The sequence below is a fragment of the Streptomyces sp. NBC_00083 genome (genome assembly GCF_026343295.1).
Classification (GTDB): domain Bacteria; phylum Actinomycetota; class Actinomycetes; order Streptomycetales; family Streptomycetaceae; genus Streptomyces.
Genome location: NZ_JAPELY010000001.1, coordinates 3186677 through 3242057 on the forward strand (window position 1 = coordinate 3186677; position 55381 = coordinate 3242057).

At 71.4% G+C, this 55381-nt stretch carries 55 protein-coding genes and 1 pseudogene (2 of these 56 cut by a window edge); 26 read left to right on the forward strand and 30 right to left on the reverse strand.

All coding sequences use genetic code 11. The features are described 5' to 3' along the window. The 3 genes from OOJ98_RS14210 to OOJ98_RS14220 form a co-directional block, all read left to right on the forward strand. Nucleotides 1-718, forward strand: the 3' portion of a protein-coding gene (locus tag OOJ98_RS14210) for a TioE family transcriptional regulator (protein WP_267055032.1). 35 nt of this gene lie to the left of the window's left edge; the window shows 718 of its 753 coding nt (coding positions 36-753); the start codon falls outside the window, past its left edge; the stop codon is at nt 716-718. A 151-nt stretch (nt 719-869) separates the two neighbouring features. Beyond that, nucleotides 870-1094, forward strand: a complete 225-nt coding sequence (locus OOJ98_RS14215) for a hypothetical protein (RefSeq protein WP_267055033.1) — start codon at nt 870-872, stop codon at nt 1092-1094. Between the two features lie 19 nt (nt 1095-1113). Beyond that, nucleotides 1114-1581 carry a hypothetical protein gene (locus OOJ98_RS14220; RefSeq protein WP_267055034.1) on the forward strand — a complete coding sequence of 156 codons (468 nt, stop codon included), beginning with the start codon at nt 1114-1116 and terminating at the stop codon, nt 1579-1581. A gap of 105 nt (nt 1582-1686) precedes the next feature. On the opposite strand, the gene OOJ98_RS14225 is transcribed toward OOJ98_RS14220, so the two are convergent. The 11 genes from OOJ98_RS14225 to OOJ98_RS14275 all read right to left on the reverse strand — a co-directional run bounded on the left by OOJ98_RS14225 (nt 1687) and on the right by OOJ98_RS14275 (nt 12674). Beyond that, entirely contained in the window at nt 1687-3201 is a 1515-nt protein-coding gene (locus OOJ98_RS14225; RefSeq protein WP_267055035.1) for a DUF2207 domain-containing protein, read from the reverse strand. After that, a complete protein-coding gene (locus OOJ98_RS14230) occupies nt 3198-3752 on the reverse strand; it encodes a LemA family protein (RefSeq protein ID WP_267055036.1) in 555 nt (184 codons plus the stop codon). Before OOJ98_RS14230 ends, OOJ98_RS14225 begins: the two co-directional genes overlap by 4 nt. A 365-nt stretch (nt 3753-4117) precedes the next feature. Further along, nucleotides 4118-4471 (reverse strand): beta/gamma crystallin domain-containing protein, encoded by a 354-nt coding sequence (locus OOJ98_RS14235; RefSeq protein ID WP_267055037.1) that lies wholly within the window; start codon nt 4469-4471, stop codon nt 4118-4120. Between the two features lie 307 nt (nt 4472-4778). Then, nucleotides 4779-6176: an adenosylhomocysteinase gene (ahcY, locus tag OOJ98_RS14240; protein WP_267055038.1), complete on the reverse strand. Its 1398-nt coding sequence runs from the start codon at nt 6174-6176 to the stop codon at nt 4779-4781. Then, entirely contained in the window at nt 6166-7071 is a 906-nt protein-coding gene (gene metF, locus OOJ98_RS14245; RefSeq protein ID WP_267055039.1) for a methylenetetrahydrofolate reductase [NAD(P)H], read from the reverse strand. Before metF ends, ahcY begins: the two co-directional genes overlap by 11 nt. Further along, nucleotides 7068-8051: a carbohydrate kinase family protein gene (locus OOJ98_RS14250; RefSeq protein ID WP_267055040.1), complete on the reverse strand. Its 984-nt coding sequence runs from the start codon at nt 8049-8051 to the stop codon at nt 7068-7070. The genes metF and OOJ98_RS14250 overlap by 4 nt, the downstream gene beginning before the upstream one ends. Nucleotides 8052-8226: 175 nt before the next feature. Continuing rightward, entirely contained in the window at nt 8227-9453 is a 1227-nt protein-coding gene (gene metK, locus OOJ98_RS14255) for a methionine adenosyltransferase (protein WP_267055041.1), read from the reverse strand. A 118-nt stretch (nt 9454-9571) separates the two neighbouring features. Next, entirely contained in the window at nt 9572-10216 is a 645-nt protein-coding gene (locus tag OOJ98_RS14260; protein WP_267055042.1) for a class I SAM-dependent methyltransferase, read from the reverse strand. Between the two features lie 104 nt (nt 10217-10320). Further along, nucleotides 10321-11313: a DMT family transporter gene (locus tag OOJ98_RS14265; protein WP_267055639.1), complete on the reverse strand. Its 993-nt coding sequence runs from the start codon at nt 11311-11313 to the stop codon at nt 10321-10323. Continuing rightward, a complete protein-coding gene (locus tag OOJ98_RS14270; RefSeq protein WP_267055660.1) occupies nt 11313-11486 on the reverse strand; it encodes a hypothetical protein in 174 nt (57 codons plus the stop codon). The genes OOJ98_RS14265 and OOJ98_RS14270 overlap by 1 nt, the downstream gene beginning before the upstream one ends. Before the next feature lie 201 nt (nt 11487-11687). After that, nucleotides 11688-12674, reverse strand: coding sequence for a class I SAM-dependent methyltransferase (locus OOJ98_RS14275; RefSeq protein ID WP_267055043.1), 987 nt, complete (start codon nt 12672-12674; stop codon nt 11688-11690). A 638-nt stretch (nt 12675-13312) separates the two neighbouring features. On the opposite strand from OOJ98_RS14275, the gene OOJ98_RS14280 reads away from it, so the two are divergent. Next, nucleotides 13313-13849, forward strand: a complete 537-nt coding sequence (locus OOJ98_RS14280; RefSeq protein WP_267055044.1) for a cupin — start codon at nt 13313-13315, stop codon at nt 13847-13849. Nucleotides 13850-14193: 344 nt separating this feature from the next. Further along, nucleotides 14194-15525, forward strand: coding sequence for a helix-turn-helix domain-containing protein (locus OOJ98_RS14285; RefSeq protein ID WP_267055045.1), 1332 nt, complete (start codon nt 14194-14196; stop codon nt 15523-15525). A 52-nt stretch (nt 15526-15577) separates the two neighbouring features. Here OOJ98_RS14285 and OOJ98_RS14290 read toward each other — a convergent pair whose 3' ends face one another. Further along, the gene (locus tag OOJ98_RS14290) at nt 15578-16210 is read right to left on the reverse strand and encodes a TetR/AcrR family transcriptional regulator (protein ID WP_267055046.1); all 633 of its coding nucleotides are present in this window, start codon (nt 16208-16210) and stop codon (nt 15578-15580) included. Between the two features lie 355 nt (nt 16211-16565). On the opposite strand from OOJ98_RS14290, the gene OOJ98_RS14295 reads away from it, so the two are divergent. Continuing rightward, a complete protein-coding gene (locus OOJ98_RS14295; RefSeq protein WP_267055047.1) occupies nt 16566-17318 on the forward strand; it encodes a haloacid dehalogenase type II in 753 nt (250 codons plus the stop codon). An 18-nt stretch (nt 17319-17336) separates the two neighbouring features. Here OOJ98_RS14295 and OOJ98_RS14300 read toward each other — a convergent pair whose 3' ends face one another. Together OOJ98_RS14300 and OOJ98_RS14305 are read right to left on the reverse strand one after the other, a co-directional pair. Continuing rightward, a complete protein-coding gene (locus OOJ98_RS14300; RefSeq protein WP_267055048.1) occupies nt 17337-18377 on the reverse strand; it encodes a vWA domain-containing protein in 1041 nt (346 codons plus the stop codon). Between the two features lie 106 nt (nt 18378-18483). After that, nucleotides 18484-19719: an aromatic acid exporter family protein gene (locus OOJ98_RS14305; protein WP_267055049.1), complete on the reverse strand. Its 1236-nt coding sequence runs from the start codon at nt 19717-19719 to the stop codon at nt 18484-18486. A 326-nt stretch (nt 19720-20045) separates the two neighbouring features. Between OOJ98_RS14305 and OOJ98_RS14310 the strand changes: the two genes are divergently transcribed. Both OOJ98_RS14310 and OOJ98_RS14315 read left to right on the forward strand, forming a co-directional pair. After that, nucleotides 20046-20459: an ATP-binding protein gene (locus OOJ98_RS14310; RefSeq protein ID WP_267055640.1), complete on the forward strand. Its 414-nt coding sequence runs from the start codon at nt 20046-20048 to the stop codon at nt 20457-20459. 106 nt (nt 20460-20565) lie between these two features. Then, a complete protein-coding gene (locus OOJ98_RS14315; protein WP_267055050.1) occupies nt 20566-21003 on the forward strand; it encodes an ATP-binding protein in 438 nt (145 codons plus the stop codon). A 51-nt stretch (nt 21004-21054) separates the two neighbouring features. Here OOJ98_RS14315 and OOJ98_RS14320 read toward each other — a convergent pair whose 3' ends face one another. Then, nucleotides 21055-21432: a hypothetical protein gene (locus OOJ98_RS14320; protein ID WP_267055051.1), complete on the reverse strand. Its 378-nt coding sequence runs from the start codon at nt 21430-21432 to the stop codon at nt 21055-21057. Nucleotides 21433-21750: 318 nt separating this feature from the next. Continuing rightward, entirely contained in the window at nt 21751-21912 is a 162-nt protein-coding gene (locus OOJ98_RS14325) for a hydrophobic protein (protein ID WP_267055052.1), read from the reverse strand. 339 nt (nt 21913-22251) lie between these two features. Here OOJ98_RS14325 and OOJ98_RS14330 point away from each other — a divergent pair, with 339 nt between their 5' ends. Then, the gene (locus OOJ98_RS14330; RefSeq protein ID WP_267055053.1) at nt 22252-22971 is read left to right on the forward strand and encodes a lytic transglycosylase domain-containing protein; all 720 of its coding nucleotides are present in this window, start codon (nt 22252-22254) and stop codon (nt 22969-22971) included. Nucleotides 22972-23008: 37 nt separating this feature from the next. On the opposite strand, the gene OOJ98_RS14335 is transcribed toward OOJ98_RS14330, so the two are convergent. Continuing rightward, nucleotides 23009-23401: a nuclear transport factor 2 family protein gene (locus tag OOJ98_RS14335; protein WP_267055054.1), complete on the reverse strand. Its 393-nt coding sequence runs from the start codon at nt 23399-23401 to the stop codon at nt 23009-23011. Between the two features lie 286 nt (nt 23402-23687). On the opposite strand from OOJ98_RS14335, the gene OOJ98_RS14340 reads away from it, so the two are divergent. The 3 genes from OOJ98_RS14340 (at nt 23688) to OOJ98_RS14350 (ending at nt 27665) form a co-directional block, all read left to right on the forward strand. After that, nucleotides 23688-23888, forward strand: a complete 201-nt coding sequence (locus OOJ98_RS14340; protein ID WP_267055055.1) for a DUF6229 family protein — start codon at nt 23688-23690, stop codon at nt 23886-23888. A gap of 136 nt (nt 23889-24024) precedes the next feature. Continuing rightward, nucleotides 24025-26853, forward strand: a complete 2829-nt coding sequence (locus tag OOJ98_RS14345) for a type 2 lanthipeptide synthetase LanM family protein (RefSeq protein WP_267055056.1) — start codon at nt 24025-24027, stop codon at nt 26851-26853. A gap of 59 nt (nt 26854-26912) precedes the next feature. Beyond that, the gene (locus tag OOJ98_RS14350; protein ID WP_267055057.1) at nt 26913-27665 is read left to right on the forward strand and encodes an endonuclease/exonuclease/phosphatase family protein; all 753 of its coding nucleotides are present in this window, start codon (nt 26913-26915) and stop codon (nt 27663-27665) included. A 44-nt stretch (nt 27666-27709) separates the two neighbouring features. Here OOJ98_RS14350 and OOJ98_RS14355 read toward each other — a convergent pair whose 3' ends face one another. After that, nucleotides 27710-29215 carry an arabinofuranosidase catalytic domain-containing protein gene (locus OOJ98_RS14355; protein WP_267055058.1) on the reverse strand — a complete coding sequence of 502 codons (1506 nt, stop codon included), beginning with the start codon at nt 29213-29215 and terminating at the stop codon, nt 27710-27712. A 176-nt stretch (nt 29216-29391) separates the two neighbouring features. Here OOJ98_RS14355 and OOJ98_RS14360 point away from each other — a divergent pair, with 176 nt between their 5' ends. Beyond that, entirely contained in the window at nt 29392-30126 is a 735-nt protein-coding gene (locus OOJ98_RS14360) for a trypsin-like serine protease (protein WP_267055059.1), read from the forward strand. Between the two features lie 19 nt (nt 30127-30145). Here the strand turns inward: OOJ98_RS14360 and OOJ98_RS14365 are convergent, their stop codons facing one another. Continuing rightward, nucleotides 30146-30748: a phosphoribosylanthranilate isomerase gene (locus OOJ98_RS14365; protein ID WP_267055060.1), complete on the reverse strand. Its 603-nt coding sequence runs from the start codon at nt 30746-30748 to the stop codon at nt 30146-30148. 184 nt (nt 30749-30932) lie between these two features. Between OOJ98_RS14365 and OOJ98_RS14370 the strand changes: the two genes are divergently transcribed. After that, the gene (locus tag OOJ98_RS14370) at nt 30933-31790 is read left to right on the forward strand and encodes a Rieske (2Fe-2S) protein (protein WP_267055061.1); all 858 of its coding nucleotides are present in this window, start codon (nt 30933-30935) and stop codon (nt 31788-31790) included. A 33-nt stretch (nt 31791-31823) separates the two neighbouring features. Here the strand turns inward: OOJ98_RS14370 and OOJ98_RS14375 are convergent, their stop codons facing one another. Next, the gene (locus OOJ98_RS14375; protein ID WP_267055062.1) at nt 31824-33179 is read right to left on the reverse strand and encodes a lipase family protein; all 1356 of its coding nucleotides are present in this window, start codon (nt 33177-33179) and stop codon (nt 31824-31826) included. A gap of 179 nt (nt 33180-33358) precedes the next feature. Continuing rightward, nucleotides 33359-33898, reverse strand: coding sequence for a DinB family protein (locus OOJ98_RS14380; protein WP_267055063.1), 540 nt, complete (start codon nt 33896-33898; stop codon nt 33359-33361). A gap of 302 nt (nt 33899-34200) precedes the next feature. Between OOJ98_RS14380 and OOJ98_RS14385 the strand changes: the two genes are divergently transcribed. After that, nucleotides 34201-34971, forward strand: coding sequence for a polysaccharide deacetylase family protein (locus tag OOJ98_RS14385; RefSeq protein WP_267055064.1), 771 nt, complete (start codon nt 34201-34203; stop codon nt 34969-34971). Nucleotides 34972-35062: 91 nt separating this feature from the next. Beyond that, complete coding sequence (locus tag OOJ98_RS14390) at nt 35063-35386, forward strand: hypothetical protein (protein WP_267055065.1); 324 nt, start codon at nt 35063-35065, stop codon at nt 35384-35386. A 17-nt stretch (nt 35387-35403) separates the two neighbouring features. Here the strand turns inward: OOJ98_RS14390 and OOJ98_RS14395 are convergent, their stop codons facing one another. Continuing rightward, entirely contained in the window at nt 35404-38187 is a 2784-nt protein-coding gene (locus OOJ98_RS14395; protein ID WP_267055066.1) for a LuxR C-terminal-related transcriptional regulator, read from the reverse strand. Nucleotides 38188-38530: 343 nt separating this feature from the next. On the opposite strand from OOJ98_RS14395, the gene OOJ98_RS14400 reads away from it, so the two are divergent. From OOJ98_RS14400 to OOJ98_RS14425, 6 genes are all read left to right on the forward strand, one after another. Beyond that, nucleotides 38531-40267 carry a putative Ig domain-containing protein gene (locus OOJ98_RS14400; protein ID WP_267055067.1) on the forward strand — a complete coding sequence of 579 codons (1737 nt, stop codon included), beginning with the start codon at nt 38531-38533 and terminating at the stop codon, nt 40265-40267. Nucleotides 40268-40675: 408 nt separating this feature from the next. After that, on the forward strand, nt 40676-42169 hold the full coding sequence (locus OOJ98_RS14405) for a PP2C family protein-serine/threonine phosphatase (RefSeq protein WP_267055641.1): 1494 nt from the start codon (nt 40676-40678) through the stop codon (nt 42167-42169). Further along, a complete protein-coding gene (locus OOJ98_RS14410; RefSeq protein ID WP_267055068.1) occupies nt 42166-43275 on the forward strand; it encodes a B12-binding domain-containing protein in 1110 nt (369 codons plus the stop codon). The genes OOJ98_RS14405 and OOJ98_RS14410 overlap by 4 nt, the downstream gene beginning before the upstream one ends. Further along, complete coding sequence (locus OOJ98_RS14415) at nt 43272-43703, forward strand: STAS domain-containing protein (protein WP_267055069.1); 432 nt, start codon at nt 43272-43274, stop codon at nt 43701-43703. Before OOJ98_RS14410 ends, OOJ98_RS14415 begins: the two co-directional genes overlap by 4 nt. Nucleotides 43704-43763: 60 nt before the next feature. After that, the gene (locus OOJ98_RS14420; RefSeq protein WP_267055070.1) at nt 43764-44225 is read left to right on the forward strand and encodes a MarR family winged helix-turn-helix transcriptional regulator; all 462 of its coding nucleotides are present in this window, start codon (nt 43764-43766) and stop codon (nt 44223-44225) included. A 73-nt stretch (nt 44226-44298) separates the two neighbouring features. Continuing rightward, complete coding sequence (locus tag OOJ98_RS14425) at nt 44299-45816, forward strand: diacylglycerol kinase family protein (protein ID WP_267055071.1); 1518 nt, start codon at nt 44299-44301, stop codon at nt 45814-45816. 202 nt (nt 45817-46018) lie between these two features. On the opposite strand, the gene OOJ98_RS14430 is transcribed toward OOJ98_RS14425, so the two are convergent. From OOJ98_RS14430 to OOJ98_RS14450, 5 genes and pseudogenes are all read right to left on the reverse strand, one after another. Continuing rightward, nucleotides 46019-46396 carry a DUF2752 domain-containing protein gene (locus OOJ98_RS14430; protein WP_267055072.1) on the reverse strand — a complete coding sequence of 126 codons (378 nt, stop codon included), beginning with the start codon at nt 46394-46396 and terminating at the stop codon, nt 46019-46021. 55 nt (nt 46397-46451) lie between these two features. After that, nucleotides 46452-46688 (reverse strand): annotated as a pseudogene (locus OOJ98_RS14435) (TM2 domain-containing protein); the annotation flags it as partial. 210 nt (nt 46689-46898) lie between these two features. Next, complete coding sequence (locus OOJ98_RS14440) at nt 46899-47540, reverse strand: TetR/AcrR family transcriptional regulator (RefSeq protein ID WP_267055073.1); 642 nt, start codon at nt 47538-47540, stop codon at nt 46899-46901. Further along, on the reverse strand, nt 47537-48217 hold the full coding sequence (locus OOJ98_RS14445) for a DUF4166 domain-containing protein (protein ID WP_267055074.1): 681 nt from the start codon (nt 48215-48217) through the stop codon (nt 47537-47539). Before OOJ98_RS14445 ends, OOJ98_RS14440 begins: the two co-directional genes overlap by 4 nt. Continuing rightward, entirely contained in the window at nt 48214-48921 is a 708-nt protein-coding gene (locus tag OOJ98_RS14450) for a hypothetical protein (RefSeq protein ID WP_267055075.1), read from the reverse strand. The genes OOJ98_RS14445 and OOJ98_RS14450 overlap by 4 nt, the downstream gene beginning before the upstream one ends. 191 nt (nt 48922-49112) lie before the next feature. On the opposite strand from OOJ98_RS14450, the gene OOJ98_RS14455 reads away from it, so the two are divergent. Further along, nucleotides 49113-49757, forward strand: a complete 645-nt coding sequence (locus OOJ98_RS14455) for a DUF6629 family protein (RefSeq protein WP_267055076.1) — start codon at nt 49113-49115, stop codon at nt 49755-49757. Nucleotides 49758-49814: 57 nt separating this feature from the next. Here OOJ98_RS14455 and OOJ98_RS14460 read toward each other — a convergent pair whose 3' ends face one another. Both OOJ98_RS14460 and OOJ98_RS14465 read right to left on the reverse strand, forming a co-directional pair. Then, complete coding sequence (locus OOJ98_RS14460; RefSeq protein ID WP_267055077.1) at nt 49815-50087, reverse strand: DUF3253 domain-containing protein; 273 nt, start codon at nt 50085-50087, stop codon at nt 49815-49817. A gap of 176 nt (nt 50088-50263) precedes the next feature. Then, on the reverse strand, nt 50264-51037 hold the full coding sequence (locus OOJ98_RS14465) for a response regulator (RefSeq protein ID WP_267055078.1): 774 nt from the start codon (nt 51035-51037) through the stop codon (nt 50264-50266). A gap of 113 nt (nt 51038-51150) precedes the next feature. Here OOJ98_RS14465 and OOJ98_RS14470 point away from each other — a divergent pair, with 113 nt between their 5' ends. Together OOJ98_RS14470 and OOJ98_RS14475 are read left to right on the forward strand one after the other, a co-directional pair. Then, entirely contained in the window at nt 51151-52761 is a 1611-nt protein-coding gene (locus OOJ98_RS14470) for an ATP-binding protein (RefSeq protein WP_267055079.1), read from the forward strand. After that, nucleotides 52758-53948 (forward strand): PP2C family protein-serine/threonine phosphatase, encoded by a 1191-nt coding sequence (locus OOJ98_RS14475; RefSeq protein WP_267055080.1) that lies wholly within the window; start codon nt 52758-52760, stop codon nt 53946-53948. Before OOJ98_RS14470 ends, OOJ98_RS14475 begins: the two co-directional genes overlap by 4 nt. Before the next feature lie 10 nt (nt 53949-53958). Here OOJ98_RS14475 and OOJ98_RS14480 read toward each other — a convergent pair whose 3' ends face one another. Continuing rightward, the gene (locus OOJ98_RS14480; RefSeq protein ID WP_267055081.1) at nt 53959-54345 is read right to left on the reverse strand and encodes a hypothetical protein; all 387 of its coding nucleotides are present in this window, start codon (nt 54343-54345) and stop codon (nt 53959-53961) included. Nucleotides 54346-54605: 260 nt separating this feature from the next. On the opposite strand from OOJ98_RS14480, the gene OOJ98_RS14485 reads away from it, so the two are divergent. Beyond that, nucleotides 54606-55381: the 5' portion of a SigB/SigF/SigG family RNA polymerase sigma factor gene (locus tag OOJ98_RS14485; protein ID WP_267055082.1), read on the forward strand. It continues 109 nt past the right edge of the window; 776 of the gene's 885 nt are visible here — the first part of the coding sequence; it begins with the start codon at nt 54606-54608; its stop codon lies off the right edge, out of view.

Genomic DNA, 55381 nt, shown 5'->3' on the forward strand with positions numbered 1-55381 from the left:
GCCGGTGGACCTTGCGCGCGATCACGGTCTCTCGACGCAGGCGGTCAGGAACTACGAGGAGGCCGGCGTCCTCCCGGCCGCGGAGCGGACTCCGCACGGCTACCGCGTCTATACGCCTCTGCACGCGGCGGCCCTGCGTGCCTTTCTCGCGCTGGTCCGGGGCCACGGACACGGCGGAGCCACCTCCATCATGCGAGCGGTGAACGAGGGCTCGGAGGAGGAGGCGTACCGGCTCATCGACGAAAGCCACGCGCAACTCCTCGACGACCGCCGAACCCTCCGGGCAGTGGAGAGCGCCCTGCGCGACCTGGCACCGGTGCCGTCCGGATCCCTCGCGGCACCCGGACCGCCCTCGGTCCGCGGTGCACGGCCCGGCGGCCTGTTCATCGGGCCCCTGGCGGCGCAGCTCGGCATCGTCCCGGCGACGCTGCGCGCATGGGAGGAGGCCGGCCTGGTCCACCCCCGCCGTGACCCGCTGACCGGGTACCGCGTATATGACGAGCCGGCCGTACGGGACGCCCGCATGACCCACCAACTCCGGCGCGGCGGCTACCCGTTGGAGCAGATCGCCCCGCTGATCACCCAGGTACGCGCAGCCGGCGGCCCGGAACCCCTGGAAGCCACCCTGGCAGCCTGGCACGCCCGCCTGGCCGCGCGGGGGCGGGCCCTGCTGACGGGGGCCGCGGAGTTGGACGCGTACCTCCGCCGGCGGGGCTAGGTCGTCAACGGGCGGTGGCCATACGATCGTTGCGAGGTCACCATCGGTGCTTTGACGAAATTAAGTACGCACCAAAACGTCTTCCCCGCACGGAAGTTGATGCATACGGTCGCCCTTGTCAGTCGGCAGGACAATGCCAAGGAGGGACACCATGAACCCCAACGTCAGAGCCGCGGCCGCCACGGCCGCGCTCGTCACCGGGCTGCTCGCCGCCGGTGGTGTGGCCAACGCCGCGGAGAGAACCGATGCCCAGAACCTCTCCGCGCACATCCAGAAAGCCGTCGTCGCCGAGCAGCAGCTCGGTGGAACGACCGGCGGCCCCATACTCGGCCTCTTCCTGACCGCGCCCGACGACGCCGAGACCGCGTCCTCCTGACGCCGCGGAGGCGCGCACCGTGGACCGTCAAGGCGAAGACCACATCACCTGGTGCCCGAGCGGTGACGCCGACCGCCCGGAATCCGTAGTCCTCGGCGTCAGGTCGGGAGAGAACGGGCACGTCGTCTATCTGGACCGGCCCGTGCCGGCGGCGGACGCGCTGCCCGGCATCCCCGAGGGCATCGCGCCCCACCGGGTGCTCCGGTTCGCCTCGCACTGCACCTCCGCCTGTGCGAACCGGGTGGGCGACGACTGCGGTCTGATCCAGCGCATCCAGACGCTGCCGTCGCCGCGCGACTCGGGCGCCGTGCCGCGGTGCCACCTCCGCCCGCACTGCAAATGGTGGAGTCAGACGGGAGTCGACGCCTGCCACCGCTGCCCCGCCCTCGCCACGCTCAACTCCGCCGACGACCAACTCGCCGCGCTGGTCGCCGATCCGGCCACGACCGTGGAGCAGTTGGAGAGCTGGATCGCCGCGGCGGAGTGAGCCACCCGGGAACCCGGCGGGCTCCGGCCCGTGAGCGGCGCCCCGGCCGACATCGCCGGCCGGGGCCACAGCGCCGAAGGGCGCTGAAGTGGCAGGCGGAACAGGTCAGTTGACGACCGGCACCGCCGAGCGGACCACCCGCGTCGCCGGTGACACCGACAGTCGTACGATGCTGCCCGGCGCGACGGCCGGTGCCCCGCGCGGCAGCGCCCACGCGATGGTGCGATCGCCCTGGCCCGTGTCCAGCGCGAGGAAGCGCGGCGCCGACTTGCGCCTACGGGGTTCCATGCGGAGCACCTCGCCCGTGACGGTGTGCGCGGCGCGGCGCTCCAGGACGGCGAGCACCACGTAGTACACGGTCAGTGCGGCAAAGCCCGCGACGAACAGCATCTCGATCGGCAGCGGCCCGTCCATCGTGTCGAAGGGCGGGACGGCGCTCCACCCCACGAAGTTGCCGGGCATCATCGCGAGGAAGCCCACGAGGAACATCCAGCGGTTGAAGCGTCCGGCCACGAGCACGCCGAGCAGGGCGACGCCCACCCACCCCGCGCTCAGGATCAGCCCGGGGCGGCGCACCGAGTGCTCGGTCGCCGGAGTGTGCGGCACCGCCCAGTCGGGCTGGCGCAGGGTCGCGAAGAGATACAGGCCCACGGCCACCACCGCCGCGGCGCAGGCCAGTTGCACCAGGTCGGCGGTCTTGGCACCGAACCCCGGACGCACCCGCGGATAGCGGATCCGCACCGGACGCCACGTGCCGCCGTACGACGACCAGACGCGTCGCTTGTCACCGGCGTCGAATCCGAGCAGGCGCCCGGCGCGGCTGGTGACTCCGAGCGCGGCGCCGTAGCCGAGGTAGCGGTCCCACACGGTGACGGCCGCCGGGGGCAGCTGCGCGAACTCCTCATGGGCGTGCAGCCAGGAGGCGACCCCCGCCCAGTGGCCCGCGCGGTCGAGTCCCCGCCGGGTCGCCCGCTCGCCGAGCGCCCGCTTCAGCAGCCACATCAGTACGACGGCCGGGAGAACGCCGACGAAGACGGCCGCCCGTATGCCGTGCCCGCCCGAGACGGCGGCCACGGTGAACGGCGCACCCGGCACGAAGAGCGTCACCAGGAGGGCCCCGGCGAGGATCCGCCCGAACCGCGGCCTGGAGAGCCCGCGCAGCCGCGCCTCGGCGATGATCTCCTGGCGCAGCTCGCTGTTCCAGGACGTGGCGCGCTCTTCGGCGCGGAAGGCGATGGCCCCGATGGGTGCTCCCGTCGCGCCGGCCCGTTCGGCGACGCGGTGAAGGACGCGGCGCTCGTACGGCGTGAGGTCTCCGGCGTCCTTGCCGGTGAGGTGCACCGTGCTGCGGGCCGGATCGTCGTCGGGCTGCCGCACCTCGATGACTCCGCGTGCCGCGAGGTCGAGAAGAGTGGCCGCGGCGGCGCGGTCCACGGAGCGCCACCGGTTGGCCAGCAACGCGACGACGGCCGGGGATTCGGGGTCCTCCCCGAACTCCTGCGTGGCCGGGCCGGCGACGACGGCGCCGTTGCGGGTCGCCGCAAGGGCGAGGCCGAACAGGGCGAGCCACAGGGCGATCAGCCCGGCGCCGCTCCAGTACATCTCCGCTTCGAACGTCACGCGAACTTCACCTGTACCGGTGCCTGCGCGGCGGTTCCGGCCTCGAAGTACTCCCGGCGCGCATGGGCGCCGCCTCGGCCGGCCACCACGTTGCCCGGGAAGCTCTCCAGAGCGCTGTGGTAGCTCTGTACGGCGCTGTTGTAGAACTGCCGCGCGTAGGCGATCTTGTCTTCCGCGGTGGTCAGTTCGTCCTGCAGCTTCGCGAAGTGACGGTCGGCCTTCAGCTGCGGATAGCTCTCGCCCAGCGCGAGCAACGTGCCCAAGGACGCGGTGAGGGCGTCCTCGGCGGCCGCCTTGTCCATGACTCCGAGGTCGGCGCCGGCCGCCGCGCCACGCGCGGCGACCACCGCTTCGAGCGTGGCCCGCTCGTGCGTGGCGTATCCGCGTGCGCTCTCGACCAGGTTCGGAATCAGTTCATGCCGCCGCTTCAGCTGGACGTCGATCTGCGCCCAGGACGCCTGCGTCTGGTTCCGCAGCCGCACCAGCCTGTTGTACGTACGGACCAGCCACCACACCAGCGCGATGACCAGCACGGCTATGGCCGCAGCCACGATGACACCCACAGTGTCGCCCCCCAAGAAAAAAGACTCATGACTCGACCCCCCGGTCGAACCTGGAGATCTTAAGCCGCCCTGGGCGGGGCCGTCGCCACATAGTGCGGCGCTCACGTGGGAGGCGGTCGGCAACGAGTCGTCGCCGCCGATGAACCGACGGGGGTCCCCGGCCGTCCTACAGAACGAACGGAAGCCGGTCACGCCGCGCAGGGACGTGACCGGCGCCGGACACCGGACCCCACCCGGTTCAAGTGGAGGTAAATCAGGCGGTCAATCCGGAACTGCCGTTTCTCCGCAGGGAATTCGTGTGAGGAACGTGTCCTGCCGACGTCCACTCCGGAGTGTAATTCCGATTTTCAGGCTTACAGGATTTCGATGGACTTCACCTTCGGGGGGCGGTTGGGGAAGGTGATGTCGTGCCACCGGTCGATCCTCACGGAGTCGCCGTTGGCGTCGAAGTAGATCAGGTCGTTGTTCCCCGTGGAGATCCTGTCGACCCACCACCCGCCGAAGTCGGTCCGGCCCTTGTTGGCGTAGCAGTCGACGCTCTGACGTCCACCGCTGTGGGACCAGATCTTCAGGAAGTTCTCGCCGCCACGGCACTCGACGTGATCGATGGCGAAGGCGTTGCCGGTGGGCATCACCACGGTGAACGCGGCTGCCGCGGCGACCGCCACGGTGGCGGAACGGACGATTCTCTTGGTTTTCGAGATCACAGGTCTCTCCTAAATTCGAATGACGAACCGGGAGCAGGCGACGTCACGACAAGGACTCGCGGCGTGCCGTGAGGGCACCACGAATGACCGGCGCGATGCGGCCTTCGTGCTGCCCTGTTGTGCGCTTGCACGGCAACGTTCCTGTAAAGCTGGTGTACATGGCAATCGCCTAGGAACTACCCGGCTGGAATGTGCCTCCCAATGTCCAGAACGGGGTCACTGGACCGTGTTGTTCGGATCGCTCTCGAATGTCCCGGATTAGCGCTCGTTTTCGGACGCCGCCGACCGTGTTCCTCGTGGGTTCAGGTCAGTAGCGGTAGTGGTCCGGCTTGTACGGGCCTTCGACCTCGACGCCGATGTACGCCGCCTGCTCCGGGCGGAGCTCGGTCAGCTTCACGCCGAGCGACGCCAGGTGGAGGCGGGCGACCTTCTCGTCGAGGTGCTTGGGCAGCACGTACACGTCGGTGGGGTACTCGGACGGCTTGGTGAACAGCTCGATCTGGGCCAGGGTCTGGTCCGCGAAGGAGTTCGACATGACGAAGGAGGGGTGACCCGTCGCGTTGCCGAGGTTCAGCAGACGGCCCTCGGACAGGACGATCAGGACCTTGCCGTCGGCGTGCGTCCAGGTGTGCACCTGGGGCTTGACCTCGTCCTTGACGATGCCCGGGATCTTGGCCAGGCCGGCCATGTCGATCTCGTTGTCGAAGTGGCCGATGTTCCCGACGATCGCCTGGTGCTTCATCCTGGCCATGTCGGCGGCCATGATGATGTCCTTGTTGCCGGTCGTGGTGACGAAGATGTCGGCCTTGTCGACGACCTCGTCCAGGGTCGTGACCTGGTAGCCGTCCATCGCCGCCTGAAGCGCGCAGATCGGGTCGATCTCGGTGATGATCACCCGCGCACCCTGGCCGCGCAGGGACTCCGCGCACCCTTTCCCGACGTCGCCGTACCCGCACACCACCGCCGTCTTGCCCCCGATGAGGACGTCCGTGGCGCGGTTGATGCCGTCGATGAGGGAGTGGCGGCAGCCGTACTTGTTGTCGAACTTCGACTTCGTCACGGCGTCGTTCACGTTGATTGCCGGAAACAACAGCGTCCCGTCCCGGTGCATCTCGTAGAGACGGTGGACGCCGGTGGTGGTCTCCTCCGTCACGCCGCGGATCTCCGAGGCCAGGGCGGACCAGTCGATCGGGCTGCGCTCCAACAGGGCCCGTACGACGGCCAGTTCCTCGTTGACGGCGTCGGGGAGCCGGCCCGTCTTCTGGCGCTCCACGCCCAGGTGCACCAGCAGGGTGGCGTCGCCGCCGTCGTCCAGGAGCATGTTGGGGCCCGGCAGGCCCGGCCAGGTCAGCGCCTGCTCCGTGCACCACCAGTACTCCTCCAGCGTCTCGCCCTTCCAGGCGAAGACCGGAATACCGGCCGCGGCGATCGCCGCCGCCGCGTGGTCCTGCGTCGAGAAGATGTTGCAGGACACCCAGCGCACCTCCGCGCCGAGCGCCACCAGCGTCTCGATCAGAACGGCGGTCTGCACCGTCATGTGCAGCGAACCCGTGATGCGAGCGCCCGCGAGAGGCCGGGACGCCACGTATTCCCGGCGCAGCGCCATCAGACCCGGCATCTCGTGCTCGGCCAGCGTGATCTCCTTGCGTCCGAACGCGGCGAGGGAGAGATCGGCGACCTTGAAGTCGGTGAACTCAGCTGACATGGGCGCTCCTTGTGCTCAGGACATCGCGATGGATGTCGAGGGCTGCCGTGGACTTGTTGAGGGTGATGTAGTGCAGGCCGGGCGCGCCCTCGGCGAGGAGCCGGTCCGCCATCGCCGTGGCGTGGGCGACACCGATCCGGTACGCCTCCTCGGGCCGCGCGCGGGCCGCCTCCAGACGGTGTGCGAGGTCCTCCGGGAAGGCCGCCCCGGAGAGCTCCGCGAAGCGGCGGATCTGGCGCACATCGGTGGCGGGCATGATCTCGGGGATGATCGGCACGTCGCAGCCCGCGGCGGTCACCCGGTCGCGCAGCCGCAGGTAGTCCTCGACGTGGAAGAACATCTGCGTGATCGCGTAGTCCGCGCCCGCCCGGCACTTCGCGACGAAGTGACGGATGTCCTGCTCCCAGTCGGGGGAGCGCGGATGCCGCTCGGGGAAGGCGGCGACGCCGATGGTGAACTCGCCCAGCGAGCGCACCAGTCGGACCAGCTCGCGGGCGTATGTGAAGCCCTCCGGGTGCGGGGTCCAGGGGCCGCTGGGGTCGCCCGGCGGATCGCCGCGCAGGACGAGCACGTCGCGGATGCCCGCGTCGGCATACTGGCCGATGATGTGCCGGAGCTCGCCGGCCGAGTGACCGACCGCCGTCAGATGGGCCACCGGCCGCAGGGTGGTCTCCGCCGCGATCCTGCGGGTGACGGCGATCGTACGGTCGCGGGACGAGCCGCCCGCCCCGTACGTCACCGACACGAAGTCGGGGGCGAGGGGCTCGATCCGCCGGATCGCCCGCCACAGCGTCTGCTCGCCCGCCGCCGTCTTCGGCGGGAAGAACTCGAAGGAGAACGTCGGCGGCGTGTGCGTCGCCGGTGCGGCGTCCGGCCGGTGCGGCGCCGCCGTCATGACACGGGGGCGAGCCGCGGTTCGAGAGCGCGGGCCGTCTCGGGGCCGTACGTCCGGTCGATGCGGGCGACCAGGTCCGACGGGGTCAGCTTGTACTCCTGGGTGCCGACCGATTCGAGCACGGTGGTGGCCAGGGCGCAGCCGAGCCGCGCGGACTGTTCCGGGGTGCACCCCCAGGCGGTCCCGGCGAGGAACCCGGAGCGGAATCCGTCACCCGCACCCGTGGGGTCGGCGATCCGGTCCGCGGGTACGGCCGCGATGCGCAGCGCCTTCGCCCCCGAGCCGGCCAGCGACACACCGCCCTCCCCGAGTGTGGTGATCCAGGAGCCGACGCGGTCCAGCAGGTGCTGCTCGGTCCACCCCGTACGGTCGAGCAGCAGCGCTGCCTCGTACTCGTTGGTGAACAACCACCGTGCGCCGTCCACGAGTTGACGGGCCTCGTCGCGGTCGAGGCGTGCCAGCTGCTGCGAGGGGTCGGCCGCGACGGGAATGCCGAGCCGGTGCGCGGTGGCGGTGTGCCGCAGCATGGCGCCCGGGTCGTCGGCGCCCACCAGTACGAGCCGGGGCTTCCCGGTGCGTGCCGTGACGGCGGCCAGATCGATCATGGACGCCTCGGCCATGGCACCGGCGTAGAAGGTGGCGATCTGGTTCTGGTCCTGGTCGGTGGTGCACACGAAGCGCGCGGTGTGCAGGGTCGCACTGACCCGGACCTCGGCGGTGTCGACGCCGCCGGCCCGCAGCCACGCGCCGTACTCGGCGAAGTCGACGCCCGCCGCACCGACCAGGACCGGGTCGAGGCCGAGCAGACCGAGCCCGAAGGCGATGTTGGCGCCGACGCCGCCCCGGCGCACCTCCAGCCGGTCGGCGAGGAACGATAGGGACACCCGTTCCAACTGCTCCTTGAGGAGCTGTTCGGCGAAGCGTCCGGGAAAGACCATCAGATGGTCCGTCGCGATCGAACCGGTCACGGCTATACGCATGGAGCACACTCCTTGGATCTGGGTCCGGGGGGTGGGGCGGGCCGGGACGGCCGCAGCGCGGGAAGGCGGTGCGCGGTCCGGGGGAGACCGCGCACCGCCTCCCCGCGCGCCGGGCCCGTCCCGGCCCGCGGAGACCACTCCGGCTCGCGTGTCCGGCTGCCCCGGCGGCGGGCCGTCAGCCCGCTGCCACGGCCTTGCGCAGGGCGTCGGCACGATCGGTGCGCTCCCAGGTGAAGTCCGGGAGCTCACGGCCGAAGTGCCCGTAGGCCGCCGTCTGGGCGTAGATCGGGCGGAGCAGGTCGAGGTCGCGGATGATCGCGGCAGGGCGCAGGTCGAAGACCGAGGTGATGGCCGACTCGATCCGCTCGACGGCGACGGTGTGGGTGCCGAACGTCTCCACGAAGAGGCCCACCGGCTCGGCCTTTCCGATGGCGTACGCCACCTGCACCTCGCAGCGCGCCGCGAGGCCCGCCGCGACGACGTTCTTGGCGACCCAGCGCATCGCGTACGCCGCCGAACGGTCCACCTTGGAGGGGTCCTTGCCGGAGAACGCGCCGCCACCGTGCCGGGCGTAACCGCCGTACGTGTCGATGATGATCTTCCGGCCGGTCAGTCCGGCGTCCCCCATCGGGCCGCCGATCTCGAAGCGGCCGGTGGGGTTGACCAGGAGCCGGTAGTCGTCGGTGTCCAACTTGATTCCGTCGACGGCCAGTTGGGCCAGGACGGGCTCGACGACGTGCGCCCGGACATCCGGAGTGAGCAGGCCCCCGAGGTCGATGTCGCCGGCGTGCTGCGAGGAGACGACGACCGTGTCGAGCCGCACCGGCCGGCTGCCCAGATACTCGATGGTGACCTGTGTCTTGCCGTCGGGCCGCAGATAGGGGACGGTGCCGTCCTTCCGCACTTCGCTCAGACGGCGCGAGAGACGGTGGGCCAGCTCGATGGGCAGCGGCATCAGGGTGGGGGTTTCGATGGTCGCGTAGCCGAACATCAGGCCCTGGTCACCGGCGCCCTGCCGGCCGAGTTCGTCGGCCTCCCGCACGCGTGCGGAGCCGTCGTCCCTCGACTCGTACGCCGTGTCGACGCCCTGTGCGATGTCGGACGACTGGGCGCCGATGGACACCGACACTCCGCAGGAGGCGCCGTCGAACCCTTTGGCGGAGGAGTCGTAGCCGATGTCGAGTATCTTCTGGCGCACCAGGGTGGCGATGTCGACGTAGGCGGAGGTCGTCACCTCGCCGGCTATATGCACCTGACCCGTGGTGATCAGGGTCTCGACCGCGACGCGCGAGGCGGGGTCGCGGCGCAGCAGTGCGTCGAGGATGGTGTCGCTGATCTGGTCGGCGATCTTGTCGGGATGCCCCTCGGTGACGGACTCCGAGGTGAACAGGCTGCGGGACATGACACTCCAGGACTGGGGTGGATGGGCACGGGGCAGCTCGTGGTGGTCCTGCCGTCCTTCGTATTGGCGTGTCGTGGTGGGGTGAGCACGGGCTCCGCTCCCACCCGCCGCCCGGGTCCTACCGGGCCCCGGCCTTGCGGAACACCCAGTAGTCGGCGCCCTCTTCGGCGATGTAGTTGGCGTCCTCCAGCGTGAACTGGAGCCTGGCGCGCTCGGTGACCTCGGGCGACCGGGCGAACTCCTCGAACCCGGTCTCCGCGGCGTAGCTGCCGCGCGTGGACACCAGGATCAGGCCGTCGGGCCGGGCGTATTCGATCAGGGTGAGCAGCGCCGTCGGCCGGACATGGCCGAGGGTGAAGACGCCGCTGCTGACCACGATGTCGTACTGGTCGAGACGCTCGTCCCGTACGGGAACCGACAGGTCGACCCCGCCGTAGACCTTGCGGTACGCCTTGGTCCGCTCGGCCTCGGCCGCCATGTTCTCCGACAGGTCGACGCCGTCGATCACGTAGTGGCCCAGGGTGCTGAGGACGCTGCCGACGAGACCGGTGCCGCAGCCGGCGTCGAATATCGTCGATTCCGGTGATCCGTAGGCGGAGGCGAGCAGGTGCACGAAGTTGGCCGCGACGCGCGGTGCCACCCACTTCTGGTCCGCGAGGTCGCCGTTGTAGCGCGTCGCCCAGTCCTCGTAGTAGGTCTTCAGGCCGGGGGAGTCGTCGAAGAACACGTGGGACTGCTTGATGTTGGTGAAGGAGTTGCTCATGGAATTTCCTCCCTGTGAATGAGTGGCGGCGTGGACGCGCAGACGTGAGGATCCGTGGACTCGTCGGGCCCAGCCGGTATGCGGTGTCGAGCTGTGCCAGCCCGTCACATCACGACGGGCACATCCGATGCGTCGGTCTTCTCCTCGGCGGCCTCGGTGCCGGCCCTGGCCCGTGCGTTCTTCACGTCGAACACCATGTAGACGCCGATCCCGCAGAGGACGAACAGAGCGCCGCCGACCTCGGTCCAGGTGGGCATGCGGTGCTCGACGGGAAGGCTCAGGATCGCGCCGAAGATGGTCTCCGTGGCGAGCAGCGGCCCGACGAGGGGGACCGGGATTCCCTGGGCGGCCTTGACCCAGATGTAGGTGCCCCACCAGGAGGCGATGACGCCCAGGAAGACGCACCACGCGATGATTTTGAAGAGCGGATACGGTTCGAACGTCTCCTGCGGGGTGGTGGCGATCGCGAAGGGCAGCAGGACCATGGAGGCGCCGCCCGCCCCCATCGCCACGAGCGCCGCCCAGATCGTCGGGTCGGGCTTGCGCTCCCAGGTGCGCTGCGACTGGGCGTTGCGGACCACGAAGTAGGACCAGGTGCCCATCGCGCCGAGGGCGAGCAGGATCGCGAAGAGCGAGGCGTGCGCGCCGCCCTTGCCCTTGCCCTCGATGAATTCGGTGACGCTGAGCAGGGTGAGACCGGACAGGATCAGAACGACCGGCCCGACGAGCTCCCGCCACGACATGCGCTTCTCCGCGAAGTTCCCGGCCACGGCGATCGTGATCGGTGACGAGCCCACGATGACCGCGGTGATGAATCCGCTGTCCATGGTCGCGGAGTACGACACGCAGATGTAGAAGAGGAAGTACCCCACGAACCCGATGTACAGGCCGAAGAGGGTCCTGCGGACCGGCATCCGCCTCAACTGGCGCCAGTTCCGGATCAGGACGTAGAGACCGCACAGGCCGAACAGCGAGTAGCGGCCGGTGACCAGGAGGAGTTCGCTCGCGGGTTTGACGGCGGCGGGGGCGACGAAGGCGAACGCCCAGAGCAGCGCGGCCGTCAGCGCGGCGATCACATTGTTCCGTGTGCTTCCCATCAGACAGTCGGCTCCAGCGTGCGGATCTCGCCGGAGTAGCTGACCATGCGGTCCTTGATGCTGCCCCCCGGATTCATGAACTCGGCCTCCGCGGAGATCCGGACGTCGGCCGGAACGTCGAAGGTCTTCAATTGAACGAGGGGTGAGTTGCCGATGGTCGACTGGATATTCATCCCGACTCCCTTTACTGAGTGGGTGACGCGGTAGGTATCAGGCACGGCCAGGAGTGACGGTGCAGGGCTGCGCGTGGCGGGTGACGGGGACGGTGGAACACGGGAGGTGCGGGGGCGGCGAGACACCGCTCCGGGTGGTGCGGGGAGTTCCTCGACGTCTCGCCGCGCCCCTGTCGGCCGCGTATCGGGGGTGCGGCAGGGTCAGAGAGCGGAATCGGGAATCTTGACGGAGTCGAGTACCGCGACGGTGTGACCGACCCTTTCGCCGCTGCGCACCCGGGCGAAGGCGTCCACCGCCGATATCTCGAACGCGGAGAGCTCTTTCTCCAGTTGCAGGGCCTGGGCGCCGGCGGCCGCGGGGGAGGTGCCGGAGAAGGCGTTCTCCAGAACCTCCACCGGGTAGAAGTGGAACGGCCCCAGCCCCTCGCGCTCCCACTGGGCGTATCCGCCGACCACATCGTGCGGCTCGGACTGCACCTTCCACGTGTAGGTCAGGATGCTGCCGTTGTATCCGGCCGCCCCGGAGAGCGCCAGGATCTCGGACAGCGGGATGCGCGCACCGATCGACGACAGCACACGGCCGCCCACCCGGAGCAGTGGATGTGCCTGCTGCAGGGCGAGGTAGTGCAGGGTGACGAGGTTCTTCTCGGCGAACCCCGGAATCTCCTCGTCGCGCTGGGCGATGAAGGTCGAACTCGTCTGTCCCTCGGCGAGATCCGCGGTCCCGGCCATCGGAATGTTGGGAAGGTTCTCGTAGACGACATCGACCTGGGACACCCTGCCGGCCAGCGGAGCGAGAAGGTCCCCGGATCCCCCGACCAGGTGGACGTCCTGGTCGAGGAGGTTGCTCTGAATGTTTTCCCGCGCATGGGCGAGAACATCGTCATGAAGGTCGGTGAAACCGACGGTCCGCGCGTGCAGGATCTCCACGGCCGCCAGGACGTCCAGGCCCGCGCCCGTGCCGATCGTGCAGAAACGCGGAGCCAGGACACCCATGTGCGCGAGCGTCTTGAACGCGGGCACGGCCACACTCGCGACCCAGTCGGCGCGCGGCTCGTCCGCCTTCGGAAGGTAGGAACGATCCGACAGTGTGAGCCCGATGGACGACCTGATCCGTTGTGTCTCTCCGATGTTGAAGAAATCGCCGGGTGACACGACCAGTTCCGCATGGTCGATCTCTGTACCCATTTCGGCCTCCTTCGACGTGGCGACAGCGCTACTTCTCCGAGGGCGTCGACAGGGCCCGAGCCGTTGAAAGGGCCGGCGGGCACGGCACGCGGGTCGCCTCGGAGGAATGAGCAGCAACTGGATGGCTTCCGTTCGCGCCGTTCGGCCGTTCACGAGACCGGCTCCTGCGGTGGAAGTGACTTCACTATCGTCCCGTCACCGGAAGCCTGTACAGGGCTGCCCTGTTGTCTCTCGACAGGCAACGCCGGCGAGGACGGTCTGTCGGCGGATGGCGCAACTCCGCCTGCATCACCGCCACTTGAGTGTCGCGACGGGAGACATTCCGGCCAGACGGGGCCTGCGCCGTTGACATCAAAATGATCAGCTCCCTAGCATGTAGCTATACCGGTTGGTATACCTCACCGTCTCCCCCGAAGGAGATGCACGCGTGACGCCCCACCTGCCCGTCGCGCCGGCCCACGGCGCCCCGACTCCGCCTGAACCACGTGCTGTCGACCCGCCCCGCCGCCCTTGTCGTCGCCATCCGCGCAGGCCATCGGCGGCCCGCCGGGGCCCTGCGGCAGCGAGGGTCCGGCCTTGGTCGGTGTGAGGGACTCGTGACGCTGCTCCAGGTCATGCCGGAGGGTGCGCCGGGGACGGTGAGCGTACGGACCGACGACTTCGACGTCATCCGCGGAGAGCTGCTGAGGATCGGTGTGCGCTTCGCACGCTGGCACGCCGCCCGCCGTGTTCCGGCCTGCGCCGACGACGCCGCCCTCATCAACGCCTACCGCAGCCACATCGACCATGTCAGCGCCGAGGGCGGATACCGCACGGTCGACGTCGTGCGTATGACTCCCGGCCCGGCCGGGCCCGATCCGTCCCGGCCGGGGTGTCCGGTCCGGGAGAAGTTCCTCGAGGAACACGTCCACGACGAGGACCTGGTGCGTTTCGTCGTGTCGGGTTCCGGGTGCTTCTACCTCCATGCCGCGCGCCGCGTCCACGCCGTGCTCTGCCGAGCGGGGGACATGCTGTCCGTGCCCAGCCGCACGGCGCACTGGTTCGACGCGGGGGTGCGCCCCACCTACACCGCCATCCGCTTCTTCCGGGAGGGCGACGACCGCGCCGCCCACTTCGTGCCCAACGGCATCGCCGGCCGGTTCCCGGTCCTCGACGACCTCGTGCCCATGACGTGAACACCTCCGTGTGTCGATCGCGGCCACGGGGTACCCAACGACGCACCCGGGGCCGGCCGGCCCGCCGACGGCTGCTCCCGCGCACGGGCGCGCACCACCCGACGTGGCCGGTTTCGCCGAGGCCATCTGGATCGCCGGGTCCGTGCCCGACAGCATCGCGGGAGATGGGCGCCGATCAGCCACGACGTACGTACTTCCGGCGCGGCCCGTGGTCAGGGCCGGCTGTCACAGACGACCTCAACGCTTCTGGGGGATTGACGATGGTACGGGAATCAGCACAGGGCCCTGCGGCAACAACCGCTGACAATGGGGAAGTTGAGACGGCGTCCGGGTGCGCCACTCCGGTGACGTTCGGACAGCTTCTGCGGGCGCACCGCAAGCAGCGGGGGCTCTCGCTCGCCCAACTGGCCGTGCGCGTGCACTTCAACCGCGGGCACCTCAGCAAGATCGAGACCGATAAACGGCCGCCGTCGGTGAGCTTCGCGGAGGCGTGCGACCGTGCCCTGAACGCCGGACACACCTTCGCCACCATCGCCGCGGCTCTGGAAGCCGCCGCCCGCCGACAGCAGGGATGGGTCCAGCCCGCGCAGCTGCCGGCCACCAAGCGCCACTTCGTGGGCCGCCAGGACGGCCTCGACCGCCTCGACCGGCTCTTAGAGAGCCACGAGCCCTCCCTCGCCGTACCGGTGGCCGTCGTCAACGGGCCGCCGGGCGTGGGAAAGACGGCCCTCGCGGTGCAGTGGGCCCACCGGGCCGTGAACGACGGCCACTTCGCCGACGGACAGCTTTTCGTCAACCTGGAGGGACCCGAACCGGGCACCGCGGCCTCGCCCGTCGACGTTCTGGGCGACCTGCTCCGCGCCGTGGGTGTCCCCGCCGACCGCGTACCGGCCGACGTGGACCAGCGGGCCGCCACGTTCCGCTCGTACCTGCACGGGCGGGAGATCCTGCTGGTCCTCGACAACGCAGCGGACGCCCAGCAGATCTACCGGTTGCTGCCCGGTTCTCCGGGCTGCGCCGTCGTCGTGACCAGCCGTTCGCGGCTGCCGGGGCTGCTGTCCATGGTGGACGCCGTGACGCTGCCGCTCGCCGAGCTGCGCCGATCGGAGGCGGCGCAGCTGATCCGGGCGAACATCGGCGACGCGCGCGCCGACGCCGACCCCGCGGCGGTGTCCGTCCTGGCGGAGCGGTGCGGGCGGCTGCCTCTGGCGCTGGTCCTCGCAGCCGAACACATCGTGAGCCACCAGCACCACAGCGCCGAGGTCCTCGCCGCCGAACTCAAGCCCGAGCGGGCCCGGTTGAACCTCGCCGAGGGCGATGTCGTGCTGCGCACCGCTTTCGACACCTCGTACAAAGCCCTGGACGAAGAGAGCGCTCGCATGTTCCGGGTGCTCGGCAGGCTACCCGGGCGGCTGATCGACGCCGTCGTCACCGCGGCATCCGCCGGGGTCAGCCAGGACGAGGCGTCACACCTGCTGCGCGAGCTCGCCGGGGCACACCTCATTAGGCGCCAGGACGAACGCCACTACCTGATGCACGATCTCCTACGGGCCTACGCGGCCGACCTCGCACGGCAGTCGGACGGCGAGGCCGAACACGCCGACGCCGTGCGTCACGCGGCCCTGCCGGTGCCGGCGATGAATTCGACGGCTCTTCCGTCGCTGCTCGTCGCCTAGTTCCGGGCCCCCGGCGGGCCGGCGGCCTCACGCGTCAGGTGGTCCCCACGCGTCAGGTGGTCGCGAGGCGTTCGGCGCGCGACCTCTCCAGGAGCACCGCGGCCATCTCCTCGGCGCGGTCGACGGCCCGGTCCACCGACTGCATCGAATGGGCGATGGTCGCGCCCTCGTGCAGGATCAGCACCTGGGCGGCCAGGGCCGCCGGATCCTGGACGTCGGCCTCCCTGGCGAGCTCTTCGAGGAAGGCGAGGAACCAGGTCTTCTGATCGCCGGCCACCTCCCGGCCCGGATGGTTCGGCGGCAGCTCGACAGAGGCGTTGATGAAGGCGCAGCCGCGCAGGTTGCGCTCGTGCATCCAGTCCCGCAGTGCGGTGAACGTGGACAGGATCTTCTGTGTGGGCGGCCCGTCGTGGCTGTTGACGTGCGTCACCAGGGTGGACCGCCACAGCCCGTCACGAGCGCGCAGATAGGCGACGATGAGGTCGTCCTTGGACCCGAAACGGTCGTACAGCGTCTTCTTCGTGACGCCCGCTTCCTCCGCGATGGCCTCGACGCCGACAGCGCGGATGCCCTGCTCGTAGAAGAGGCGGGACGCGGTCTCAAGGATCTTCACGCCGGCCGGCGTCAGATGCTGGACACCGCGTCGCTTGCCGCTCCGGCGGGTGCTTTCGCTGCTCGTGGTCACGAGTTGACGGTACACCCATCGGTATACCCACGACAGTTGCCGGGTGGTCGCAGCATCGCGAACTGACGGGGTGTTGACCGGAATTGGTGCAGCCTTTGGATAATCGGCCACCTATTGAGGTGAGTTGAATGGCGCACCGGGCGACGTGAGTTGAATGGCTCACCGGATACGCAGGACGCGCCCCGTTGCTCCGGCATTCTCTCCCGATGCCCGCGACGCCCCTGCCGTGACATGCCACGGACGGCCCAATGGGGATGCCGGGCCACGGTGTGGGTCAGGCTGGGCCGGGTGAGGGCACGCGTGCCAGGAAACGTTTTGGGCCGAGCGCGCCTGAACACGGCAATGGGGAGAGCGGATGGCTGAGGCGGGCGCCATCGATGTGGTCGTCTTCGATGTGCTCGGCACGATGGTGAACGAGCCGGGAGGCCTACGGACCGCCGTGCGCGAAGCCGTCGGGGCAGCGGAGCCCGGTGCGGGCGGGGAGGCCCGCGACGGAACCGGCGATGAGGCGGGCGGGGCGCCGGACGAAGCCTTCGTCGATCAACTGGTCGCCGTATGGCAGGAGCACGTCGCACAGGAACAGCGGCGCATCGACGAGGGCGAGCGGTCCTACGCCAACTCCGAGGTACTCGACCGCGAGGCCGCCCGGCTCGTGGCCGAGCGGGCGGGGCTCAGGGACCCGGAGGCCGTCGCACGCCTGGCCACCGCCTCCCAGCGGCTCGACCCGTGGGACGATTCCGCCGCCGGCCTCGCCCGTTTCGCCCGGCGCTTCCCCGTGCTGGGCCTGACCCACGCCAGCCGGGCGACGCTGCTGCGGCTCAACGCGTACGCGGATCTGCGCTGGCACCAGGCCCTGTCCGCCGAGGACGCCCACGCCCACAAGCCCGCCCCCGAGGTCTACCGACTCGCCCTCGACGCGGCACAGTGCCCGCCGGAGCGTGCGCTCATGGTCGCCGCCCACGCGTGGGACCTGCGCGGAGCCCAGGCGGTGGGCATGCACACCGCCTATGTACGCCGGCCGGTCGGTGACCCTCCCCGGGAGTCCGACACCTTCACCTGGCGGGCGGACAGCCTGTCGGAGCTCGCCACCGCGCTGATCCCGGCGTGAGGTTCGGGCCGCCCCGCGTCAGATCATCAGCAGCAGCCGCGTGTGCGGGACGAGCTTGCGGTTGACGCTGGTGCTCTGCACGAAGATCGTGAAGTCGTCGTTGTGGTCCGCCTTGACGCGGACCTCCGTGTCGGGCAGGCCGAGCAGGGCGCGGGCCTGCGGCCCGGTGAACACCCGGTCCGTCTTCTTCTCCAGCACCGCGATCTGCTTCCGCGCCTGGATCTTCTCCGACTTGCTCAGCTGGTAGAACGCACACCCGGTGCGGTAGGTGTGTCCGCATTCGACGACCCACTCCCGTATCGCGGCATCGCGAGCCACCGGGATCAGCTGGTACTGCGACGGGTCCACCGGGGTGAGACCGGCTGCCTCGATGGTGTCCTTGTTGACGGCCTCGGCCCCCGTCGAGAACACCGCCCGCGAACCCCGGATGCCCTGGGTGCGGCCCACCATGAACTTCTCGGTGGCCTGCTGGATGACCTGGCCGGCCTCTTCGAGGCCCTGGGTGCTCGTGGCGTCCCAGATGGCGATGTTGTCCTTCGGGAAGCCGCACTGCATGGCCTCGCGCTTGCCCATCTGGTCCGGCACGAGCACGGCCAGCGTCCAGTTGTCCTGCTGCCTCGCGACCAACTGGGCCACCGCCTGGACCAGTTCACGCGGCTTGTCGCTGGGCGCGTCGGGGCAGCGGTGACTGGCGTTCTCCTGTCCGTCGGTCAGGACGAACGTCAGGAAGCTGTGGTCGCCGTACAGTTGTGCCGTCTGCGCGAGCTCGCCCTGAGACTTCAGCGTGGCCGCAAGGAGCGCCGTCATGCCGCCCGCCCGGTACATCTCCTTGAGGGACGGCATGCGCAGCACGTCCTTGTCGTAGATGACGCACTCCACCTTGTCGGCGAAGACGTACACCGTGACGCGGGTCTCCTGGTCCAACTCCTGCGACCGGCGCGCCAGATATGCGATCTGCTGGTCGGCGACCTCGACGACCTTGCGGCTCAGGTGGGACATGGACGAACTCGCGTCCAGCACAAGAGCAACGTGATTGATGTAGTTCTGGACTCCGGACATGGTCGTCCCCCTCGTTCGACTCTCCGACTCGATGCTTCGATCGTCCCACCCACCACTGACAATCGATCTTGGTCAGGGTTCGTGAGGGAGAGGGCCGGCCGCCCGGTCAGGGTTCGCGTTCGTCCTCTTCCGGCAGCCGCATCATCTGCCGGACCCGGCTCCGGAACCGGCGGAGCCGCGGGAAGCGCCGGCCCTGCCGTCGCGACTGCTGGTCGAGCTCCTCGACCAGGCGCTCGGAGCGCTTCTCCACGTCGAGTTCGTTGAAGATCCGGTCGACCTCGGCCAGCAGCGCGCCGTGCAACTGCCACTGCCGGGGGTGGCGCTGCACCTGCGCCAGCAACAGGTCGGCCACCCGGTCGCGGCTGGCCCGGCCGGCCGTCAACTCGGCGGCCAGGCGCTCCTCCGCCAACTCGGCGTTGCTGCTGACCTGAGTGGTGATCAGGACGGCGAAGCTCTCGATCGCCCGCGCGAGGTGTGCGAACACGTCCCGCAGGGCGACGCCGATGTCCGGCTCGAAGAGGTGCTCGTCCGTACGTTCCTTCGCGAGGTCGGTGAGCGACCGGCAGACCACGCGCAGGACCACGGCGGAGATCTCCAGCGTGTCGAGCCCGGTGCGCAGCACCACCCGCGACAGCAGCCCCTCCTTGACGCGCGGATTGAGCCGGAGGCTGTCCTCGGCCTGCCGCAGGGAGGCGTCCACCTGGGCGATGTCGTGGTCGAGCCGGCGTGCCTCGTGCAGGCGGGCCGCGGCCTGGGCCACCGGTGTGTGGCCCCCGACCTCGTCGCCGAGGTCGAGGAGGAGGCGCCGCATCCGCGCGGCGAGTTCTTCGATGGCACCGCCGGCGGACTCCACCCAGACGGGCGGCGCGAGCAGCATGTTGAACAGCATGCCGACGCCCGCGCCGATCAGGGTCTCCAGGACACGGTCCCACGCGGTCGCCGACACCCGGGTGACTCCCAGGACGAGCATCGCGCTGATCGCCACCTCGGGGACGAATTCGCCGACCTTGACGAAACGCCCCACTACGAGCGCCGCCAGGATGATCAGCCCCAGGCTCCACCAGGTGAGGCCCACCAGAGAGCTGAAGCCGACGGCGAGCAGCACGCCCACGACGACGGAGTTCACCCTGCGTACGGCCGTGACGAGAGTGGTGTAGAGGGTGACCTGCACGACGAGCAGTGCCGTCAGGGGCGCGGTCAGAGGGGCGGGTTCGCTGCTCAGGCGCAGGGCCACCACATAGGAGATGACGGCGGCCGCGGTGGAACGCAGTGTCTGCACCACAGCCGGTTCACGGCGGCGGCGCGCGAAATCCCGCAGAGGCTGACTGAACTCCCGCACCATCCACCCCTTCCCTTTCGGTGTGCTTCACACACGGCCCCGCATCCGGGTGTACCAAATGGATTGAATCCGGCAATGCAAACTATTCGGGCAATTCACCCTGAGGGCGTCAGGAATCCCTCGGATTCGGTGTTTCCGCAGGTGGGAGAGGGGCGCCCGAGGTCCGGTGGGCCGCGTGTCACGTTGTTGAAACAGGGGGGAGTGCAAGGGATTTTCCGGGGGTAGGCGCAGGAGGTAATTGGTGGCGCTTCGGCAGTGAGGCGAACTGGATGAATCTGGTGGAACAGGACGAGGGGCAGCGGGCAGTCGCGGGCCGTGCGGACGGCGCGATGTCCGTGTCCGCCGTGCTGCTGGGCAGCGAGGACATCGCCACGGCCCGGGGCGTGGCGCGGGACTTCCTGACGTCCTTGCAGGCCGTGCACGGGCTGCCGGTGTGGAAGCGCACCATGGGCACCGTCCAGCTGGTCGTCAGCGAGCTGGTGACCAATGCCCGCAAGTACGCCCCCGGGCCGTGCCTGCTGACCCTGGAGGTCGACGACGGCGCGGTGGAGGTGACGGTGTGGGACAGCAGTACGACGCTGCCGCTGGTGCTCGCGCCGGATCCGAGCAGGGTGGGTCAGCACGGCCTGGAGATCGTCATGGCGGTGTGCCGCAGCTTCGAGGTGCACCGGGAGCCGGTCGGCAAGCGGATCAAGACCGCGATCGCCCTGGCCGACGAGCCGGACGGCTGCCGTTCGGTGTGACCGGTCACGCCCGGAGCCGGCTTGCGAACCCGCGGCGCCGCCATATTGAGCCCGGTGTTCCGGGGCAGACGGATATGGACAAGGCCGGTCGGCGTACGGAGGAGCAGTGGCGAAGGACTCATCCCTGAGGGCCGTCGGATGGGCGCGCTCGCTTCCGCTGAGCAGCAGCGTGAAGGAGGCGAGGGACTGGACGCGGGACCATCTGCGCACCCTGGAGTGGGCTCACCGGTCCCCGGACGTGACGGACGCCGTACTGCTGACCGTGTCCGAACTCGTCACCAACGCCCATGTGCACGCCCGTAGCGCCGCCCAGCTGATCCTCACCTGGGACGAGCAGTGCCTGCACGTGACCGTGCACGACGCCTCGCCCCGGCTGCCCGAGCCCCGCGACCCCGACCGCGAGGCACTCGGAGGACGCGGCCTGCTCCTGATCGACGCCCTCGCCGACGAATGGCACGTCTATCCCTGCCCCCGCGGTAAGAACGTCACGGCATGTTTCCAGCCGCCCGCTGTCGCCGATCCGACGTCACCACTGCCCGCTTGACCCCTGCCTCGCCACCGCCGGCCCGGCCACGCGACCGCACCGCTCAGGGGTTCACAGCTCCAGCAGGGTTTCCAGGGCGCGCAGTTGCCGGCGGATCTCGTCCAGCGGCTCGGTGCGTTCGCGGTCCAGGACCAGGTAGATGAAGAGACCGCCCTCGCGCAGATGGGGCAGGGGCCGGATCATGTGTAATTCGTCGGCGAGCGTGATGAGGATGTCCTCGACGCTGTCCGGGGTGTAGCCGAGGAGCTCCAGGGTGTAGAGCTTGGCGCGCATGACGTCGCTGTCGCCGTAGGCGACCTTCTCCATGTCGAGACCGCTGCCGCGGTCGAGCGAGCCCAGAACGTTGCGCTGCTGGAAATCGACGATGGCGACGCCGGTGGCGCCGCCGATCGCGAGTGACTTCTCCAGAGCGCTTTCGACGCTGTCCATCCGTGTACGTCTTCCTTTGAGGAGGCGCGTACCGGAGAGGGCTCCGCGGCGGGGCGGAAGCTGACCGGGACGTGCCTGGGATATGGAGGTGCGCGGTTCCCTGCGCCCGCAGGCACGAGCCCGGCCAGCACCTGCCGCCTACCCGGGATACGGGCATTCATGGCATTTCTCGGGCCGAGCGCCCGCGAGATCGAGCCAGAGTCGCCGCGAGCCGGGGTCGGGGTCGGGGGAGGGAATGGTGGGCCGGGTCGGACGGTGGGTGACGCAGCGACAGGGCCGGACCCGTCGGGGTCCGGCCCTGCGTGGCTTTCGGCGGCGCTACCAGCGGTACCAGCGGCCGCTTCCGCCGCGGGGCCGTGCGACGAACCCGATGAGCCACACGACGAGGACCACGATGGCTATCCACCACAGCGCCTTCAGGGCGAACCCGGCGCCGAACAGGATGAGCGCGAGCAGGAGAACGAGCAGCAGGGGAACCATGGTTATCAACCTCCAGTCCGCCGTGTGCCCCGGCAGCCACCCGCCACACCGTGGAATTCGCCGGATTCGGATTCGCCTTTCCGGGAACCCGCATCCGCCGACTTCGGGCCGGGGCTTGCATCCGCCCAGCTCCGCGTACGACACTCCTGTAACTTGGGTGCCTCGGTACCCCTCTCAACTCAACAACAGAGCCGTATGCCGCCCGCGCACCAAGCGACCTCTCCCGCACGGGAGTTGTCCGACGGGCATCCCTCCCGCGACGGAGCAGTTGGGGGGAGAGCAAAGGCAACGATTGCGTTCGCGACGTAAACCGTGCGGATGCCGCTGGAAGGAAAGCGTGTGAGCCGGATATCGGCACGGGGATTCGCGGTCGCGTCCGCAACCGCCGTCACCACCGTTGGCGCCGTCGTCGGCGTTGCCGCGGGCGGCCCCGCGGCCGCTTCGAACGACAACGTCGAGGCGACCGCCTCCGACTCGACGCTGCTCGCCGACCTGCCGGCCGGACAGCAGGCGCAGGTGCAGACGGCGTCCCTGGCCCAGCAGGCGGACGCCCAGTCGGCGCAGGCGGGCGCCGCCGCGAAGAAGTCGGCCGAGGAGGCCGCCCGTATCAAGGCGGCGCAGGACGCCAGGGCGAAGAAGGACGCCGCCCTCAAGGACAAGGCGAGCAAGGACAAGGCCGAGAAGGACGCCAAGGACGCGAAGGCCCGTGATCTGGAGACCCAGGCCGCCGGCCGCGGGGAGAGCCGCAGCACCTTCAAGGTCCAGAGTTCCTACTCGGTCTCCGATGTGCAGGCGATCGCCCGTCAGATCGTTCCCGCGGACCAGTTCCAGTGCTTCAGCAACATCGTGAACAAGGAGTCGAGCTGGAACTACACGGCCAGCAACGGCTCGGCCTACGGGCTGGTGCAGGCGCTGCCGGGTTCGAAGATGAGTTCGGCCGGCTCCGACTGGCAGACCAACCCGGCCACCCAGATCAAGTGGGGTCTCAACTACATGAACGGGCGGTACGGGAGCCCGTGCGGCGCCTGGTCGTTCTGGCTGACCCACCAGTCGTACTAGACCGTCCCCCGCGCCCGGCCCGGCACCGCCGGCAGGGTCAGCGGGCGCTGCCGAGGTCCCGGTCGGCTTCGCTTCCCCGGAGCATGAGGGTGGTCTCCTCGATGCGGCGGAAGCGGCCGTCGGCGCTGAAGTCGGCGAAGACGTACACCTCCATGGTGACGCTGGAGCCGTCCTTCTTGGTGACGTGGCAGGTGTGGCGGTCGGCGTACTTGTCGCCGTCGTACAGCTCGTCGTGGACCTCCACGTGGCCGTCGGCGACGATGCCGCGCAGGTGGCCGATGTGGTCGAGGAACTCGGCGCGGTCGGCCCACTCGCCGTCCGTGCGCTGGCGGTAGTCGGGGGCGAAGTGCCGCTCGGCCGCCTCGTCCAGAGTGATCCCGCGGTTGAAGAGCAGGTCGTTGAGGGCGGCTGCGATACCGGTGCGCGTCATGGTGCGGTCCTTTGTGTGTGCTGCGGCTGTGCCTGCCGCAGGGAGACAGGGAGCGAATGATGCGTGCGTTGCGCACGCTTCGCTCGTACTGTAGCACCCGATGCGTGCGTTGCGCACGCGATGCCGCGAGAGGTGACGCCGTCGGTTCCCCGAGCGCCGCGGATAGGTGTGCTACGCATCTCCGACCGAATGAAGTTGGCCGGATCGCTCGGCTGACGGGTGTTCGAATATGGCCATACTCGGGCCTGGGCGATCCGTCCCGATCCCTCTGTTCCGGAGGCCGCTGATGCCGCAGACCGGTGTTCCCGCAAGCACTGTGCTCAACGCCTGGCTGACAGGCGCCGAAAGCGCGTACGGCCAGCTCAACCCCGCAGGCCCGCTCTATGTGGGCGGCGCCGCCGCCGAGGCCGCGCTGACCGACCCGAGCGACTCCCTCTACGGCTTCTGTTCCAGCCCGAGCGGGTCGCACGGCAGCTGGTGCTGCTGACCGTCCAAGCGCGGTGAGGGCCCTTCGTGGAACGACGTCCCGCGAAGGGCCCGCCGCTTGACCGGCCGCCCGCCATGCGGGCTCCTTCCGGGCGCCCGCATGGCGCCGACTCCCGCTGAGACAAGGACGGTTGACGGTGAGCGGATCCAGACCCTCGACGACGGACGAGACGGAACACTTCACCCGGCCCGTCCGTGCCCTGGCCCGCCCCTGGCACGAGGAACTGGCCCGGCGACTGGCCGCGGTCCGCCCCCTCGGGCGGCGGGAGCGGGACGTACTCCTCGAAGCCGGGCACCAGGCACTGCTGCGCTCACTGCACGCCAAACTCTCCCGGCTGTTCCTCATCGAACTCCACGCGCTGCGCCTGGCCGGAACCGATGCGGCCACCGGGGCCGGAGCGGACGCGCGCACGGCGACCTGGGACGCCTTCATCGAGCAGGCGAGCCAGGTCGACTACCTCGGCAGGATCGCCGACCGCTACCCGACCGTGGCCGCCCGCGTCGCCTCCGTGGCGCGCCTCTCCGTGGCCGCCACGGCGGGGTTCGCCGAACGGCTGGCCGCGGACCGCGCCCTGCTGACCCCGCTCCTCGGCGCGCCCGCAGGGGAGTTGCTGGCCGTCGCCTTCGGAGCGGGCGACTCCCACCGGGGCGGACTCACCGTCAGCAGGGCCGACTTCGCCGGCGGGACCGTGATGTACAAACCCCGGCCGTCCGAGGCCGACGTGGCGCTCGGCGCGCTCCTGGACGACGTGTTCGCGGACCTCCCCGGCTCCCCGGCGCCGGACCGGCGCATCCGCGTGCCCAGAACGCTGGCACGCGACGGCTACGGCTGGGCCGAGTTCATCCGGCACCGCTACTGCGCGGACGAGGCCGAACTCGCCGCGTTCTACCGCAACCTCGGACACTGGCTGGCCGTGCTCCGCTTCACCGGCGGCACCGACATGCACGCCGAGAACATGATCGCCGCGGGGCCGGTGCCGGTGATCGTGGACGCCGAGACACTCTTCGACGCACCCGCGCCCTTCCCGCCCGGCGGCCGGGGCGACGCCGTGGACGTGGCCGCCGCGGCCATCCGGCGCACCGTCCTGCGCACCGGACTCCTGCCCGTACGCGGCACCGGCTTCGCCCTCGGCGGCGTCGACATCTCCGGGATCGGCTCCCTGCCCGGCCAACAGCCGCTGATCCCGCACCCCGTGATCGCCGACGCGGGCACCAGCAGGGCCCGCTTCGAGGTGGACCTGGTGGCCATGCCCACCGCGGGCAACCACCCCGCCGCCACCCCCGTCCTCAGCACGTACTGGGACCGCGTCCTGGCCGGGTTCCGCGACATGACCGCACATCTGCGCCGGCCCGGAACCGACCCGTACCGGCTGCTGCGCCGCTTCGAGGGCGTCCGGGCCCGGCGGATCCTGCGCCCCACCCAGGCCTACGTCGACATCGGCCGCATGCTCTGGCACCCGGCCTCCCTGCACGACGAGGCCGCGGCGGTCGAACGGGCCCGGGACATCCTGCGGCGCAACGCCGACGTCCTGCCCGGCGCGCCGACCGACCGCGCCGCCATCGACGCGGAGATCGCCGACCTGCTCCTCGGCGACGTGCCGATGTTCGGCTTCACCGTGGACACGGCCGCCGTCCGCACCACGATCGAGGACTGGCGCACCGCCGACCTGGCCCTGGAGGAGTCGGTGATCCAGGACGCCCTGGTGGGCGCCTATCTCAACGAGCGGTCGCTGCCCACCCGGGTACAGGCCGCCGCCGTGGAGCCGCACGCCGGCGACCGGGAGCGCCGCCGGCGCGCGCTCGCCGCGCAGATGGTGCGCCGGCTGTGCGACGGCGCGGTGCGCGGCGAGGACGGCACGGCCACCTGGATCAGCCCCGTCTTCACCCCCGCCGGCTGGTCGATCAGGGTGCTGCCCGCCGACCTCTACACCGGCCAGGGCGGCGTGGCGCTCACCCTCGCCGAGTACGCGAGCGAGGTGCGGGCCGGCCGCGCGGACCACGTACCTGGCGTGGAGGAGACGTTCGAGGGCGCCCTGCGCGTCCTCACGGCCACCGAGGACCGCACACCCACACCGTCCGCCGGAGCGTTCAGCGGCGCCGCCTCGCAGGTGTGGACGTGGCTGGCACTGCACCGCGTCCAGGGCGAGGACCGGCTGCTGCGCCGGGCCTGCGAGCGGGCCGAACTGCTCACGAGCGGGCCACTGGTCGACGACGACGTGGAAGTGGACCTCCTCAACGGCGCGGCCGGCGCCGTCGTCCCCCTCCTCGACCTGGCCGCCGCCACCCGACAGGACCGCTGGCTGGACGCCGCGGCCCGCATCGGCCGCCGCCTGGCCGGGCTCGCGGTGACCGACACCACGGGCGCCCGATGGCCGACCCGCCTCAACCCGGAAGGGATCGGCGGCTTCGCGCACGGCGCCACCGGCATCGGCTGGGCACTGACCCGGCTCGCCCTCACGGACGCGGGCTCCGCCGCCGACCGCCGCGACTGGACCCGCCTCGCCGAACGGGCCTTCGCCTACCAGGAGTCGCTCTACCGCCCCGACGCCGGCAACTGGCTCGATGTCCGCATCGGCGCCGAGGAGGACTTCTTCACCAGCTGGTGCCACGGCAGCACGGGCGTCGGCATCGCCATGCTCGACCTCCACCGGCGCGCCGGCGACCCCGCCCACCTCGACATGGCCCGACGGGCCGCCGACGCCTGCGCCGCGGAAGGCTTCGGGTGGAGCCACACCCTGTGCCACGGAGACCTGGGGCTCTGGGAGTTCCTGACCTCCCTGGGGCACGGCACCCCCGCCGGCCTCGACGGGGAGATCCTCACCGGTCTCGAACAGCGCGGCCCGGTCGGCGGCCTGGCCCGCGAGGCGTTCTCCCCGAGCCTCATGTCCGGCCTCGCCGGAGTCCTCCACACCCTGCTGCGTATGCACCCCGAGGCCCGCCTCCCCAACCCCCTGCTCCTCGATTGACGGGCCCGCGCCGGGACATGCCCCTCCACGGCGTCACAACGGTGCGTACGGTGTGAGGCGTGGACACGACGGTGCGTGCTGTCACGCTCAACATCTGGGGACGGGGCTCGGCCTGGCGGCGCCGCCTGCCGCTGGTCAGGGCCGAAATCGCACGGCTCGCGCCCGACGTCGTCGGCCTGCAGGAGGTGTGGCGCAGGGGATCACGGTGCCAGGCGGAGCAGATCGCCGACGCCCTCGGCTACCACGTGACGTACGCGCCGGCGGTCACCCGGCTCGACCGGTCCGTCCAGGGCAACGCTCTGCTCAGCCGGGAGCCCGTCACACGCCACGACGTGCTCCCGCTGCCGACACCGGCGGGCGTCGAACCCCGGTCGGTGCTGCGCGCGGAGACCGGCGCGACCACCGTGCTCGTCACCCATCTCACGTGGGAGTGGGAGCACGCGCACATCCGGCAGCGGCAGGTGCGCTTCCTCGCGGAGCTCGCGGCGCGGAGCGAGCGGGACGTCGTGGTGCTCGCCGACCTCAACGCCGCTCCGGACACCGAGGAGGTCCGGTGGCTGACGAGCCGGCTGGCGGACGTGTGGGCGTGCGCGGGCGGCGGTCCCGGCCACACCTTCACGCCCGCCAACGGGTTCGCGCGCAAGGACCGCGAACCCGCGCGGCGCATCGACTTCGTCCTCTCCGACGGACTGCGGGCGACACACGCCGAGTTGGCGTTCACCACGCCGGTGCGCGCCGGCCTTCGGCAGGTATGGCCGTCCGACCACTTCGGAGTGGTCTGCGACCTCGCCCCGGCGGCGCGCCCGGCGTAGTCCGGTGAACCCGGCCGGTCGTCGCGGTCGGCCGGTCGGCACGCTCAGCCGAGGCGGAACTTCTGAGCGCCGCTGCCGTTGCAGTCCCAGATCTGCAGCCGTGTGCCGTTGGCGGTCGCTCCGCTCGGGGAGTCGAGGCAGCGGCCCGACTGCGGGTTGAAGAAGGAGCCGTCCGAGCGGGCCACCCAGTTCTGGCCGCCGACGCCGTTGCAGTCCCACAGCTCGACCTTGGTGCCGCCGGCCGTGCCGTTCCCGTTGATGTCCAGACAGCGGCCGAGGGTACGCAGCGTGCCGTCGGCGAGGTGCGCCCAGTGCTGGTCCTCGGCGTACTTCTGGCACGCCCACAGCTGGACCGCGGCCCCGTCGGCCCCGGTGTCGTCGGCCGCCACGTCCACGCAGGTCCCGCCGGGGCCGGTGAACTTCCGCTGGTCGCCGTTGGGTTCGTCGGTCTGGCCCGTGTATCCCACGGAGGTGATGTTCGCCTGCACGGCGTTCTCGGTGGAGCCGCTCGGGTAGCCGGCGACCATCACGCCCTCGAAGAAGGTGCCGCGGTTCCAGTTGCTGTTGTCGCCGCCGGTGCCCAGGATGATGCCGCCCTCCTGCTGCATCGGCCGGTAGCCGCCACGGTTGGGCAGTGCCCCTTCCCACCAGGTGGACAGGGCGCCCGACTGGGCGTCGCCGCCCTTGAGCGCATAGGTGGTCCGGCCGTCGTTCTTGAGCATCGCGGTGACGTACGGGGTGGCGTTGCCGAGGTTGGCGGTGTTGGACCCGTCCGCCCCCTGGAACATTCCGTTCTCCAAGTCGGCCTCCACCCAGGGCCCCGATCCCGTGCAGGGAGCGAAGTAGCAGGTGGTGGCGATGGAGACGGCGTCCATGTGGCCGTTGCCGGTGTCGGCGGGGGTGCGCTCCGCGTTGCCGTAGTCGAAGCAGCAGGCGGACCCGGTGTGGGTGCCGCTGGCGACCATGTAGGCGCCCTCGGCCTGGCCGCCCACGGCGGTGCCCGACGCCTGGCCGCTGGAGCGGTAGCCGACGCCCGGCGAGATCCAGATGCCGTACACCTTGTGGCCGCCCGCCGTCACCGAGATCTCGGAGGCGTCGGCACCCCGGTCGGCCCCCATGCCCGCGGTGCCCGCGGGGCCGGGCAGGAGGTCGTTGTGGCGGGCGGTCTGGTCGTAGACCCTGCTGATCGAGCAGGTGGTGGCGCGGCAGAAGGCGTCCTGCGCGGCGGCGTTCGCGTATCCGCCGGGGGACAGCGGCCCGATGTCCGCGACGGCACCGTCGACGGCCCGCTTCACCTGGTACAGCGGGCCGTCGTAGGAGCCGATGAGGGCGCGGGTCGTGCTGTGCGCGGCGACGCACGGGGTGCCGGCGCTGCCGTAGATGTCGCAGGGCAAGGAAGGCGCGGCCTGGGACGCGCCGGGCAGCGCCAGAAGCGTTCCGAGGACGACGGACAGGACGGCGAGGACGGAGAGCAGGGCCCGCCATGCGGGAGCGCGGCGGTCGTTGTCCGAGACGTGCGACCCGGCGCGCGGGAGGGGCGTTCTGCGCATACGGTGCTCCTGAGGGTATGAGGGGGCCTCAAAAGGCGGGCGTGGCACGCGAGTTGTCAGGATGCGGCAGGGTTGGAACGTAGACCCGCTGTTTGGTTTCGTCAATGTTTGTTGCTTCGATGTGCCGGTACGTGAAAGAAGATTTGGGATTTCCCCGACTTGAGGAGCTGTTCCGCATGCCGCGTCGACTCCGTGTGGTCCTGATGACCGCTGTGTCCCTGATGGCGGGTTCCGTGATCGCGCCCCCGCCGGCGTCGGCCGTCATCGGCGGGACGACGAGCACCTACGCGCCGTGGGCGGTACGCATCCTGGTCGACGGCAGACCGACGTGCACCGGGACGGCGGTCGCCCCGCGGTGGGTCATCAGCGCCTCGCACTGCTTCTTCGAGCAGGGCATGCCCGTCGCGGACCGGCGGATCGAACTCCGGTTCGGCAGCCTCGACGAGCGCCGGGGGACCGTGGTGCGGCCGGTGGCGGGTGGGCGGGTGGGCGCCACCGACGCCGACATGATGCTGATCAAGGTGGCGCCGATGAAGGTCCGCACGGCCCCGCTCGCCACGGACGGCGCCCTGCCCGGCCGGACCGTGCGGCAGTACGGCTGGGGCGCCACCTGCGCCGGGGACGAGAACGCCTGCCAGTCACCGGTCCTGAAGGAGGCCGAACTGCGCGTCGTACGGCCCGACGACGCCCGGTGCGAGGGATACACGGCGCCGGGCGGCTCGGACTTCTGCATGGAGAAGGTGTCCGGGATCCCGGCCGGGGGAGACTCCGGCGGGCCGGTGATGAGCATCGCCCCGCACGGCGCCGAGACCCTCGTGGGTGTCTTCGACGGATCGGACCGCGAGGAGATCGCCGAGGCGGGCGAGGTCTCGCGGCAGCGGGCGTGGATCCGGTCCGTGATCCGCCGCTGAGAGAGCGAGCGCGTCGAGGTCAGGAACGCGCCGCCTTGATGAACTCCCGGATCGACTCGCTTGATTTGACGCCGCGTTCACGCTCCACACCGCTGGAGACGTCCACTCCCCAGGCCCCGGTGACCTCGACGGCACGGCGCACATTGCCCGGGTGCAGGCCGCCGGCGAGGATCCAGCGGCCGTCGGGGGCGGCGAAGTCGGGGGAGGCCCAGTTCCACGGCTTGCCCGAGCCCGGGTCGGGTGCGTCGAGCAGCAGCAGGTCCTCGCCGAACGCGCCCGGTCGCGCCGCCGTCGCGGACGCCGTCGTGGCCCGGATCAGTGTGCGGCCCTCCGCTCGCAGCGCCTCGTAGTACTCCGGCCCCTCGTCGCCGTGCAGCTGCACGGCACCGATGCCGCTCTCCTCCGTCAGCCGGCACACCTCGGGCAGCGGCTGGCCGCGGAAGACCCCGACCGTGAGGACATGGCTCGGGACTCGGGCCGCGAGGCGCCGCGCCGTGACGGCCTCCACCGTGCGGACGCTGGGCGCGAAGACGAAACCGATCGCGTCCGCGCCGGCCTCGACACAGGTGTCGACGTCCTCGGGGGTGCGCAGACCGCAGATCTTGACGAAGAGATCACTCATGCCCCGAGTCAATCAAATCGCGCCGCGCCCGTCCTCGGCGCTGTCCGGGTAGAAGTGGCCGTCCGGTCGTTTGGCCGTGGGCCGCAGGGGTTAACCGGATCCCATGCGATTCCTGTCAGCGAAGTCGGTGCCGGCCGGGGCGGGCTCCCCGGGACGAGGCGATGGGGAAGGGTGTGATGTCACGTTGCGGTCCCTGCTCAAGGCACTGGACTCGCTCGGCGAACTCAAGCAGCTGGACAGGATCGTCGGACCCCTGCAGAAGGCCGTGCGTGCGGTGCCCCTCGGGCCCTACCGTGCCGTCCTGCAGGGCCGCCCGATCGGGCATCCGCTCCACCCCGTCCTGGTCCAGGTGCCCATCGGCTCCTGGAGCTCCGCCGCGGTGCTCGATCTGCTGCCCGGGGGCGGGCGCCCCGCACGTCTCCTCGTGGGCCTGGGCGTGGTGTCGGCCGTGCCGGCCGCGTGGGCGGGATGGGTGGACTGGGCCGAACAGCCCGAGCGCCAGCTGCGTACCGGCGTGGTGCACGCGGCGGCCAACGGCGCGGCCATTGCCCTGTACGCGGGCTCCTGGGCGGTACGGGGCCGCGGCAGGCCGGTGCTCGGCCGACTGCTCGGGTTCGCGGGGCTGACCGTGGCCGGCGTCGGCGGCATGATCGGCGGGCACCTCGCCTTCCGGCAGGCGGTCGGCTCCAACAAGACGGAACCCGTCGACCACCTGGTGGAGCCGGGATGGCATTCCGTAGGCCGCGCCGCCGAGTTCTCGCAGGGGCAGGCGGCACGCCGGATGCTGGGGGACGTCGCCCTGCTCGTGGTGAAGGAGCCGGACGGGTTCCACGTACTGGTCGACCGGTGCAGCCACATGGCGGGCCCGTTGTCCGAGGGGAAGATCGCCGACGGCTGCGTCGCCTGCCCGTGGCACGGCAGCGTCTTCCGCCTGGCGGACGGGGAGAACGTGGGAGGCCCGGCCACGGCGCCCCAGCCCGTCTTCGAGACCCGGCTGACCGAGGACGGTGTCCTGGAGGTCAGGCTGCCCGAGGCGGTCTGAGCCGCTCCTGCGCCCGGACCGCCCGCGGGGGCGTCAGGACGCCGGCTTCTCCGGGGCGAGCGAGTTGCCCGCCGGGATGCGCCCGCAGTCGGAGGGCGCGCTCTTGCCCGCGAAGCGGTCGTTGAGCCAGCCGAGCGCCTGCGGGGCCCAGGGCACGATGGCGCCGACGTGGCTGAGCAGACCGTACTGCTGGAACTTGATCGACTTGTTGCCGGTGTCGCAGTACTGCCGCGCCAGCGTCCGCACATCGCCGGCCACCATCACGCCGTCACCCCTGCCGATGCCCGGCAGGTTGCTGAAGGTCCCCTCCAGCACACCGCCGTTGCCCTGCGCGATGAACCCGGGCACGGTGGGGGTGGGCGCAGAGCCGAGGTTCAGCCTGTTGACGGCATCGAGGAACTCGGGCACGGAGTTCGGGTCGGCGTACTCCGGCTTGGCCAGCTTCTTCCACGTCAGGCCGGGGTACTGGCCGAGCGCGTTGACGATCGAGCCGTTCTCCAGCTTCTTGTACACCTCGAGGCCGTAGCTGCTCATGTAGGGCTTGAGGTCGATGCCGAACGAGCGGGAGGCGCCGATGAGCGCCATCGGGATGACACCGGCCCAAACAGCGCTGCCGTCCACGTACTTGAGGTTGTGGGCCGGGGCGACGAGGAGCCCGCCCTCGGTGAAGCCGACCAGGTTGCGGTTGACGTCCGGCGCGTAGCTCGGAGCCAGGGTGGCGGCCCACTGGGTCGCGATGGCACCGCCCGAGTACCCGATCAGACCGAACCGCGTGGAGGCGTTCATGCCGGTCTCGGGAGCTCTGCCGGCGGCGCGGATCGAGTCGAGCGTGGTGGTGCCGTACTCGGGACCGGCCGCGAAGTCGGCGGTCTGCCCCTCCGTGTCCGGCACGACGACGTCGTAGCCCTGCAGCAGGAACGGCACGAGGACGAGTGCTTCGGCATTGGGAAGCACGCCCCCCAGGGTGACGTTGCCGGCGATCGCCCGCGACGGACCGTCCGCGGGGTTCAGCGAGTCGTAGGCCGACTGGTAGGAGACGGCTTTGCTGCCGTCGCCTCCCGGGCTGCGCACCACCGAGGTCACTCCGACGGAGGCGCGGCCCTGGGCGTCGGTGGTGCGGTAGAGCAGCTGAACTGCCTTGACCGGCGTGGGGATGCCGAGCAGGTGGTACTGGAGGGTTCGCGTCTTCAGTACGGTGCCGGGCGTGTACGAGGACAGCGGCTCGCTGCCGTCGTAGGTGTAGAAGGAATCGCTTCCCGCGGCCTTCGCCGACACAGCGGGGGCGGGGGCAACGGCCGGGGCGGCCGCGGCGGTCGACACCGGTACGGCGGCGACGGTCAGGGCCGTGATGGCTGCGGTGGCCATGTGGCGTACGGCGGTCGTGTGCATGAATACCTCGGCTCGCTGGATGGAACTGGGGGATGAGCGACGCACGTGTTACTAGAGGTAACGGGGCTGTAAGTTACCAAGAGGTAAGTCTGTTGCACAGGGCTGCGGCAGGAGTTTGTGTCCGGCCTCGCCCGGATGGTGGGCACGGGCGGGGCCGGGCGGGGTGGGCGCGGGTCGGGTCAGGTCAGGACGAGCCAGGTGCGGCCGTCGATCAGTTCGCGTGCTGCGTCGAGGTGGCCGCAGTGGCATGCCGTCTCGGTGATGACGTGGAGCAGGACGTCGCGCAGCGTGTGCAAGTGGGGCGCGCTGAACAGGTCGTGGGGCCACCACGCCAAGGGGGCGTCGGCCGGCGTGGCGGCGATGACGGCGTCGGCGCGCGCGGTGTCGCGCCGGTATCCGGCGAGCACATCGGTCGCCGGGGTGTCGGGCGCGACGTGCCACGCCTCGTCGCCGCTCGGCAGCGAGGCGATGAGGTCCTCGTCGCCGGCGACGACGGCGCAGAACCAGAAGCGCTCCACGTCGAGCGCGAGGTGCTGGACGAGCCCGAGGCAGTGCCATCCCGACGGCAGCACGGGCCGCCGCAGGGCCTGGTCGTCGAGCCCGTCGAGGATGCCGAGGACATGGCGGCGCTGTCCGTCCAGAACGGCGAGCAGGGCCCGGACTTCGCCGTCCGGGGCGGCCGGGTGATCGGTGTCGGTCGTCTTCGTGGTGTCGGTCACGAGCACACAGGATGACGCAGTTCTCCTGGCCGCGCCCCCGGTTGGGGCCCTCGACGGGCACCCGGCCCTGCGCGGTGTGCGGCGGGCGCGCGGTCGCCGCACACCGGCCGCGGCGTCCCGTGCGGGATCGAACCGGATCAATTGAAGCCATCCCGGGCGCTGTTCGCGCGGGGTTGTCCGGGAGCTCTCACAAGATTGTCCGTGCTTCGTAACGGAGGCATCCCCCGGCCCGGACCACTCGTCCTGTGGAGTGGTCGGACGGCGACCGGGTTCGGTGAGCAACTGCGTGAATGGGGCGGGACATGGCACGGCACGTCGGTGGGCGGGGCTGGTACGGCAAGGTGACGGGCGCGGCGGTCGGTGTGACGCTGCTCGCCACGGGCGCTTCGGTGTGGACCGCGCAGGCCGGCACCGCCGACGGCCCGTCGTCCAAGGGCTCCGCCTCGGCCGCACCGGCCGATCCCAAGCCGGTCGCGGACACCATCGTCCACTCCTCGGACGCGGGCCCGCACGGCGTCAACATCACCATCGACGACGGCCCCGACCCCGTGTGGACGCCTCAAGTCCTCGACCTGCTGCGGGAGTACGGGGTGAAGGCCACCTTCTGCATGGTGGGGACGCAGGCGCAGGCCCACCCGGACCTCGTGAAGAAGGTGGTCGCCGCCGGGCACCGCCTGTGCGACCACACCGTTTCGCACAACACCGCGATGGACAAGGCGTCCGAGGCCTACCAGTCGCAGCAGATACTCGACGCCGAGCGCATGATCACCAAGGCGTCCGGCGGCGTGCGTCCCCTGTACTACCGCGCGCCCGGCGGGGCCTTCACCCCCTACAGCCGTCAGCTCGCCGCCTCCCACGGCATGCGGCCGCTGGGCTGGAACGTGGACAGCAAGGACTTCGAGCGTCCGGGCGTGGACACCATCGTGGCCACCGTCGAGCACGAGCTGCCCAACGGGCCGACGGTCCTCTTCCACGACGCGGGCGGCGACCGCGGCCAGACCCTCCAGGCACTGCGCCGGCTGCTCCCCAAGCTCAAGCAGCAGGGGCACACCTTCGGCTTCCCGGTGCACTGAACCCGTAGGAACTCCTCGTATGGTTCCGTGCGTTGACCGAAGAGCAGGCCATGGACATGGCCCCGCGAATCACCAGAAAGCAGGACAGTACATGACGTACGAGCAGCCGCTGCCCGAGCCCGACCCGGAGGCGCAGGGGCCCACGGAGGCGGAGCGGGCCGGGCGTCAGGCCGTGCGCCGTCAGGCCCAGGGAATGGGGCACCACGAGGCCGCTCAGGCGTTCCGTCGTCTCGCCGCCGCACCGGACAGCCCCTCGGAGGACGAGGCGGACAGCCAGGAGGACCGGGGCGACGGAGGGCGGCGCCTCGCCGAACTGGCCGAGTGGGAGCGGATCGTGGACCAGCTGTCGCTCCACGCGGGCACCTACGACATCGACACCGACCCGTACGTGCAGGGCGAGCGCGCGGCACACTGACACCCCGGCGCTCCGTGTCACGTCCCGGCCGACGGGGTCAGGACGGCCGTGAGCTGGGTGCGGTTGCGGACGCCGAGCTTGCGGTAGATGCGGCTGAGCGTCGACTCCACGGTCTTGCGGGAGACGAACATCCGCTGGGCCGCCTCCTGGTTGGTGCAGCCGGAGCAGATCAGACCCGCGAGGCGCAGTTCGTGGGCGGTCAGATTGCTGCCGGGCGTCGCCTCCCGCACGTCACTTCCGCCCCGGCCCGAGGGAATTCCGGCCAGGCGGACGAGGTGTTCTTCGGCGAGTGCGGCCCACGGCCGCGCGCCGGCGGCCTCGAAGAGCGCGCGGGCCTGCTCCCAGGCGGTACGGGCGGCGGCGGACCGGCGCCGGCGTCGCTCGACACGGCCGCGGACGAGCAGCGTGCGCCCCTCCTCCACGGGCGTGCCCAGCGTGCTGAAGACACGCGCGGTGTCGTCGAGGAGCTCCACGGCGCCGTCGCTGTCGCCGTCGTGGTGCAGACACACGGCGCGCGACCGGGTCAGCGCGGCCCGCAGCATGGCGTGGGCGCCGTGCGGCCGGACCGTACGCTGCATGCGGTCGAGCAGGTCATGCGCGCGGGGCAGCTGCCCCGCGGACGCGAACGCCTCGACGGCGTCGGCCTGCCAGCGCAGGACCGCCGGATCACCGGCGCCCGACCGCTCCTCCAGGCCGGCCACCTCCATGAGCGCCGCAGCCGCCCGGTCGACGTGCCCGCTGTGCAGATGGACGGCGCCCATGACCCACAGGCTGCGCGTGGTGTGCAGGGGGTCGTGTTCCGCTCGGGAGGCCCGCAGGGCCCGGGTCGCGTACTGCAGCGCCTGCTCGAACGAGCCCCCGTGGCTGTGGGCCAGCGCAGCCGTGTACCAGGCCGGCCCCGGTGACAGATCCGCGGTCGCGGTGACGGACAGGGCGCTGTCGGCCCAGCGCAGCGCGCGGGCACACGCGCCGAGGGCGGCGTCGACCTCGGCCAGACTGCGCCACACCTCCGCGAGATCCTCCGCGCACCCCGCCGCCAGGGCGAGCGGCAGCAGCTCCATCAGGGCGGCGCGCGCCTGCGGGAGCCGCCCGTCGAACACGGCGTGGCGCGCCGCCAGGTACTCGGGGCTGTTGCGGATCCCCATGCGCAGCGGCGGAACGCCGAGCGTGAGCGCCCTGGCCAGCGTGGCGGGCGCCGCCTCCAGGCGTCCGAGGACGCGTTCCATGCGGGCCACCATCGTCAGCGCGGCGGACTCCAGGGGCACATCGCCCGCCGCGCGTGCCAGCAACGCCGCCGTGCTCGCGTGGTGGAGGGCGCGAGCGGAGTCGCCCGCCGCGACGTTGGCCTGCACGGCGGCCCGCAGTTCGATCGCGGCGCGCAGCGAGGGGTCGGCTCCCGCGGCGCGGCGGGCCGCGGTGAAGACGGGCTCCGCGCCGGTCAGGTCCTGACCGTACGCGTCGATGACCGCGAGGAGCGCCATGACCTGCTGGGTGGGTGAGCCCCGGTCCTCGACGATGTCGCGGGCCGCCCGGTGCGCGAGGTCCCGGGCTCCGGCCACCGCCGCGTCGTGCGCGGCCTCGGTCAGCCGCTCCAGCCTCGCCCCGTGTCCGTCGACCGGTGTCAGGCGGGCCGCAGCCAGCAGGAGTTCGGCGGCGAGTCTGCTGTCGCCCGCGGCGCGCGCCGGTACGGCCGCGGCCGCCGTCTCGCGGGCCGTCTCCGCGTCGGTCCCGTCCTGGGCGAGTGCGCGGTGCCAGGCCGCTCGGACCGGATCGCGGACGGCGCCCGCGAGCGCGCGATGCGCGCGGCGCCGGCTGGGCGCGTCGGTGGTGAGCGGCGCGGCCCGGGTCAGCGCCCGCGCCGCGAACCGCACGCGGACAGCGCCCGGTTCGTGCGCCGACGAGGGTTCCCGGGTGGTCAGCAGGCCGGCGCGCAGCCCGTACTCGACGTGGTCCTCGGCGGCCGCGCAGCCGGCCCGTCGCAGGAGGTCGGCATCGACCTGAGTGGTCAGGGCCGCGGTGCGCAAGGTGGCGAGGACCTCCTCGGGCACCGTGTCCAGCCAGGCGGCGGCGACCGCGTCGGCCCGGCGCAGCGACAGGGACGCGAGATGGCCGGTCAGGGCATCGGGGTCGGTGCGTGCGGCGGCCTCCAGGTCGGCACAGCAGGCGGCCAGCAGGGCGCGGTGGCCGCCGCAGTGGCGGTGGACGGCCGTGGCGCAGCGGGCCGGCAGGCCCAGTCCGTCGAGCATCGCGGCGGTCTCGTCGAGACCGGCCGGCTCCACGGCGAGCAGAGGGGGGCGGCCGCCCAACAGCCTCGCCGCCCGAGCGGGCCGCTCCGCGCACCGTTCGGTCGCCACGATCGCGAGCCGACCGGCGGGCAGGGTCCGCGCACAGTACTCAAGGACGTCGGCGGTGACCGGGTCGAGCCACTGGACGTCCTCGACGACGAGCAGCGTTCCGGGCCGAGCGGACAGCGCCCGTGCGGTCGCGATGCGCAGCCCGAGCCGCGCCGCCGGGTCCGGCGTCGGCGAGGTCCCGGTGAGCAGCGTGCCGTCCCGGAGCTGGGCCAGCCCGGCGCAGGGCAGCTGCTGGTCCGCTTCCCGGGCGTGCACGCGCAGCACCTGTCCGCCCGACCGCGTGGCCAGGTCGTCGACGAGGGTGGTCCTGCCCGAGCCCCAGGGGCCGTGGACGGCGAGCCTGCCGTGGCGCTCCAGTGACGTACGGCCCGAGAGGACAAGGGAGTCCCATCCGCCGGCGCCACCGCCGCGGATGTCACCCCATGTCTCTCCGTCCGGACCGCTCACACCGCGCACGGTAGGCCTCCTCGGGGTCGTGGCCAAGAGAGCGTCGGAGGTCGCCGCAGGCGCAAGGGAGTTCCCCGATGGCTCCAACTGCCCTGGTTGCGCGTCGAGTTGTGGCGTATGTCGAGAACCTCCCCGTGCTGTTCGGCGTCGTACAGGGTGCGATGTCCCCGCCCCGGCCGTCGAGCCGCCCGGAACACGGCAAGGGACTTTCCGGATGTTCAGACGGCGCGGGGCCCGGCGAGTCTGGGCTCGTCCCCGTGGCCGCCGCTCGAGCCCCGTCGCCCACCGCGATGCCGCCGCGCGCGCTCCGGCCACCACCAGCGTCAAAGGAGTGTGCTCCGCCATGCGTTCTCCGACCTGCCGGCGTGCGGTGACCGCCGCCGTGGCCGCCGTCACCTTCGCGGGCCTCGCGGCCCTGCCCGCCCACGCCTCCGCCCCGCCGGTCCCCGGGCCCGCGCCCTCGGTTCCCGCCGACGTCCGGACGGCCATGGCCCGCGACCTGGGCCTGACCGCCGAGGGCGTACGCCTTCGCACAGCCGCCGAACGCGGCGCCGGCCGGTCCGCCACCACCCTGCGCGCCACCCTCGGTGACCGGCTCGCCGGGCTGTGGTTCGACGCCGCGGACGGCCGTCTGCACGCCGACGTCACCGCCGCCGCCGACATCGGCGCGGTGGCACGCGCCGGGGCCGTCCCCCGGCTGGTGCGCCATTCGGGGGCTCAACTCGACGCCGCCACACGGCAGATCACCGCCTGGGGCGGGGCCGGTCTGCTGTCCTGGGGGCCCGACACCCGTACCAACCAGGTCGACGTCGTCCTCGACCCCGCCCGGTCCGACGCCACGACGTCCGCCGTGCGCGGTCGCCTGGCCTCGCTCGGGGACCTGGTGAAGGTGAGCGAGTCGTACGACGCGCCGCGCCAGCAGGGCGGGGCCGTGGTCGGCGGCGAGTCGTGGGTGCCCGGCACGGAGAGCCCGTGCTCCATCGGCTTCCCCGTCGCCCGCTCCGGCGGCGCCAAGGCGTTCCTCACCGCCGGGCACTGCACCAATGACGTCGACCAGCCGGCGTACGGCAAGGACGGCAGCCGCATGGGCACCTCCAACAAGAACGGCACCGGCAGCGTCGACTCCGCCGACGGCGACTTCGGCATCGTCGACGTCGACCAGGCGGGGTGGGACCTGTCGTCGAAGGTGTCCGGATGGGGCAAGGGTGATGTGAACCTCACCGGCTCCGAGGACGCCGTCGTCGGCACCGCGGTCTGCCACTCCGGTCGGACCACCGGCTTCCAGTGCGGTGAGGTGACGAAGGTCGACCAGACCGTCGACTACGGCAACGTCGTCATCAACGGGCTCTCCTACACCAGCGCCTGCTCGGCGGGCGGCGACTCGGGCGGAAGCTATGTCACCGCGACCGGGGGCAAGGCGGTGGGCCTGCACTCGGGCGGCGGCAGCGCCACCTGCTCCAGCGGCAGCGGAGAGAAGTTCACCATCTTCCAGCCCGTGAATGAGGCGCTCGCCACATTCGGCGCCACGCTCGCCACCGCGTCGCCCCAGCCGGGCGAGGTCACCGTCGCCGCCGTCTCCTCCAGGTCCACCCCCGCGGGCAGCGCGGTCGAACTGAAGAACAGCGCCGAGGGCGGCACGGCCCCGTACACGTGGAGCGCCGCCGGACTGCCTCCGGGCCTCGCCGTCGTGGCGGCCACGGGAACCGTATCGGGCACCCCGGCCAAGGCCGGCAGTTACGCCGTCACCGTCACAGCGACCGACAGCGCGGGCAGGAGCGGCTCGGCCGGCTTCACCTGGACCGTCACCACCCCCGGCACCGGGGGCCCCACCCTCACCGACCCGGGGAGTCAGAGCGTCTACGTGGGCCGGCCCGTCAGTGTCGCCCTGCACGCGGCGGGAGGGACGGGCCCGTACACCTTCACCGCCACCAACCTGCCCGCCGGACTGACCGTCGGCGCCGCCACCGGAGTGATCTCGGGCACTCCTACGGCCTGGGGGTCGCGCAGTGCGGCCCTGACGGTCACCGACGCGGCGGGCAAGAAGGCCTCCGTCACCGTCACCTTCACGGTGTGGTTCTGACATCACCGTGAGGGGCCCGGCGAGGCCCGTCGCGGTGTCATCTTCCGCACACCTGTGCACCGTTGGGAACGTGCCGCCCCGAAGGCGCGGACAAGGGCCGTGCGATGTCCGCTTCGTGATGGAATGGGGGCCCCGGTCAGGTGGGGGCGCGGTTGTCATGAGGCGGCGAATGGGGGATGGTTGCCGAACGGCAACGTTCTCTATGAGGGTGTGAGGTGAGGGGTTCGCACAGCGGATCCTCGACATTTGGTGTCTACCACCGACGCGGCAACCGACGTCGACGCAAGGGGAGGCTCCCTGTGGAGCAAGGCCCCGTATCCCGTCCTGATAGCTGACCTTCAGGGCGCGATCGTCCTGGTCAACGAGGCAGCCGGCGTGCTGCTCCCCGAGGCGCGGCCCGGTGTGCGGATGGCGGACGCCGTCCCGTCCTGGCTGGCGTCCGCGCACGCCGCGCTGCGCGTTCCCCGTCAGGACGACGGAGACGGCCCCACCGTTCGCTCCGGCACCGTGGAAGGGCGGGTCTTCGAGGCCCACCCCACGGTCGAGGACGGCGGCACCGTGCTGTGGTGGCTCGTCGACGCCACCGACCACCGCCTGGCCGAGGAGGCCCTGCGCCGGGAGCGTGCGCGCACCGCGTTCCTGGGCAAGGCGTCCAACCTGCTGCTGTCCTCGCTGAACCTGGACCGCTGCACGCACGTCACCGCTCAGATGGCGGCCGAGCACCTCGCCGACGCGGCGCTCGTCGTCGCACCGATGCGCGGCAGCCGGCTGCCCATCGTGTCGTGCCTGAGCGAGGGCGCTCCGGTCGAGTCGTCCGCCGCCGTCGATCCCGAGACGGTTCCCGGTCTCGCCGAGGCGCTCCAGGGCTTCCCGCCGGTGCCCACGCGCTGGGTGGAGCCCTCCACCGTTCCCGACTGGGTGCTGCCCGAGGGGTTCGGCCCCGCCGGATCGATAGTGGTCACTCCGCTTCCCGGGCACGGCGTGCCGGCCGGTGCGCTGATCCTGCTGCGGCGCGCGGGAGGCGAGGGGTTCACCACGGAGGAAGAGGTCTTCGCCCGGTTGTTCGCGGCACGGGCCGGTGCGGCCATGTCGGCCGCCCGCCTGTACGCCGACCAGTCGGCGATCACCGACGTCCTGATGCGTGAGCTGCTCCCGCCCGCCCTCCACCAGGTCTCCGGCGTGAACTTCGCGGGCGGCTACCGCCCGTCGGAGGACCACGAACGGATCGGCGGGGACTTCTACGACGTGCACCCCGCGATCGCCGAGGGGGCTCCGTCGCTCGTGGTCCTCGGCGACGTCTGCGGCAAGGGGCTCGAAGCCGCCGTGCTGACCGGGAAGATCCGCAACACCCTGCACGCGCTGCTCCCGCTCGCCGACGACCACCAGCGGATGCTCGGCCTCCTCAACATGGCGCTCCTCAACTCCCACCACACCCGCTTCGCCACCCTGGTGCTGGCCTCGGCCGTACGGGAAGGCGGCTCGGTCCGTATGCGCGTCACCAGCGCGGGCCACCCCCCGCCCATGGTGGTGCGCGCCACCGGCGAGGTGGAGGATGCCGACACGCGGGGCACCCTGATCGGCGCGATCCCCGAGGTGCGGGCCGAGACGGCCGAGCTGTCCCTGGCACCGGGGGAGACCTGCGTCCTCTACACGGACGGATTCACGGAAGCCCGCGGCGGGCCCATGGGCGACGTCATGTTCGGCGAGGAGCGGCTGCGGCGCGTCCTGGCCGAGTGCGCGGGCATGCCGGCCGAGAGCATCGTGGAACGCGTCCAGATGGTGGCGTCCCACTGGGTCGGCAAGGGCCGGCACGACGACATGGCGGTCGTGGTCGTCTCCGCACCCCGCAACCACCACCTGAGCGCGGTGAACGGCCACACACGGGGCAGGTTCACCGCATGAGTACTGAACTCCGTACGGCACCGACGGACGTGGTGTCCCCGGACCCGGCGGTTGTGCGAGCAGCGCTGTGGGACGCCGTCTTCGCGGGCGACGAGTACACGGCGACTTCCCTCGTGCAGCGGGCGCTGGACGAGGGGCACGACCCGGAGAGCGTCCTGCTCGACGTGATCGCCCCGGTCCAGGCCGAGGTCGGCGAGGAGTGGGCGGCCAACCGGATGAGCATCGCCCAGGAGCACGCGGCGACGGCCATCAACGACCGCGCCGTGGCCGCCCTGTCGATGCACCCGGCGGCGCGCAACGCCCCCGAACGCGGCCGGATCACCGTGGCGTGCGTCGACGGCGAGTGGCACGCGCTGCCCGCCCGACTCCTCGCCGAGGTGCTGCGGCTGCGGGGCTGGCGCGTCGACTACCTGGGCGCCCAGGTCCCCGTCGCGCACCTCGTGGCGCACCTGCACCGCACAGGACCCGAGCTGGTCGCGCTCTCCAGTTCCATCGCGACCCGGCTGCCCACCGCACACGCCACCATCACCGCCTGCCAGGCGGCCGGCGTCCCGGTCGTGGCGGGCGGGGCCGCCTTCGGGCCCGGCGGACGGTACGCCCGGCTGCTCGGCGCGGACGCCTGGGCCGCCGACGCGCGCCGCGCCGCGGACCGGATCCAGAACGCCCCGATAGCCCGGCCCGAGCCCGGCCACCAGCAGATCGACGATCTTCCGCACCTGGAGGACCAGGAGTACACGATGGTCACGCGTGCGAGGGCGGCCCTCGTACGCGCGGTGATGCTGGGCCTGGACGAGGCGTTCCCCGCCCTGCGCACGTACAGCGACGTGCAGCGCGAACGTACCGCGGAGGACCTGGCCCACATCGTGGAGTTCCTCGCCACCGCGCTCTACCTCGACGACGCGGACCTCTTCACCGACTTCATCGCCTGGACCGCCTCGATCCTCACCGCACGCGGCGTGCCCGCGCACAGTCTGCCGCCCGCCCTGGACCTCCTGGCGGGTGAACTCAAGGACTTCCCGCGCGCGCAACGCCTCCTCCGACTCGGCGCCGAGCGACTCGCCGCTCCGCGCGCCGTTCCCTTCGCCCCTGCCAGGAACCACCCGTGAGCACCCACCCATCCAGCCATCTCAGACTGACGGCCAGCGACACCGAGACCACCGTGCGCATAGAGCTGCGCGGCGACCTCGACTACGACAACGCCGACGTCCTCCTCGAAGCGGTCACCGACAAGCTGACCGGCCACCCCCGCCTGCGCGATCTCCACCTGGGGTGCGCGGGCCTCGGCTCCGTCGACTCGACGGGGCTCTCGGTCCTCCTGATGATCCGCCGCCGCACCGACGCGGCGCACGTCGCCCTGCACCTGGAAGAACGCACTCCGGCGCTCGAACGTCTCCTGACGATCACGGGTAGCCTGGGTTACCTCACGGGGGGCGCAAGCCAAGCCGCGCGCGAGGCCTCCGGCCCGGGAGAACCCCGGGCGGACACGGAGGAAGCCATACCGGCCCGCCCCACCGGACCGGACAGCAGTGCCTGACCCGAGCCGGCCGCTCTGAGAGCGTGCAGAGCGGGGCCGGGCACGCCGACGGGGGAGCCCATGCCACATCGAGACATCGACTCCCAGCGGACGGTCCACGAACAGGCCCACGCTGCGAGCGAAGTCGTCGGCCTCCTCGACCTGCTGTGGCAGCAGGCCCGCGACACCGTGACCACGACCTCGCTCTCCACGCCGCAACTACGACTGATGTACCTGGTCGAGCGCAACGACGGCATACGGATGCGGGCCCTGGGCAAACTCCTGCATACCGCGCCGCCCTCGGTCAGCAGGCTCTGTGACCGGCTGCAGGTGGCCGGCTTCATCGAACGGCTGCCGTCCCCGGACAGCCGCCGGGAAGTCACCCTGCGGCTCACGGCGGGCGGCAAGCGCCATCTCGAACAGATCCGGTACGAACGCGAAGCGACGCTGACCCTGGCCATCGAAGCCATGCCGCAGGAGGACCGCCGGGCACTGGCCACGGGGCTCGCCGCACTGCAGACCGCCATCACGGCCCCCCGGTAGGGTGGGCCCGTGCCATGACCCCAGCCCGCCGTACGACACGGCGGGTTCCTACGTGCAGAGGTGTGACCAGCGCATGAAGCGACGCGGACGGCTGCGAAGAGCGCTCGGACAGCAGGGAACACCAGGACTCGCCAACCGCCTGACCGCCTCGCTCGCCCAGTCGACTCCCGGGCGGTCAAGCTCCGTTACGCACCTCCTGCGCAGGGCCGCCGGCCACGACGCGGTGTGGCTGGGCGCGGCAGCGGTGCTCGGTGCCTCCGGCGGCCGGAGCGCGCGCCGGGCAGCGCTGCGCGGCATCGGCTCGGTGGCCATCGTCGCCGGAATCAACCACGCCCTGGCGAAGCCGGCCGCCCGCAGCTCGCGGCCGCTGCTCGACGCGCTCCCCGGGGTGTTCCCCCGCCCGAGCACCTCGTCGCTGCCTTCCAGCACCATGGCGTCGGCCGCGGCCTTCGCGTCCGGAGTCGTCCTGGAGTCGCCCCGCTACGGCGCGGCCGCGCTGCCGTTCGCCGCGGGCCTGGCCTACGTACGCGCACAGGGCGGCCTCGACCACCGGCGCCGCGCTGCGGCCGGCGCACTCGTCGGGATCGGCGCCGCGCTGCTCACCTGCCGCTGGTGGCCCGTGAAGCCCGAGGCCGCGGCGGCCGCCGCCCCTCCGCGCAAACCCGCCCCCGCCCTCAAGGAGGGCAAGGGACTTCAGCTGATCGTCAACCCCTCCTCGGGCGTCGCCTGGTCCAAGGACACCGCCGAGACCCTGCGGACGCTGCTCCCCGAAGCGGCGATCACCCTGTTCGAACCGGGCGACGACCTCCTGGCCCTGCTCGACCGGGCGGCCGTGCGCGCCGTCGCGGAGGGCGGCGCGCTCGGCGTGTGCGGGGGCGACGGCACGGTCAACGCGGGCAGCGCGACCGCCGCCCGCCACCGCGTGCCCCTCGCGGTCTTCCCCGGCGGCACCTTCAACCACTTCGCCGTGGACCTGGGCAACCAGACCATGGACGACGTGGTCCGCGCGATCCAGGCGGGCGACGCGGTCACCGCCGACGTGGGCCGTGCGACCTCGGCGGGCGACGACGAACAGAAGCTCTTCCTCAACACCTTCAGCATCGGCGTGTATTCGGAGCTCGTGCACGCCAGGGAGCGCCTGGAGAAGCGCATCGGGAAGTGGCCCGCCCTGGTCGTCGGCCTGGCCAAGGTCCTCGCCACCGGCAGCCCGCTCTCGGTGGTCATCAACGGCCGTGCCCGCCGCATCTGGCTGCTCTTCGCGGGCAACGGCATCTACCATCCCGCCGGCTTCGCGCCCACCTACCGCACCCAGCTCGACGACGGTCTGCTCGATGTGCGCGCGGTGGAGGCCGGCACCCCGCTCGCCCGCACCCGGCTGCTGCTCGCCGTGCTGACCGGCACCCTGCACAGCTCCCGGGTCCTGACGACTGCTCAGGTGCGCCGTCTGGAGCTCGAAGTCCTCGACGGCGAGCCGCACTTGGCGTACGACGGCGAAGTCACCGACGCCACCTACCGGCATCTGGTGCTCGACAAGATCCCTCAGGCGGTCACCCTGTACCGCCCCGCCGACCAGGATCAGTGGCTCCGCTGACGGCGCGGCGGTGACCGTGCGCCGCTGCGCATGTGCGGTGTTACCCAGCTCACACGCATGAGGTCGGCGGGAGGGGGCATCAGAACTCTACGGTCCGCATGGTCGGGAATCCCCCCTCCCTGACCCGGGCTTGCGCGCCCCGCCATCCCTCTCCCCCCTGGGATGTGCGGGGCCGCCGTACGTCGTGGCCCCTCTCGCCGTCTCAGCGGCCCAGGGCGTTGCGGACGACCGTCCAGACGAACGCCGTCCCCAGGACGAGGGCGGTCCCGCGGGGGCCGAGCGCGAACCGGCGGCGCCGTCCGCGCAGGGCGGCCACGGCCCAGCGCGCGTAGACCCAGAGGCCGAAGGGGAGCGCGGCGCAGAGCACGGGGTTCGCGCGGAGGGCGCCGCCGAGGTCACGGTGCAGGAGTGCGTAGCTCATCCGAGTGCCGCCGCAGGCAGGGCAGTTGAGCCCGGTCGCCCAGTGGAACGGACAGCGCGGCAGCAGTTGGCCGGGGTCGTAGGGGGAGTGGCCGTACAGGTAGAAGAGGCCGGCGGCCGCGGCGCAGGCGAGTGCGAGGGGTGCCGCCGCCGGGGGCATACGAGAGCGGCGCCCAGGGAACGAGTCCCTGAACGCCGCCCGGTGATGGGGCTGTTCAGCCACGCAGCACGCGGCCGTCCGAGTCGGTCTTGTCGCCGACCAGCAGCAGGACGCCGTCGATCAGCGCCCACACGCCGAGGCCACCGCAGGTGAAGAGCTGGGCGAGGGCCATGCCGGTGTGCCCCGTGTAGAAGCGGCCGATGCCGAACGTGCCGAGGAAGAGCTGGAGTACGCCCGCCACGATCTTCGACTTCTCGGAGTACGGGCGGCCAAGCGGGTCGAAGCCGTACGGAGTCGGAGCAGGCGGCATCCCGCCAGGCTGCGGAGTTCCGTACGCGTTGGGGGACTGGTCGCTCATGAAGTGTGTTCGCTCTCAAGAATGGTGACGCCCGGGATCGGTCCGGGCGTTGTTCGAACACCTTAGCCTTTACTTTTCCTTCATGAAAAGTTGACAGGTCCTTGACGGTTCCTTTTGGTGGGTCAACCGGCCGGCCGCCGGGGGTCAACCGCGGGTGCCGCGGCGCAAGGTGTGGGCGACCGCGCGCTGGGAGAGGGGGCCGAGGCCCTCCAACGCCTGCGCGAGGACGGCGAGTTGTCCGAGCGAGTCGAGCGCGCGCCCGGCACCCTCGGGGTCGACGCCCTCGTACAGCCCGATGCCGACGAAGGAGGCGGCCGCGGCGCGGGCGAGTCCCGCGGGGTCGGCGAAGGCGGCGAGGGGGGTCGCGCTGAGCAGCCGCGTCAGGACGGTCTCCAGCTCCTCGATCCACAGCGCGAGGCCGGCGGACGTGGCGGCCGCGAGGGCGGGAGCGGTCTGGCCGGCGGCCAACAGCTGCCCCAGGACGGCCACATGGCCGGCGGCGCGTTCCTCGGCCTGCATCTCCCGGGCGAAGGCCAGGAGCTCGGGGAGGGAGTCCAGCGCGGCGAACCGCTCGCGGTAGCGCGAGACGCGCTGCTCGGCGCCGTGGGCGCAGGCTGCGGCGATGAGCTCGTCGACGGAGCCGAAGTGGTAGAAGATCAGCGCCTGGTTGACCCCGGCCGTGGTCGCGATGGAGCGGGCCGAGGTCTTGCCGATGCCCTGGTCGATCAGGGTCGTCAGGGCCCCTTCGAGGAGTTTGAGGCGCGTCGCCTCGCTCGACGCGCTCATGCGCGGACCTCCTCGCGGACGGGCCGCAGTCCCGCACGCAGGCGATGCGTACCAGCGTCGACGTAGGTGGCGGTGAAGGAACCCCGGTAGCCGAAGAGGAACCCGAAGTACCGGTTGGTCACCGTCACCTGGATCCGGAACCGGCCGGTGGCCTCGTCGAACGACTCGCGAACCTCGGCGTCGCCCCCGATCAGGGACGGCACGCGCACGTCGACGGGGCCCTCCCGGAAGCGGTGCTCGCCGGAGCGGATGAGGAGCGAACCGTCGGCCTCGGCGCTCATGTGCAGGTCGCTGGCGAGGTGCTGGTGGGTGCCGAGGTAGTCGAGGACGCAGTTCCGCGCGGGGCTGAAGACCATCGTGGCGTCGAAACGGCGTGTGGCGGAGGGGAGTTGGAAGGTCCGCACGAACGTGACGGTCTCCCGGCCGAAGGAGTCCGCGTACGGGAAGTTCTCGATGACGAAGGGCACGTCACGGCCCTCCCGCGGTACCAGGATGTTGCGCGTCCCGCCGAGCCGGAGGAACGGCTTGACGTAGGGGGCTCCATGGCGGATCCGTTCCATGGTCCCGCGCCCGACGCACGCTTCACCGCTGTCGAGCCCGACGGAGAAGCGACGGCGGATCTCGGGGTGCAGCCGGCCGAAGTCCGGCCCCATGTGCCGGCGGAAGATCGAGGTCACGAGGGCTCCAGGGTGGCGAGCAGGCGGGGGGTGTGCGCCCGCCCGGGTGGGGTGCGGCGGCAGCGGCGCGCGGCGGGCGTGCCGGGCATCGGGGGGAGCAGGACGGCGAGGGCGCCCGCGACCAGTGCCGCGCCGAGGGTGAGCGGTGTCAGGGGCGGGACGAGCAGCACGGCGAGGACCAGGGCCAGGCGCCCGGCACACTCCCCGAGGGCGCGGGCGAGGGCGGCGCGCGGATGGATGCCGCGTTCGCACCACAGCCGGAGCCGGTCGAAGGACCAGGCGGTGGCCCAGCCCATCAACGGCCGGAAGACCAGCCGGTCGGCCAGCGCGCCGAACGGGCCCCAGCGCGGTCGGTAGTCGTACCCGGTCAGGAAGCGGATGCCGGTGGGCCCGGGGACGTAGCGCCAGTAGCCGCTCCCCTCGGCGAGCAGCGAGAGCGGATGGGCCGACGCGAAGCGCAGCGCCGAGACGCGTGTGCCGTCGGACCGCTGCCGCTCACCCGCGCTGATTCCGGTGCCGCCCACCCAGAGGAACGGGAACAGCCGGGTCGCGTAGCGGAAGCGCTGGGGCTCCGCCCCGGCGCGGGGCAGGTAGGAGATCGAGGTGAACCGCAGGTCCCAGAGCTGGTGGCGCGCCGGGTCCTGGGTGCGCTCCCAGACCAGATCGAGATCGGCCCCGATCGAGGTCTCCACATACAGCCTCACACCCCGCCACCCCCCTGACACGCGGTTTGAGCGTTCGCTCAAACGGCAAGGTAGCGGAGTTTGAGCGAACGCTCAAGAGCGGTTCACGGATCTCGCCCGCACCGTGCCCCCGCCGCCGTGCCCACGAGGGCCGTGCCCCTCCCGGACGGCAGGGCGCGCTCCTGTGGCGGCGCGGCCGTAGCGTTCCTGTCATGTGCTGGAGTGCGACGGCCGATCTCGCCGCCGGTGTGGGCATCGCGGTGGTAGGAGCCGCCGCGGTGGCCTGCGCGGCGCGACGCCCGCGTGACCTGCCGCTGGCCGCCCTGCCCCTCCTGCTGGGTGCCCACCAGCTCGTCGAGGCCGCCGTCTGGCGCGACGGCGGGGGGTCCGGACCCGCCACGACCGCCTGGGCCGTGATCGCGCTGCCCCTGCTGGCGCTGTGGGTGCCGGTGGCCGTGTTCTGCGCCGCGCCGCCGCGCGCCCGCCGTCGGCTGCTCGTCCCGCTGGCGGCCGGCGCCGCGACGAGCGCGGCGCTGGCGTACGCCCTGGCGACCCGCACCGTGACGGCCGAGATCCGGGGACACACGATGGGCTACTCCCTGGGACTGCCCCGGCCCGGACTCGTCGTCCTCGGCTACTTCGTCGCCACCATCGGCTCCCTGCTCATCTCCGGCGACCGTGGCCTCTTCCTGTTCGGTGTGCTGGTCGCCGCCGGGGCCGCGGTGTCCTTCGTGCTGTGGCGGCAGGAGTACATCTCGACGTGGTGCGCGGTCGCCGCGCTCTGCTCGGTCGTCCTGCTGCTGTGGGTGAGGCGACGGGGTCCCTCCCGCACCGCGACGGCAGGACGCCTGGTGTGAGGCCGCGACCGCAGGGCCCTTGCGCGGAGGCACCGGTGGTCTCGACGGAGGGCGCGGTCAGCGGGCCCGGCGGATGCGGATCGGACCGCGAGCCGTTCTCGGGTCGACCCGCCGGCCGGACTGGGTGACCTCCACCTCGCCGGAGTCGACCAGCCTCCGGGCCGCGCGCCGAGCCGGTTCCATGAACGCGCGCCAGCCGTCGCCGTCGCCCTCGTACACCGCCCGCGCGGCGTCGGAGGGACAGATCGAGGAGTCCGGATCGCGGGAGGCGAGGAGCCGCAGAATGGCCCGCTCAAGACGCCGGTCCGTCTGTCGTTCGCTGTCCGTCACTCTGCCAGTGTCACACCGGGCCCCGCTGCGGCAAGGGCACGCATGGCACCGGCGCCGCGACACGGGAACAGCCCCGACACCCCGCCGGGCGGGGGCCGAGGCTGCGTACGTGCGCGGGAGCCGGCCGTGCGGCGGGCGGCACCGGAGGCCACCCGTCGCGAGGGCGGGCGTGCCGGTCAGTCGCGGGGCGGGCGGGTGGTGGTCTCCAGGTAGAAGGCGTCGATGCTCTGGACGGCCCGCTCGAACTCCTCCAGATTGACGGGCTTGGTCACATAGGCGTTGGCGTGGCTGATGTAGGCGCCACTGACGTCGTCGGGCGCGGAGGACGTGGTGAGCACCACGACGGGGATCGTCTGCAGGTCCTCGTCGGACTTGAGGACGCGCAGCAGCTCCCGACCGTTCATGCGGGGCATGTTGAGGTCCAGGACGATGAGGTCGGGACGGACGCTGTCCGGGTCCCGCAGGTGTTCCAGTGCCGCGACCCCGTCGGTGACCTGGACGAGGTTGCGCGCCCCGCGCTGGGAGAGGGCTTCCTCGATCAGCATGGCATCGGCGATGTCGTCCTCGACGAGCAGCACGGCGCTGGGGTGGGAAGGGACGGTATTCATCGGTTGCTCCGTAGGTGCTTCAGAGGAGTGGTGGAACAGTCCCGGCCAACGCCGCCGGGCGCCTTGGCGGGTCATGCCGCTTGCTTCGCCGATTTGCGGGTACCCGGCTCCCGTACGCGCGGCAGCTTGCGCCGCGGAGCGCTGGAGCCGTTCGGCGGACCGCTGGAGCTGAACGAGGACGTGCAGCAGCGTCAGCGCGGATGCCGAATCGTCGGTGTCCGGGCACCCGGGGTCGTCCAGCAACTGCTGGGCGATGCGCCGCGCAAGCTCGCCGACGGCCACGTCAGTGACCGCGGTCGTCTCCTGCGGCGCGTTCCGCAGGACGAAGTTCTTGCCAGGCATACCCGGCACCCTAGGCCCCGAGTGGACCCCGCGACAACATTCGTTGTCGAAGAGCCTCTACAGTATTGCGCGCGACGCCGATCCGAAGCGTCACAGGGCGGAGGGGTTCACAGATGACCGGCGATGAGACGCTGTCGCGTCCGCGGGGGCTTTCCTCGTGGACGACCTCGCGATGGCTGCGCGTGGGAGTGGCCGCGTCCTTGGCGCTCCTGACCGCGCTGGGCCTGATCGGAGCATGGGTCCTCGGGCAGACGGCGTCGCTCAGCGACAACCTGGTGGACGTCAGGTCCCAGGCGCTGAGCACCTCGTTCCGCCTGGAGTCGGCGATGCTCAACCAGGAGACCGGTGTCCGAGGGTACGGGCTCACCGGAAACCCCGAGTTCCTCACGCCCTACCGGCAGGGCCTCGCCGAGCAGTCGGCCGACACCACGCGCCTGTCGCAGTTGCTCAAGGGGGACGCGCGCGGTCTCGCCGATGTGCATGCCGTGCAGGACGCGGTGGAGGCGTGGCAGGCCAGGATCGCCCGGCCCATCGCCGCGGCTCCGGCCGGAACGCCGTCGCCGCTGGCCACCGAGCGCGCCTCGGAGGGCAAGACCGCATTCGACCGGGTGCGCAGCGCGCTCACCGGACAGCAGGAGCGCCTGCGCGCCGACCAGAGCCGGGCCCGCGAGGACCTGGCGTCCACGATGAGGCTGCGCAACTGGGTGTTCGCCGCGATCGCCCTGGTCATCCTCGCGCTGGCGGGACTGGTCTTCGAGGCGCTGCGCCGCGGCGTCACCGACCCCCTCGAACAGCTAGGGATCGACGCCCGTGCGGTCTCCGAGGGCGACTTCACCCGCCCCATCACGGCGACCGGCCCCGCGGACCTGCGCCGGCTGAGCGGCGAGATCGACGTCATGCGCCGGCGCCTGGTCCAGGAACTGGAGGTCAGCGAGGAGTCCCGCCGTCTCCTCGACACGCAGACCGCCGAACTCCAGCGCTCCAACTCCGAGCTGGAACAGTTCGCGTACGTCGCCTCCCACGACCTGCAGGAGCCGCTGCGCAAGGTCTCCAGCTTCACCCAGCTGCTTCAGCGCCGGTACGCCGGCCAGCTCGACGACAAGGCCGACCAGTACATCGGCTTCGCGGTCGACGGCGCCAACCGCATGCAGGTCCTCATCAACGACCTCCTCGACTTCTCCCGGGTCGGCCGGGTCCACCACGCCCACCAGAGCGTCGACCTCGGCTCCGTGATGGAGCAGACCCTCTCCGGCCTCAGCGTGAGCATCGAGGAAACCGGCGCGAAGATCACCTGCGACGAACTGCCGAGCCTGGTCGCCGACCCCACCCAGATGGGCATGTTGTGGCAGAACCTGATCGGCAACGCCGTGAAGTTCCGCCGCCCCGGCCAGCAGCCGCACATCCAGGTGTCGGCCGCCCAAGAGGGCGCACTGTGGCGTTTCACGGTGACCGACGACGGCATCGGCATCGCGCCCGAGTACGCCGAGAAGGTCTTCGTGATCTTCCAGCGGCTGCACACCAAGGACGTCTACAGCGGCAGCGGCATCGGCCTCGCGATGTGCAAGAAGATCGTCGAATTCCACGGCGGTACCATCGCAGTCGACCCCGAGTACACGGACGGCACGCGCATCACGTTCACCCTGGCCGAGGCACCGCCTTCGGTCGGCGTCCCCGACACGAACCCTGAAGCCGCCGGCCCCGACCAAGCGGAGCCGACGCCATGACCACAGCGCCGACACCCCCCGGCACCAGACCGGTGGAGGCGATCTATCGCGTCCTCCTGATCGAGGACGACGAGGGCGACGCCCTGCTCGTCGAGGAGCTCCTCAACGACACCGGGCTGCGCTTCGAGCTCACCACGTGCACCAGCCTCGCCGAGGCCCGAGCCGAACTCGCCACCCCGCTCATCGACTGCATCCTCCTCGACCTGCACCTGCCGGACGTCTCGGGCACCACCGCGGTCACCGCGGTCCGCGGCCTCGCCCCGCACACCGCGGTCATCGTCCTGACCGGCCTGTCCGAGTCGCAGGCGGGCCCCGTGGCCATGGCTGCCGGCGCCCAGGACTACCTGGTGAAGGGCAAGGTCGAGGCGGACCTGCTGCGCCGCACCCTGCAGTACGCCGTCTACCGAAGCCAGACCGAGCGCGCCAGCGCGGAAGCCCAGGCGGCCCGGCTGCGCGCCGAGGAGAACGCCCGCCTGGAGCGCGGCCTGCTGCCCCAGCCGATCCTCGACACCTCCACCGTGACGGTCACCTCGCGCTACCTGCCCGGCGGCGAGCTGACCCTGCTCGGCGGAGACTTCCTGGACGTCGTGGAATGCGACGACGGTCTGCTCCGCGCCGTCGTCGGCGACGTCAGCGGCCACGGCCCCGACGCCGCCGCGCTCGGCGTCTGCCTGCGCATCGCCTGGCGCTCCCTGGTGCTCGGCGGACACCGCGGCCCGGACCTGCTGCACCTCATGGAACGCATCCTGATCGCCGAACGCGGCAGCCACACCCTCTTCGCCACCTGCGCCCTGCTCACCCTCGACGAGAAGGCCCGCACGGCCTCGCTCCACCTGGCCGGCCACCACGAGCCGCTGCTCACCACCCCGGCCGGCACCCGGGAAGTGCCCGCGGAACTCGGCATCGCCCTGGGCATCGCACCGGAACAGCGCAGCTGGGCGGAGACGGTCATCCCGCTCCCGGAATCCGGCGCGCTGACCCTCTACACCGACGGTCTGACCGAGGGCCACAACGGCACCGCGGACGGCCGGCTCGGCGTGGAGGGACTCCTGAACCTGATCGACCAGCTGCCGCCGACGGACCCGGCCGCCCATGTGGACCGCCTCATCAAGGAGACCCACGCGCTCAACGCGGGCCGGCACTCCGACGACCTGGCCGTCCTCCGCCTCGACTGGGGCGCCAGCTGACCCGGTCCCGTCACCCCGCGGCCATGTCCGGACCGGGAAGCAGGGTCTCGTCGAGGTGGTAGCCCAGTTCCCGCAGCCCGCGAGCGACGGCGACGGCGCGGCGGTGGCGTTCCGCGCGCTCCGGTGACATCCGGGTCTTCTCCGCCGGGCCTGCTTCGGGATGCGGGGGAGCGGGCGTGGCGTCCTGCACCGCGTCCCACGCCTCCCGCGCGATGAGCGCCGCGGCACTGTCGTCGATACTGCGGTCGATCCCGCCGCCGGCCGGTGCGGCCCGGCCGGTGTCCGCCCCGTCACGCGGCGTGCGCGCCGGCCCGCGGCTCAGATACTCCTCGATCGCCCGGCGGGCTTCTTGAACGTCGGCCGACTCGTCCCCGGTGGTTTCCGCCTCTGTCGTCATGGAACGCAAAGTAACGCTCCGCCACCCGACGGGCGCCGCGCCACACGCGTGGAACCCCACGTTCCACGCATGGGCGTGCATCCCTGCACGGGATGGCACCCGCTCCTGGTGGGACGGTTGCGACCTCACCCCGGCCCTCCGGTCGCACCAGAAACAGTCACCCCGCAGAAACCTAATTTCTATCTTGGTCGTGGTAGATTTCTTGCTGGCTGGAGGGGTGCGTGGTGATGCCCTCCGGTTGTCCGGCGAGTGAGAGGGGAGTGGCTGTGACCGTCGTAGCGAACGACACCAGGACCGTGCGAGGGGCGAGCACGGCAGGGACGCAGGCGCTTCCGCTGATCGAGCAGCCCGCACGGATCGCTCCCGGTGACGCGCGCGAGCTGTCGCGCCAGTTCTTCGAGCGCCTCGCCGTCCTGCCGGAGGGGACGCGGGAGTACCAGTACGCGCGGAACACCCTGATCGAGATGAACATGTCGCTGGTGCGGTTCGCCGCCCGTCGCTTCCGCAACGCCGCGGACGAGATGGAGGACGTCATCCAGGTCGGCATGATCGGCCTGATCAAGGCGATCGACCGGTTCGAGCTGTCCCGCGAGACCGAGTTCACCACGTTCGCCGTGCCGTACATCGTCGGTGAGATGAAGCGCTTCTTCCGCGACACCACCTGGGCCGTGCATGTGCCGCGGCGCCTTCAGGAACGCCGGGGCGAGCTCACGAGGGCCCGCGAGGAACTGGAGAAGCGCCTGGAGCGCTCGCCCGGCGTGCAAGAGCTGGCGGCGCTGATGGGCATCAGTGAAGCCGAGGTCTGCGAGGCCCAGGTTGCCGCCAACGGGTACACCTCCGCCTCTCTCGACGCCGCGCTCAGCAGCGACACCGAGGACGGCGAGGCGGCCCTGGCCGACTTCATCGGAGCCGAGGATCCCGCCATGGAGCTGGTCGAGGACTTCCACGCGCTCGCCCCGCTGATGGCCGAACTCTCCGATCGCGAACGCCTGTTGCTGCGGCTCCGCTTCGGCGCCGAACTCACGCAGAGCCAGAT

Bases quoted from the DNA above. Each gene is read 5' to 3' on its own strand.
- OOJ98_RS14215 (WP_267055033.1), top strand. From the start codon at position 870: ATGAACCCCAACGTCAGAGCCGCGGCCGCCACGGCCGCGCTCGTCACC.
- ahcY (WP_267055038.1), bottom strand. From the start codon at position 6,176: ATGTCAGCTGAGTTCACCGACTTCAAGGTCGCCGATCTCTCCCTCGCC.
- metF (WP_267055039.1), bottom strand. From the start codon at position 7,071: ATGACGGCGGCGCCGCACCGGCCGGACGCCGCACCGGCGACGCACACG.
- OOJ98_RS14250 (WP_267055040.1), bottom strand. From the start codon at position 8,051: ATGCGTATAGCCGTGACCGGTTCGATCGCGACGGACCATCTGATGGTC.
- metK (WP_267055041.1), bottom strand. From the start codon at position 9,453: ATGTCCCGCAGCCTGTTCACCTCGGAGTCCGTCACCGAGGGGCATCCC.
- OOJ98_RS14260 (WP_267055042.1), bottom strand. From the start codon at position 10,216: ATGAGCAACTCCTTCACCAACATCAAGCAGTCCCACGTGTTCTTCGAC.
- OOJ98_RS14265 (WP_267055639.1), bottom strand. From the start codon at position 11,313: ATGGGAAGCACACGGAACAATGTGATCGCCGCGCTGACGGCCGCGCTG.
- OOJ98_RS14270 (WP_267055660.1), bottom strand. From the start codon at position 11,486: ATGAATATCCAGTCGACCATCGGCAACTCACCCCTCGTTCAATTGAAG.
- OOJ98_RS14275 (WP_267055043.1), bottom strand. From the start codon at position 12,674: ATGGGTACAGAGATCGACCATGCGGAACTGGTCGTGTCACCCGGCGAT.
- OOJ98_RS14295 (WP_267055047.1), top strand. From the start codon at position 16,566: ATGGCTGAGGCGGGCGCCATCGATGTGGTCGTCTTCGATGTGCTCGGC.
- OOJ98_RS14300 (WP_267055048.1), bottom strand. From the start codon at position 18,377: ATGTCCGGAGTCCAGAACTACATCAATCACGTTGCTCTTGTGCTGGAC.
- OOJ98_RS14305 (WP_267055049.1), bottom strand. From the start codon at position 19,719: ATGGTGCGGGAGTTCAGTCAGCCTCTGCGGGATTTCGCGCGCCGCCGC.
- OOJ98_RS14310 (WP_267055640.1), top strand. From the start codon at position 20,046: ATGTCCGTGTCCGCCGTGCTGCTGGGCAGCGAGGACATCGCCACGGCC.
- OOJ98_RS14320 (WP_267055051.1), bottom strand. From the start codon at position 21,432: ATGGACAGCGTCGAAAGCGCTCTGGAGAAGTCACTCGCGATCGGCGGC.
- OOJ98_RS14325 (WP_267055052.1), bottom strand. From the start codon at position 21,912: ATGGTTCCCCTGCTGCTCGTTCTCCTGCTCGCGCTCATCCTGTTCGGC.
- OOJ98_RS14335 (WP_267055054.1), bottom strand. From the start codon at position 23,401: ATGACGCGCACCGGTATCGCAGCCGCCCTCAACGACCTGCTCTTCAAC.
- OOJ98_RS14340 (WP_267055055.1), top strand. From the start codon at position 23,688: ATGCCGCAGACCGGTGTTCCCGCAAGCACTGTGCTCAACGCCTGGCTG.
- OOJ98_RS14355 (WP_267055058.1), bottom strand. From the start codon at position 29,215: ATGCGCAGAACGCCCCTCCCGCGCGCCGGGTCGCACGTCTCGGACAAC.
- OOJ98_RS14360 (WP_267055059.1), top strand. From the start codon at position 29,392: ATGCCGCGTCGACTCCGTGTGGTCCTGATGACCGCTGTGTCCCTGATG.
- OOJ98_RS14365 (WP_267055060.1), bottom strand. From the start codon at position 30,748: ATGAGTGATCTCTTCGTCAAGATCTGCGGTCTGCGCACCCCCGAGGAC.
- OOJ98_RS14375 (WP_267055062.1), bottom strand. From the start codon at position 33,179: ATGCACACGACCGCCGTACGCCACATGGCCACCGCAGCCATCACGGCC.
- OOJ98_RS14385 (WP_267055064.1), top strand. From the start codon at position 34,201: ATGGCACGGCACGTCGGTGGGCGGGGCTGGTACGGCAAGGTGACGGGC.
- OOJ98_RS14390 (WP_267055065.1), top strand. From the start codon at position 35,063: ATGACGTACGAGCAGCCGCTGCCCGAGCCCGACCCGGAGGCGCAGGGG.
- OOJ98_RS14400 (WP_267055067.1), top strand. From the start codon at position 38,531: ATGCGTTCTCCGACCTGCCGGCGTGCGGTGACCGCCGCCGTGGCCGCC.
- OOJ98_RS14405 (WP_267055641.1), top strand. From the start codon at position 40,676: ATGGCGGACGCCGTCCCGTCCTGGCTGGCGTCCGCGCACGCCGCGCTG.
- OOJ98_RS14410 (WP_267055068.1), top strand. From the start codon at position 42,166: ATGAGTACTGAACTCCGTACGGCACCGACGGACGTGGTGTCCCCGGAC.
- OOJ98_RS14420 (WP_267055070.1), top strand. From the start codon at position 43,764: ATGCCACATCGAGACATCGACTCCCAGCGGACGGTCCACGAACAGGCC.
- OOJ98_RS14425 (WP_267055071.1), top strand. From the start codon at position 44,299: ATGAAGCGACGCGGACGGCTGCGAAGAGCGCTCGGACAGCAGGGAACA.
- OOJ98_RS14430 (WP_267055072.1), bottom strand. From the start codon at position 46,396: ATGCCCCCGGCGGCGGCACCCCTCGCACTCGCCTGCGCCGCGGCCGCC.
- OOJ98_RS14440 (WP_267055073.1), bottom strand. From the start codon at position 47,540: ATGAGCGCGTCGAGCGAGGCGACGCGCCTCAAACTCCTCGAAGGGGCC.
- OOJ98_RS14455 (WP_267055076.1), top strand. From the start codon at position 49,113: ATGTGCTGGAGTGCGACGGCCGATCTCGCCGCCGGTGTGGGCATCGCG.
- OOJ98_RS14465 (WP_267055078.1), bottom strand. From the start codon at position 51,037: ATGCCTGGCAAGAACTTCGTCCTGCGGAACGCGCCGCAGGAGACGACC.
- OOJ98_RS14470 (WP_267055079.1), top strand. From the start codon at position 51,151: ATGACCGGCGATGAGACGCTGTCGCGTCCGCGGGGGCTTTCCTCGTGG.
- OOJ98_RS14475 (WP_267055080.1), top strand. From the start codon at position 52,758: ATGACCACAGCGCCGACACCCCCCGGCACCAGACCGGTGGAGGCGATC.
- OOJ98_RS14480 (WP_267055081.1), bottom strand. From the start codon at position 54,345: ATGACGACAGAGGCGGAAACCACCGGGGACGAGTCGGCCGACGTTCAA.